44 protein-coding genes are annotated in these 45832 nt (G+C 66.7%); 14 read left to right on the top strand and 30 right to left on the bottom strand.

The window, feature by feature from the left end; genetic code table 11:
* Nucleotide 1 precedes the first annotated feature (1 nt).
* Complete coding sequence (locus tag E1263_RS21080; RefSeq protein ID WP_420323368.1) at nt 2-88, top strand: IS3 family transposase; 87 nt, start codon at nt 2-4, stop codon at nt 86-88.
* A 242-nt stretch (nt 89-330) separates the two neighbouring features.
* Here the strand turns inward: E1263_RS21080 and E1263_RS21085 are convergent, their stop codons facing one another.
* Genes E1263_RS21085 through E1263_RS21095 form a run of 3 tightly spaced genes read right to left on the bottom strand, consistent with a single transcriptional unit; the run spans nt 331 to nt 3674 of the window.
* Nucleotides 331-1149, bottom strand: a complete 819-nt coding sequence (locus E1263_RS21085) for a M55 family metallopeptidase (RefSeq protein WP_132169960.1) — start codon at nt 1147-1149, stop codon at nt 331-333.
* Nucleotides 1149-1745 carry a gamma subclass chorismate mutase AroQ gene (gene aroQ / locus E1263_RS21090; protein ID WP_132169962.1) on the bottom strand — a complete coding sequence of 199 codons (597 nt, stop codon included), beginning with the start codon at nt 1743-1745 and terminating at the stop codon, nt 1149-1151. The genes E1263_RS21085 and aroQ overlap by 1 nt, the downstream gene beginning before the upstream one ends.
* 39 nt (nt 1746-1784) lie before the next feature.
* A complete protein-coding gene (locus E1263_RS21095) occupies nt 1785-3674 on the bottom strand; it encodes an ABC transporter ATP-binding protein (RefSeq protein ID WP_132169964.1) in 1890 nt (629 codons plus the stop codon).
* A gap of 96 nt (nt 3675-3770) precedes the next feature.
* Here E1263_RS21095 and E1263_RS21100 point away from each other — a divergent pair, with 96 nt between their 5' ends.
* Nucleotides 3771-4031 (top strand): MarR family transcriptional regulator, encoded by a 261-nt coding sequence (locus tag E1263_RS21100; protein ID WP_132169966.1) that lies wholly within the window; start codon nt 3771-3773, stop codon nt 4029-4031.
* A 42-nt stretch (nt 4032-4073) separates the two neighbouring features.
* Complete coding sequence (locus E1263_RS21105) at nt 4074-4727, top strand: DUF1345 domain-containing protein (RefSeq protein WP_132169968.1); 654 nt, start codon at nt 4074-4076, stop codon at nt 4725-4727.
* Here the strand turns inward: E1263_RS21105 and E1263_RS21110 are convergent.
* Nucleotides 4714-5439 carry a GbsR/MarR family transcriptional regulator gene (locus E1263_RS21110; RefSeq protein WP_132169970.1) on the bottom strand — a complete coding sequence of 242 codons (726 nt, stop codon included), beginning with the start codon at nt 5437-5439 and terminating at the stop codon, nt 4714-4716. The two genes, E1263_RS21105 and E1263_RS21110, sit on opposite strands and share 14 nt — an antisense overlap.
* A 222-nt stretch (nt 5440-5661) precedes the next feature.
* Here E1263_RS21110 and E1263_RS21115 point away from each other — a divergent pair, with 222 nt between their 5' ends.
* Entirely contained in the window at nt 5662-6423 is a 762-nt protein-coding gene (locus E1263_RS21115) for an alpha/beta fold hydrolase (RefSeq protein WP_132169972.1), read from the top strand.
* A gap of 26 nt (nt 6424-6449) precedes the next feature.
* On the top strand, nt 6450-6842 hold the full coding sequence (locus E1263_RS21120) for a hypothetical protein (protein WP_132169974.1): 393 nt from the start codon (nt 6450-6452) through the stop codon (nt 6840-6842).
* 63 nt (nt 6843-6905) lie between these two features.
* Here the strand turns inward: E1263_RS21120 and E1263_RS21125 are convergent, their stop codons facing one another.
* Entirely contained in the window at nt 6906-7883 is a 978-nt protein-coding gene (locus E1263_RS21125) for an alpha/beta hydrolase (RefSeq protein ID WP_132169976.1), read from the bottom strand.
* Between the two features lie 93 nt (nt 7884-7976).
* On the opposite strand from E1263_RS21125, the gene E1263_RS21130 reads away from it, so the two are divergent.
* The 3 genes from E1263_RS21130 to E1263_RS21140 are packed head-to-tail and all read left to right on the top strand — an operon-like array spanning nt 7977 to nt 10059.
* Nucleotides 7977-8675, top strand: coding sequence for a hypothetical protein (locus E1263_RS21130; RefSeq protein WP_132169978.1), 699 nt, complete (start codon nt 7977-7979; stop codon nt 8673-8675).
* A 53-nt stretch (nt 8676-8728) separates the two neighbouring features.
* On the top strand, nt 8729-9244 hold the full coding sequence (locus tag E1263_RS21135) for a hypothetical protein (protein WP_132169980.1): 516 nt from the start codon (nt 8729-8731) through the stop codon (nt 9242-9244).
* The gene (locus tag E1263_RS21140) at nt 9241-10059 is read left to right on the top strand and encodes an alpha/beta hydrolase (RefSeq protein ID WP_132169982.1); all 819 of its coding nucleotides are present in this window, start codon (nt 9241-9243) and stop codon (nt 10057-10059) included. Before E1263_RS21135 ends, E1263_RS21140 begins: the two co-directional genes overlap by 4 nt.
* Here the strand turns inward: E1263_RS21140 and E1263_RS21145 are convergent.
* From E1263_RS21145 to E1263_RS21155, 3 genes are read right to left on the bottom strand one after another with little or no spacing between them, the layout of a single operon-like run.
* Nucleotides 10044-10718: a hypothetical protein gene (locus E1263_RS21145; RefSeq protein WP_132169984.1), complete on the bottom strand. Its 675-nt coding sequence runs from the start codon at nt 10716-10718 to the stop codon at nt 10044-10046. The two genes, E1263_RS21140 and E1263_RS21145, sit on opposite strands and share 16 nt — an antisense overlap.
* A gap of 29 nt (nt 10719-10747) precedes the next feature.
* Nucleotides 10748-11839 (bottom strand): homoserine O-acetyltransferase MetX, encoded by a 1092-nt coding sequence (gene metX / locus E1263_RS21150; protein WP_132169986.1) that lies wholly within the window; start codon nt 11837-11839, stop codon nt 10748-10750.
* A gap of 4 nt (nt 11840-11843) precedes the next feature.
* Nucleotides 11844-13166 (bottom strand): bifunctional o-acetylhomoserine/o-acetylserine sulfhydrylase, encoded by a 1323-nt coding sequence (locus E1263_RS21155; protein WP_132169988.1) that lies wholly within the window; start codon nt 13164-13166, stop codon nt 11844-11846.
* Nucleotides 13167-13317: 151 nt separating this feature from the next.
* Between E1263_RS21155 and E1263_RS21160 the strand changes: the two genes are divergently transcribed.
* Entirely contained in the window at nt 13318-14148 is an 831-nt protein-coding gene (locus E1263_RS21160) for a Gfo/Idh/MocA family protein (RefSeq protein WP_132169990.1), read from the top strand.
* On the opposite strand, the gene E1263_RS21165 is transcribed toward E1263_RS21160, so the two are convergent.
* Entirely contained in the window at nt 14123-15250 is a 1128-nt protein-coding gene (locus E1263_RS21165) for a glycosyltransferase (RefSeq protein WP_132169992.1), read from the bottom strand. The two genes, E1263_RS21160 and E1263_RS21165, sit on opposite strands and share 26 nt — an antisense overlap.
* A gap of 162 nt (nt 15251-15412) precedes the next feature.
* Here E1263_RS21165 and E1263_RS21170 point away from each other — a divergent pair, with 162 nt between their 5' ends.
* Complete coding sequence (locus tag E1263_RS21170) at nt 15413-16171, top strand: AIM24 family protein (RefSeq protein WP_132169994.1); 759 nt, start codon at nt 15413-15415, stop codon at nt 16169-16171.
* Here the strand turns inward: E1263_RS21170 and E1263_RS21175 are convergent.
* A complete protein-coding gene (locus E1263_RS21175) occupies nt 16154-16792 on the bottom strand; it encodes an SGNH/GDSL hydrolase family protein (RefSeq protein WP_132169996.1) in 639 nt (212 codons plus the stop codon). The two genes, E1263_RS21170 and E1263_RS21175, sit on opposite strands and share 18 nt — an antisense overlap.
* Before the next feature lie 35 nt (nt 16793-16827).
* Here E1263_RS21175 and E1263_RS21180 point away from each other — a divergent pair, with 35 nt between their 5' ends.
* Nucleotides 16828-17256 (top strand): GNAT family N-acetyltransferase, encoded by a 429-nt coding sequence (locus tag E1263_RS21180; protein ID WP_132169998.1) that lies wholly within the window; start codon nt 16828-16830, stop codon nt 17254-17256.
* Here the strand turns inward: E1263_RS21180 and E1263_RS21185 are convergent.
* The 18 genes from E1263_RS21185 to E1263_RS21270 form a co-directional block, all read right to left on the bottom strand.
* Complete coding sequence (locus E1263_RS21185) at nt 17243-18412, bottom strand: alpha/beta hydrolase family protein (protein ID WP_165956700.1); 1170 nt, start codon at nt 18410-18412, stop codon at nt 17243-17245. The two genes, E1263_RS21180 and E1263_RS21185, sit on opposite strands and share 14 nt — an antisense overlap.
* A 77-nt stretch (nt 18413-18489) precedes the next feature.
* Nucleotides 18490-19707 (bottom strand): MFS transporter, encoded by a 1218-nt coding sequence (locus tag E1263_RS21190; RefSeq protein ID WP_132170002.1) that lies wholly within the window; start codon nt 19705-19707, stop codon nt 18490-18492.
* A 5-nt stretch (nt 19708-19712) separates the two neighbouring features.
* Complete coding sequence (locus E1263_RS21195; protein ID WP_132170004.1) at nt 19713-20198, bottom strand: MarR family winged helix-turn-helix transcriptional regulator; 486 nt, start codon at nt 20196-20198, stop codon at nt 19713-19715.
* A gap of 1088 nt (nt 20199-21286) precedes the next feature.
* A complete protein-coding gene (locus E1263_RS21200; protein ID WP_132170006.1) occupies nt 21287-22591 on the bottom strand; it encodes an aldehyde dehydrogenase family protein in 1305 nt (434 codons plus the stop codon).
* The gene (locus E1263_RS21205; RefSeq protein ID WP_132170008.1) at nt 22591-24099 is read right to left on the bottom strand and encodes a CoA transferase; all 1509 of its coding nucleotides are present in this window, start codon (nt 24097-24099) and stop codon (nt 22591-22593) included. The genes E1263_RS21200 and E1263_RS21205 overlap by 1 nt, the downstream gene beginning before the upstream one ends.
* Nucleotides 24096-25022 carry a 3-hydroxyacyl-CoA dehydrogenase family protein gene (locus tag E1263_RS21210; protein WP_132170010.1) on the bottom strand — a complete coding sequence of 309 codons (927 nt, stop codon included), beginning with the start codon at nt 25020-25022 and terminating at the stop codon, nt 24096-24098. Before E1263_RS21210 ends, E1263_RS21205 begins: the two co-directional genes overlap by 4 nt.
* Nucleotides 25022-25771, bottom strand: a complete 750-nt coding sequence (locus E1263_RS21215; RefSeq protein ID WP_202868980.1) for an acetoacetate decarboxylase — start codon at nt 25769-25771, stop codon at nt 25022-25024. The genes E1263_RS21210 and E1263_RS21215 overlap by 1 nt, the downstream gene beginning before the upstream one ends.
* A gap of 114 nt (nt 25772-25885) precedes the next feature.
* Nucleotides 25886-27466: a discoidin domain-containing protein gene (locus E1263_RS21220; protein ID WP_238161362.1), complete on the bottom strand. Its 1581-nt coding sequence runs from the start codon at nt 27464-27466 to the stop codon at nt 25886-25888.
* 11 nt (nt 27467-27477) lie between these two features.
* Nucleotides 27478-29076 (bottom strand): discoidin domain-containing protein, encoded by a 1599-nt coding sequence (locus E1263_RS21225; RefSeq protein WP_132170014.1) that lies wholly within the window; start codon nt 29074-29076, stop codon nt 27478-27480.
* 105 nt (nt 29077-29181) lie between these two features.
* Complete coding sequence (locus E1263_RS21230) at nt 29182-30777, bottom strand: discoidin domain-containing protein (RefSeq protein WP_132170016.1); 1596 nt, start codon at nt 30775-30777, stop codon at nt 29182-29184.
* Between the two features lie 49 nt (nt 30778-30826).
* Nucleotides 30827-31822 (bottom strand): TolB family protein, encoded by a 996-nt coding sequence (locus tag E1263_RS21235; protein ID WP_132170018.1) that lies wholly within the window; start codon nt 31820-31822, stop codon nt 30827-30829.
* The gene (locus tag E1263_RS21240) at nt 31819-33069 is read right to left on the bottom strand and encodes an MFS transporter (RefSeq protein WP_132170020.1); all 1251 of its coding nucleotides are present in this window, start codon (nt 33067-33069) and stop codon (nt 31819-31821) included. Before E1263_RS21240 ends, E1263_RS21235 begins: the two co-directional genes overlap by 4 nt.
* A gap of 4 nt (nt 33070-33073) precedes the next feature.
* Nucleotides 33074-34684, bottom strand: a complete 1611-nt coding sequence (locus tag E1263_RS21245) for a discoidin domain-containing protein (protein WP_132170022.1) — start codon at nt 34682-34684, stop codon at nt 33074-33076.
* A gap of 110 nt (nt 34685-34794) precedes the next feature.
* Entirely contained in the window at nt 34795-36411 is a 1617-nt protein-coding gene (locus E1263_RS21250) for a discoidin domain-containing protein (protein WP_202868981.1), read from the bottom strand.
* Nucleotides 36412-36511: 100 nt separating this feature from the next.
* On the bottom strand, nt 36512-37525 hold the full coding sequence (locus E1263_RS21255; protein ID WP_202868982.1) for a LacI family DNA-binding transcriptional regulator: 1014 nt from the start codon (nt 37523-37525) through the stop codon (nt 36512-36514).
* A gap of 39 nt (nt 37526-37564) precedes the next feature.
* Nucleotides 37565-37828 carry a hypothetical protein gene (locus E1263_RS21260; RefSeq protein WP_132170024.1) on the bottom strand — a complete coding sequence of 88 codons (264 nt, stop codon included), beginning with the start codon at nt 37826-37828 and terminating at the stop codon, nt 37565-37567.
* Between the two features lie 240 nt (nt 37829-38068).
* The gene (locus E1263_RS21265; RefSeq protein ID WP_132170026.1) at nt 38069-38884 is read right to left on the bottom strand and encodes an ABC transporter permease; all 816 of its coding nucleotides are present in this window, start codon (nt 38882-38884) and stop codon (nt 38069-38071) included.
* A complete protein-coding gene (locus E1263_RS21270; RefSeq protein WP_132170028.1) occupies nt 38881-39723 on the bottom strand; it encodes an ABC transporter ATP-binding protein in 843 nt (280 codons plus the stop codon). Before E1263_RS21270 ends, E1263_RS21265 begins: the two co-directional genes overlap by 4 nt.
* A 109-nt stretch (nt 39724-39832) precedes the next feature.
* On the opposite strand from E1263_RS21270, the gene E1263_RS21275 reads away from it, so the two are divergent.
* Nucleotides 39833-40666 (top strand): GbsR/MarR family transcriptional regulator, encoded by an 834-nt coding sequence (locus E1263_RS21275; RefSeq protein WP_132170030.1) that lies wholly within the window; start codon nt 39833-39835, stop codon nt 40664-40666.
* Here E1263_RS21275 and E1263_RS21280 read toward each other — a convergent pair.
* Nucleotides 40614-41714 carry an NAD(P)/FAD-dependent oxidoreductase gene (locus E1263_RS21280; protein ID WP_238161363.1) on the bottom strand — a complete coding sequence of 367 codons (1101 nt, stop codon included), beginning with the start codon at nt 41712-41714 and terminating at the stop codon, nt 40614-40616. The two genes, E1263_RS21275 and E1263_RS21280, sit on opposite strands and share 53 nt — an antisense overlap.
* A gap of 86 nt (nt 41715-41800) precedes the next feature.
* On the opposite strand from E1263_RS21280, the gene E1263_RS21285 reads away from it, so the two are divergent.
* Together E1263_RS21285 and E1263_RS21290 are read left to right on the top strand one after the other, a co-directional pair.
* A complete protein-coding gene (locus E1263_RS21285; protein WP_132170034.1) occupies nt 41801-43417 on the top strand; it encodes a DUF8189 domain-containing protein in 1617 nt (538 codons plus the stop codon).
* 88 nt (nt 43418-43505) lie between these two features.
* Complete coding sequence (locus tag E1263_RS21290; RefSeq protein WP_132170036.1) at nt 43506-44963, top strand: alpha/beta fold hydrolase; 1458 nt, start codon at nt 43506-43508, stop codon at nt 44961-44963.
* Here E1263_RS21290 and E1263_RS21295 read toward each other — a convergent pair.
* The gene (locus tag E1263_RS21295) at nt 44960-45715 is read right to left on the bottom strand and encodes a hypothetical protein (protein ID WP_238161364.1); all 756 of its coding nucleotides are present in this window, start codon (nt 45713-45715) and stop codon (nt 44960-44962) included. The genes E1263_RS21290 and E1263_RS21295 overlap by 4 nt on opposite strands.
* Nucleotides 45716-45832: the final 117 nt, after the last annotated feature.

Here is a 45832-nt window from a genome sequence, read left to right on the forward strand (position 1 = left end):
CATCCGCTGGTACAACAACGACCGCATCTCAACAAGACTCGAGGGCCTGAGCCCGGTGCAATACCGGGCCCAAGCCCTCGCGGCCTAGGCTTCTAACCAGCCAGTCCAACAATCGGGGACCAGTTCAGATAGGGGGTTGCCCCCTCAGATTCTCAGTGGGCAACCCCCCCAGCTGAAGGGATATCCCCTGAGATGGCGAGCGCCGGGTGAGCGGGCACGGCGGGAGTTGGTGGGGTGTACCGATGGACGGGTAGTGGTGGGCCGTTTGGGGTGATTGGCGGTGGGGGTGAGCGGGACAGCTAGGCCCACTACCCGTTCATCGGTACGGCGTTAGTCGTTGAGGGCTCGGGACAGGTACACCGTGGCGATGAAGGTTCGGAAGAGCGTCAGGGGGTCCTCGTGGCTCAGGACAACTGTTGTTTCGGCTTGGCGCTCGACGTTGCGGAGGGCGCAGGCCAGGTCGGCGTGGGCTTGGGTGTGGAAGCGGATGGTTAGGTCGGCTCCACGGAGGTTCGGCTGGGGGGTACTGAGGGTGCTGAGGGATTGGCGGGCGGCGGCTTGGATCAGTTCGCGGGCTCGCTCGGGGTGGATCGACAGGGCGGCGTTGTGGGAGATCGACTGCTTGACGACTACGCCTTCGGCGCGCGGGAAGAAGGGGCGGGCCTCGTCGATCGTGGTTTGGTCGCCGGTGATCAGCACGATCGGTACGTCGTACGCGAGCGCTGCCAGTGCATTGACGGCTGCTTCGCCGGCGATCGTGTCGTTGAGGCGGACTTCGGCGATCGCGCGTGGGTTGTAAGTGTGGTGAAGGACGGACGAGGTCGCGCCTGCTGAGCCGTGGTACGAGATGAAGAAGATGGCGTCGAACGAGGCGTCGAGGCCTTCCATCATGTACAGCGGTTTGTGTCGGCCGGAGAGGTAGCTTGCGCGACCGTGCAGTTCATCCGGGCGGAGGTTCTGCATGGTGGAGTGCGAGTCGTTCACCAGGAACTCAGTGGCGCCGGCCTCGAGGGCGCCGTCGATCGCGGCGTTCACCTCGGCTTGCAGCTGACCGCGGTAGTACTCGTACTCCGGGCTCGGCGCGCGACACTGCGACCAGTCGACGACTCCCGCCGTACCCTCCATGTCTGTTGACAGGAAGACCTTCATCAGCAGACGCCGATGGTCGCGACCTTGAGGGCCTGCCGATGCAGGCGGTCCAGGTGTACGCCGGCCGGGATAGTTGCCAGCAGCAAGGAGATGCCGCAGCGTACGCCAGAGTCGCGGAGGCGGTCGACGGTGACGAGTTCCGCGAGGAGGTCGGCGGTCAGCTGGTCGAGCTGCTTGCGAACGGCATCGAGATCCGGACCAGTTGTCGGGGCCGACGAAGGATGCTGGGCCCACCGCGCGAGGAGACCGCGCTGCACGACCTTGCTGGCATCGATCTGCGCTTGGAAGAACGCGGCGGTCTCGTCCGGGTCGATCCCCAGCTTCACGGCCGACGCGCGGACCGAGACCAGGATCTGCTGCTCACGGACCGGGTCGTCGACCGGCTTGCCGCTGAAGTACTTCGACGCGGCAACGGCATCGCCGACATTGATCCGCCGTACGACGAGATCCGTCAACCGCTCGAACCCGACTCGCGACTGCACAGTCGCAACAGACGTCGTACCGGTCCGCGTTGTTTCGGGCTGGGCAAAGGCCGGAGCCACCTGCCCGCCGCCGATGATCGCCGCCACCAAGAGCACTCGCCCGATCAGTCGCATCCGTGCCTCCGTCGTTGAACCCAGCTGACGCCAGCGACATTACGCGACCGTTTGAGTGGCGAATTGGGTGGCGTGGAGGTCGGCGTAGAGGCCGCCGGCGGCCAGGAGTTCCTCGTGCGTTCCGTGTTCGCGGATTTGGCCGTCGTCCAGGACGAGGATCTGGTCGGCGTTGCGGATGGTGGAGAGGCGGTGGGCGATCACCAGCGAGGTCCGGCCGGTGAGGGCGTTCGCCAGAGCGGCTTGTACGGCGGCCTCTGATTCGGAGTCGAGGTGAGCCGTGGCCTCGTCGAGGATGACGATGGAGGGGGATTTGAGGAGCAGGCGGGCGATGGCCAGTCGTTGCCTTTCGCCGCCGGAGAGGCGGTAGCCGCGATCGCCGACGACGGTGTCGAGTCCATCTGGCAGGCTGTCGACCAAAGCCGCGATCTGAGCCGCTTCGAGCGCGTCATGGAGCTCGGCCTCGGTTGCTTCTGGGCGGGCCAGCAGAAGGTTGGAGCGGATGGTGTCGTGGTACATGTGCGAGTCCTGCGTGACTACGCCGATCACGTCGCGAAGCGAGCGCTGCGTGACCTCGCGGACGTCGTGACCGCCAACCAGGATCGCGCCGCCGGTGACGTCGTACATGCGGGAGACGAGCGAAGCGAGAGTAGTTTTGCCGGCACCGGACGGGCCGACGACGGCGATCATCTCGCCGGGGCGGACCGCGAAGCTGATGCCCTTAAGCACCTCTTCACCGGTCTCGGTCGACAGCGTCGCGACCGACTCGAGTGAGGCGAGCGACACCTCGGCCGCCGACGGATAGTGGAAGCGGACTTCGTCGAACTGCAGCGACGGCTCGACATCGACAGGGAGCTCAACAGCATCCTTGCGGTCGGCAACCATCGGCGGGAGGTCAAGCACTTCGAGTACTCGCTCGAAGCTGACCAAAGTCGTCATCACGTCGACCTGGACATTGGAGAGCGCGGTCAGCGGACCGTAGAGCCGAGCCAGATAGGCGGTCAAGGCAACGACCGTCCCGATCCCGAGCGCACCCTGCACAGCGAAGACTCCGCCGACACCGTACACAAGGGCGACCGCGAGCGCTGCGACCAGAGTCAGCGAGACGCGGAAGATCCCGGCATACATGGAGGTTGTGACCCCGATGTCACGGACCCGCGCAGCCTTGTCGGCGAACTCCTTGGACGAATCCTGCGTGCGACCGAAGATCTTGGCCAGTACGGCGCCTGCCACGTTGAACCGCTCAGTCATCGTCTGCGCCATGGTTGCGTTCAGCCGGTAGGTCTCGGCCGTTGCCTCGCGCAACCGACCGGCCATCAGGCGAGCGGGGAGAATGAACAGCGGCAGCAACACCAGCGCCAGCAGCGTGATCTGCCACGACATCACGAACATCGCGGCGAGCACCAAGGTGACGCTCAGGACGTTGCTGACGACGTTCGACAGCGTTGAGGTGAACGCCTGTTGGGCGCCGAGGACATCGCCGTTCAGGCGTTGGATGAGCGCACCGGTCTGGGTGCGGCTGAAGAAGGCGACCGGCATCTGCTGCACGTGATCGAACACGGAGGTGCGCAGGTCGTAGACGAGTCCCTCGCCGATCCGCGCGGAGAACCAGCGCTGGGCCAGCGTGACCGCACCACTCACCAGAGCAAGCAGCGCGACGACAGCCGCGAGCCAGATGACGAGTGCGGTGTTCTTGGGGACGATGCCGCGGTCGATGATCGCGCGGTAGAGCAGCGGGGTGGCTGCGCCGGCGCTCGCATCGATGGCGACAAGGACAAGGAAGGCGGCCAGATAGCCGCGATAGGGGACGGCGAAACCGGCGATGCGGCGCAGTGTGCCCGCGGACAGTTTGTGGTGCCGGACGGAGGAGTCCTTCAGCAGCGAGCGCATCGCTCGCCCGCCACCGCCTCCTGCACCCGGCATTCCGGACATCTGTGACATTGAAGCCTTTCGGTTCTGGATCAGATATGCTGAGGTTACCTCACTATGAGGCTAACTCACAAGACCGGTCCCCGATAGGCTCCCACCGTGAATGCGTCCGACAACACCGCCGAACAGATCGCCGCCCGGCTGGACGCCGTCATCCGCCGGCAGCGCCGTGCCGCCAGGGCCGACGTCGAAGGCCTCACCCACGGCCGCTTCCGCGTCCTCCGCACCCTCGACCAGGCCGGCCGCCCGCTCCGCCTCAGCGAGCTCGCCACCCAGCTCGGCATCGTCCCCCGCTCAGCCACCTCGGTCGTCGACGACCTCGAGGCCGGCGGCCTGCTCAACCGCCTCGCCGACGACTGACACATTCCCGACGTCCGGTACGGCGATCGCTAGCATCCGCATGTGGTGAGCGTTCGGTCGGACGGGGTCACGCGAGCGCTGCTCGCGGCGGCCGGCGCCATGCTGCTTCCGGTGCTGTGGATCCACGCCGTTCCTGGCATCGCGACCGTTCCGACCCTGATGACCTGGGATCTCATCGCACTCATCTTTCTCAGCCGGCAGGTGCGGACGCTGCGCCGCGGACGGACCGCAGCCGACGCCGACGCCGACGGGTCACCGCCTTGGTTGCCGTCGGCCCACAGGATGCGGTTGCGGTTCGCGGGGGTGATCGTGGCCAGTGCCGCCGGATTGTCCAGCGGACTGTTGATCGTGGCAGTCGATACGGCCGAGGATGTTCCATGGGACGCCTGGATCATCCGACTGCTGGCTGCAGCGACCGTCGTACTGGCTTGGCTGATCCTGCACCTGGGGTACGCCATGCACTACGCGAACATCTACTTCGCCACCGGACACGGCATCACCTTCCCCGGCACAACGACGCCGAACTTCCTTGACTTCGCGTACTTCTCCTTCACCATCGGAGCAACCTTCGCGACCTCCGACGTCGAGATCAGCAACCGCCGCGTGCGGCATGCGGTGATCTGGCATTCGGTGATGTCGTTCTTCTACAACGCCGCCGTCCTCGGCATCGCAATCGGCGCCTTCACCGGGAAGTAGCCTCCCGGGCCGCGAGCCGATCACGCCATTCCTCCATAGCCTGCTGGAGTTTCGAGCTGATCAGCATCACCAGCTCAGCCGACGACTCGAACCGCGCACCAGCAGGTGTATCAACCCCGAGCACCTGAGCCGCCCGTCGCGATGAGGCAGCCAACGCTTCGTTCATCTGCACGGACGCGATCAGGTTGCGCAACCAGATTTCGTCGTCGATGACATAGCGTTCGCGGCGCTCGCCGGGATCGCGTTCGCGACGCAACATCCCTTGCTGCTCAAGAAAAGCAATGGCATGCGAGATGGACGCCGGGCTGACACGCAGCCGCTGGACGAGGTCGGCGGCGGTGAGGCTGCCGGAGTCGGCAATGTTCAAGCACGTGAGAACTCTGGCCTCCATCCGCGGCAAACCCTGCTGCACAAGCAGTTCGGCGAACGAATCCGCAAGCTCCTGTACGGCGACCGGGTCGCGCCCGTGACTGTCGTCGTACATCGGCGGGGCCGCCGGCTCGGCCTGCTTCTGCCGGCGGGCGCGTTCGCGCGTGTCTTGCTCGGCGCGATCCGCGCGATAGCCGTCGGGACCGCCATTGCGGGTGACCTCGCGCATCACGGTTGAGGCGGGCCGATCCAGGCGGCGGCCGATCTCGGCATAGCCGAGCCCCTCGCCCAGCCAGCCCGCGATCTGCTGACGGTCTTCCGTACTGAGCCTGCCTCCGGGCATCCGGTCGGCCTCCCTGATCTGGTCGCACTACCGCCACCAAGTATGCATTCACCGCGAGCTCATTGCAAAGCCCAGCATTGCATTCAGTCTCAGCATCATTGCAAAGAACACCAATCTGACGCTCAGAGCGGTCAGAATTGCGTGTTGACGGATCTCTAAACGCAACGTACGGTTCTTCTTGTTCAGCAAATACCAAACGAACCGAATGCAAGGAGAACCACCATGTTGATTCCGACCGAGGACACCGCGCTCAACGTCAACGACTCCGGCGGCTCCGGCCGTCCGGTGGTCTACCTGAACGGTGCCTACGCCAACTGGAAGCACTTCAAGCCGGTGATCGCCGCCCTCGGGAACGACGAGTTCCGGCACATCACCTTCGACGCCCGGGCCCGCGGCAAGTCGAAGCAGTCGGCGGACTACTCGTTCGCCGCCGGCCTGCGCGACATCGACGCCGTACTGGCTGCGACGGGCGCCGAGCGGCCGATCCTGGTCGGCTGGTCGTACGGCGCGACACTCGCGGCGTACTGGGCCGAGCAGAACCCGGACCGCATCGCCGGAGCGGTCGCAGTCGACGGCGCGATGCCGTACGGACTGACCGGCGAGGAAGGGGCAGAGCGGATCCGCCAACTGTTCAGCAAGATGCGCTACCTCCTGCCGCTCGTGCGCCCGTTCGGTCTGGCGGCGCGGATGAGCCTCGAGGAGCACATCGACGTCAACATCGAGATCAACGGCATCGCCGCCGAGATGGCTCCGGTCCTGGAGCGCATCACCTGCCCGTTCCGCTATGTCCTCGCCACCGGCTCCAGCCTCGGCGGCGGCGAAGAGGAGATGGAAGCGGCGCGCGCCTCACTGGAGCCCGTGCTCGCAGTCAACTCCAACCTGCAGATCGCCGCCAAGGTCCCGAGCAACCACTCACACATCCTGCGCAAGGACTTCGCGGCCGTCGCCGATGCCGTCCGCGCCACCGCGTCCGTCACCCGCTAATCACCTATATACAAGGAGAAACCATCATGACCATCACCCTCACCGACCAGGACAAGACCACTCTGCGCATCGCGGCGTACGGCGCCGTCTCGCTGCTCGCCGCGGCCGGCGACAAGCCGCACAAGATCGCCACCAACGGCACCATGGCGCTCACCTCCGCCACCGGCACGGTCGGCCACGTCCTCAACGAGAAGCGCGGCACCATCCCCCTCAAGGGAAAGAACGTCGCCGAAATGGCCGACCAGGTCCTCCCGGCGCTGACCGCCGCGGTCACGCTCCTCGAGGCCCAATCCCCCGCCGAAGCGGAGAACTTCCGCACCACCATCACCGTCGCCCTGGAGGCGGCCCAACTCCACCAGTCCACCCCCTCCCCCACCCTCACCGAGATGACCCGCAAGATCACCGAGTCCCTCGGCTGATGCGGCACCTGGCCGGTACGGCGCTCCCCCGCGAAAGCGCCGTACCAGCACTTGCCCGCCGGACTAGCGGCGGAGGTGGTTGATGATGCCGTCGATGTCTTCGATCATGCGGCCGGCGCGGATCTCGTGGCCGCCGCCGTCTTCGTAGGCGATGAACGGGATGTTGGCCTGGGCCAGGGCAGCTTTGAATTCACGCTGGCCGGCCAGGACCTGGGTTTCGTTGGCGTAGTTGAAGGGGTCGGGACCCGGGGCGGTTCCGGCGACGAGGAAGATGCGTTTGCCGCGGTAGCGCTCGATGTTCTGCATCGGGTTGTCCATGTTGACCCGGCCTTCGTCCCACGGGACGCCGTAGATGGTGCCGCCGTTGAGGTCGACCGCAGCAGAAGACGCGTTAGCCCAGTGAACGACCAGGCCGCTGTCGCGGCGGACGCTGGCGGGGCCGGAGTGCGAGCTGACCGAGGCGAAATGGCCCCAGTACTTGGCGGTGTACTTCAGGGCGCCGAAGCCGCCCATCGAGAAGCCGGAGACGGCGCGGCCCGCGAATTCGCCGTACGTGCGGAAGTTTCCGTCGATCCACGGGATGAGCTGGTTGAGGTGGAAGCTCTCCCAGTTGCGGGGGCCGACATTGGTGGTGACCGGGTTGGAGTACCAGCCGGCCTTACCGCCGTCGGGCATCACGACGATGATCGGCTTGCCCGCGGTCCAGGCGCGGACGCCGGCGATGTCGAAGCTGATGAAGTCCTGCATTCCCCCGTGCAGCAGGTAGAGAACGGGATACCGGCGGCCGCCGCTGTTGTGGTAACCATCAGGCAGCAGCACGTTGACCGCGGGCTGCCAGCCGATCTCGGCGGTCTGGAAGCGGTAGTACCACATCCGCGGATCGCGGGTGTCGCTGCCGACGATGCGCAGTCCGAAACCGTCACCCGCGGCGTGGGCCGCGGCCGCGCCGGTCAGAATGGTTCCGGCGCCGAGGCCGGCGGCGGCGGTCAGGCCACCGGCGGCCTTGAGCAGGGTTCTGCGGGTAGGACGATGCTCGCTCATACGATCTCCTGGGGCGCGTCGATTTCACCGTGAGTCACGGTGCGTATGTAAGTTAGTACCATAACTTAGGGGTCAAGAGGGTCGGAGGATGTTGTGACAGGCACTACGCCACGGCGCAAGACTGGTGGCCGGCAGGCGCAGATCGGGCTCGCAGACATCGAGCGCGAAGGGCTGCGCCTCGGCCTCGCGAGCCTCACCGTCAACGGCGTCGCCACCGCACTCGGTGTCACGCCGACCGCGCTCTACCGCCATGTCGACGGCAAGCTCGGTCTGGAGACACTCGTCGGTGAGGCCGTCCTGGCCGAGCTCCGCATCGCCGACGACCCCGCCGACGACCTCGAGAAGCACCTGCTCTCGTTCTCGCAGCAACTGCGGAACTTCGTCCTCGACCGGCCCGGCCTCGCGGCGTACCTGCAGAGTCTGTTCCCCCGTGGAGCTGCCGGGTTGCGGTTGCAACGCGACGCAATCGAGGCGCTCGGACGCCGCGGGTACGGCGCTGCCGGTGCCGTCATGTTGTCCGGGACGGTCGCCTCGCTCGCGATCAACCTGACCGCTGCCGAGGAGCGACACCGCCCCTACCACGACGGCCCCCATCAGCGGGAGCTCGAAAAGGTCTACGCCCTGCTGGCTGCCGACGAGGTCCTCGCGCCCGTCCACGCAGAGCTGCCGGCCATCTCCAGCGGCGACTACTTCCTGATGGTCATGACCGCCTGCATCCGGGGTCTCACGACCGCGGCCCCGCCCGATCGGTCCGTCGCCGAGATCCTGACCGGCCTCGGTCTGGCCGATTGAGCCATTCGCTCAATCGGCGGCGCGTTCGGCGGGGGTGGTGGTTTGGTCGACGCATGACGAAGACATCGCCCGGTGAGGCAGCTCAGTTGCTGCGGGACGACCAAGAACTCCTGCTGACTGCGGTCGACGGATTGAGCGCGGAGAAGCTGCGAGCGCCGTACCGGCTGAGCGCCGGACCCTTGGGACACTTCTGCGAGTCCTTGCACGACCTGGTCGCGCACGTGCTGATGTGGGACGAAATCACCCTCGCTGTACTACGTGATGCGCGGAATGGCCGACTGCATTGGAGCCTGGACCCGCGCTGGGAAACCCCCTCGATCGGTACGGCGATGAATGTCGGCGGCGTCGAGGCTGGACGGCACCTTCCGTCGGAGCTGGTCTTGCACCGGTATCGCAGTGTTGGCGAAGGGCTGGTCGCGGAGATCGAGCAGTACGACGAGGTCGCGTGGGCCGACCCGGCGACGGGCGGCGGGTACGACGGTGGGATCGGGGCGCTGGCCGAGTACGTGTCGACGCCGCCCGGCTACGGGGTCTTCGGGCACGCGGCTCGGCATTTGAGGGCTGCATGATCATCGATTCCCCGGCCTATGCGGGTGAGACCGACGCACTGCTCAAACTCCTGGCGGATCAGCCGTCCCGGCCGGACCTGGATCCGTACGAGCAGCTGCTGCTGGACCGCCAGGAACTCCCGGATCCGGAGCTCGCCGGGACGGTTGATCCGCGAACGCGACCGCGTGATCTGGAGATCGAGCTGCCGGGACGCACGCTCGATGCGCGCGTCTATCACCCAGTGCAGACGACCGGGCCCGCGCCAGTTCTGCTGTGGTTGCACGGTGGCGGATTCGTCGGTGGGCACTGGCGCGACATCGAGTACGCGACATCCGGGATCGCTGCCGCAGGCAACGTTGTCGTTGTCTCGCTCAACTATCGTCTGGAGCCTGAAAAACCTTACCCAGCTGCACTTAATGACGTCCACGAGACATTGCAGTGGATCCACGCGCGCACCACTGAGTTGCGAGGCGACGGACGGATCGCCATAGGTGGACAGAGCGCCGGCGCGGAGTTGGCGATGGCGGCATGCATGGTTGCCCGGGACAACGGCACCCCGCTGCCAGCGCACCAGATCCTCTGCTATCCGTGCCCCCATCCCGATCAGGACAGCATGTCGTTCGACGGACTACCCCCGGCGCTCGTACTCGCTGCGGGACGAGACTCGCTGCGTGACGATGCTTTGGAATCCGCGGCTCGGCTGGATGCCCGGCTGGTCGAGTACGCCGACACCATGCACGCGTTTCTCAACTTTCCGGCCGCGCTGTCGGCTGGGCGGCATGCCGTCGAGCTCATCAGCGAGCACCTACGGGAGGTGTTCTACCCGCCGGCGTGATCGGCGCCATGATCGAAGAAGCGCCTGGGGTCGCTTGCTGCGCGCGGGCCGGATGCGAGCCAGGCGACGAACTCGTCGGGGTAGCGCCGTTCGAGCTCGTCGAGATACGCCTGCCGTACGTCGGTCGTCGCCGCCCAGTGCTCGGTCCGGCGCAGCTCGCCGAAGCTGCGGCGCCAGGCCAGGCACAGCTCGGCGGCGGTCAGGTCGTGCAGCAGTACGGCGTAGTCCAGCGCGGGCGCGTCCAGTGGCTTCAGCTCGGCATGCAGCTTGGGAGGCGACTGTTCTTTGAGCGGCGCGTTCGGGGCGACTTCGAGCCAACCGAACCACGCGACGACCGGCGGCGAGGTTCCGGCGATGACCAGGAGCAGGAGCAACACCTCGACCCCCACGGCGGCGCCGTACCCGATGATTGCGACCGCGACGCCACCGCCGAGCGCAGCCCAGCGTGGAGCCGCCCGGAAGACCTCGGCCGACGGTTGCTCCCACGACAGCCCGAGGCTGACCGAGAGCGCACCGGCCGTGAAACCGGCGAACACGAACACTGCCAAATTCGGACCCGGTGCCACGAACACCAGAGCCGTCACCACACCCATCCCGGCCAGCGCCGCTACCGCCGCGCGCCAGACCCGGTAGTACCGCATCCCGACGAACTTCCGCATGGCTCTCCAGTGCCCAGAAACCAGCTGGACTATCTCCGACCGACCGCGGCCGTGCTCAGGGTCTTCGCGATCAAGGCGCCGACCTGGTCGAGCTCGATCAGGAAGCCGTCATGCCCGTACGGCGAATTGATCGTATGCACGCCATCGGCCGCTGGGAAGGCCGCGACAAGTTCGGCCGACAACGACGGTGGATAGAGGCGATCGGAGTCGACCGTCGCGACGACAAGCCGGGAGCGCAGCCGGGCCAGCGTGCTGGCCAGATCGCCGCGACCGCGGGTGATGTCGTGACTGTTCATGGCGCGGGTCAGGACGACGTACGAGCCGGGATCGAAGCGGCGGGCGAGCTTGGTCGCGTGATGGTCGAGGTAGGACTCGACGGCGTACCGGCCGCCGGTGGCTGGGTCCTCGCCGGCTTGCGCGGAGCGGCCGAAGCGGGTGGCCAGCTCGAACTCCGAGCGGTAGGTGATGTGGGCGATTCTTCTCGCGATACCGAGGCCGACGGCCGGGGAGCGGCCGGTGCCGTAGTAGTCGCCGCCTTGCCAGTCGGGGTCTGAGGTGATCGCCGCGAGCTGTGGTGCGCACCAGGCGATCTGGTCGGCGGAGGCATAGCCGGTGGAGGCGAGGACGAACGCCGTACCGACTCGGTCTGGGTACATCAGCGGCCACTCGATGGCGCGCATTCCGCCCATCGAACCGCCGATGACGGCTGCCCAGCGATCGATGCCTAGGGCATCGGCCAGCACGGCCTCGGCGTTGACCTGGTCGCGAATGGTGATGGCGGGGAAGCGACTCCCCCACGGGCGGCCGTCGGGTGCTTCGCTCGACGGGCCGGTGGTTCCTTGGCAACCGCCGAGCACGTTCGAGGCAACGACGTACCAGTCGGCGGGGTCGAGGTACCGGCCCGGCCCGATCAAACCGTCCCACCATCCGGGGGTCGGTTGATCGGGTCCGGCCGGGCCGACCACGTGCGCATCTCCGGTCAGCGCGTGACAAATCAGGATCGCGTTGTCTGCTTGGGGATTCCCCCAGCTCTCGTACGCGATCCGCGCCCCGGGCAACGTCGCACCGCTCTCCAGCAGAAGGTCGCCGGCAGCAACAAAACGTCGCCCGGTGGCACTCATCGACTCAGACCGACTTGGCGGCCGCGAACCCGACCTCGAGGTCGGCAAGGATGTCGTCGATGTGCTCGAGACCGACCGCCAGCCGGACCAGGCCCGGGGTGACGCCGGAAGCGAGCTGGTCCTCGGTGGACAGCTGGCTGTGCGTCGTCGAGGCCGGGTGGATCACCAGGGAACGCACGTCACCGATGTTCGCGACGTGGCTGTGCAACTGCAGCGCGTCGACGAATCGCTTACCGGCGTCCACACCACCCTTGATCTCGAACGCCACGACCGCGCCGGCACCGCGCGGCGTGTACTTCTGCGCGAGCTCGTAGTACTTGCTCGACGGGAGGCTGGCGTACGCGACGCCGTCCACCTCATCGCGGGCCTCGAGCCACTGCGCGACCTTGAGCGCGTTGTCGAGGTGCCGCTCGATCCGCAGCGAGAGGGTCTCCAGGCCCTGCGCGATGAGGAACGCGTTGAACGGCGCTACCGCCGTACCGAGGTCGCGCAGCCACTGCACGCGGGCCTTGAGGATGTAGGCCAGGTTGCCGAGCGGCGAGTTGACGCCGAGCGCTTCGCCGAAGGTCAGGCCGTGGTAACTCGGGTCCGGCTGGTTGAAGCCGGGGAAGCGCTCCGGGTTCGCGGCGTAGTCGAACTTGCCCGAATCCACGATCACGCCGGCGATCGCCGTACCGTGGCCGCCCAGGTACTTGGTCGCCGAGTGCACGACGACGTCGGCGCCATGCTCGAGCGGCCGCAGCACGTACGGCGTGGCGACGGTGTTGTCGACGATCAGCGGTACGCCGAACTCGTGGGCGACCCCGGCGATTCCCTCGATGTCGAAGATCTCGCTCTTCGGGTTCGCGATCGTCTCGCCGAAGAAAGCCTTCGTGTTCGGCTTGATCGCGGCCTTCCAGGACTCCAGGTCACTCGGGTCCTCGACGAAGGTCACCTCGATCCCCAGCTTGGGGAAGGTGTAGTGGAAGAGGTTGTACGTACCGCCGTACAGGCTCGGGCTGCTGACCACGTGGTCACCGGCCTCGGCGATGTTCAGCAGCGCGAGCGAGGTCGCGGCCTGGCCCGACGACACCAGCAGCGCGGCGGTGCCGCCTTCCAGACTCGCGATCCGCTGCTCGACCGCGTCCTGGGTCGGGTTCTGGATCCGGGTGTAGATGTTCCCGAACTCCTGCAGCCCGAACAGGCTCGCAGCGTGATCGGTGCTGTCGAACGTGTACGACGTCGTCTGGTAGATCGGCAGCGCTCGGGCCTTGGTCGTCGGGTCCGACGTCTGCCCGGCATGGATCTGCCTGGTCTCGAACGACCAGCTGGGCGCGTTCTCGGTCATTTGCTCCTCATTTCAGGGTCACAGTCGCTTCTCGGAGAGTCACAGCACGTGATCAAAAGGTACTAACTTAATCGACATACTTGACCAAGTCTCGAAGCGTGGACACTCTGGCCCGCGTCGGGCGCCTCGTCGAGCTGCGAGAGGATCGAGCATGCTTCGTATCGCCCTGGTCGGGACCGAGAACAGCCACGCCCGCGAGATCATCCAGCACCTGAACACCCACCCGATCTCGGACGCCGCCCGCATCGTCGCCCTCGTCGGCACCGACGACGAGCACAACCAGACCTTGATGACCAACGGCGGTATCACCCAACTCGTCCCGACCTCGACCGAACTGATCGGCAGCGTCGACGCGCTCATCGTCACCAACCGCGACGGCGCCCTGCATCGCGAGCACGCCAAACCGTTCCTCGACGCCGGCATCCCCGTCTGGGTCGACAAACCCCTAGCAGCCAGTACGGCGGACGCCCGCGCCATCCTCGAGGCCGCGGAACGCACGAGCACCCTGGTCACGTCGTACTCGGCCGTTCGCTGGGTTGCCGACGCGGATACCCTTGCCCAGAGCATCGAATCTGTCGGCGAACTGCAGGCGGTCACAGTCACCGGCCCGGCCGATCCGGACAGCGAATACAGCGGCATCTTCTTCTACGGCATTCATGCCGCCGATCTCGCCCAGCGGCTAGCCCCCGGCGACCCGCAGAACATCCAGGTCGAGCAGACCAAAGCCACTGTCATCGCGCGCTACCGCAGCAACGACGTCCTCGTCACACTGCAACTCGTCACGCCGACCGATACCGGCAGCGTGCCGTTCCACGCCGAGATCGTCGGCCGCGAAGGCGTTGTGAGCCAGGACATCCAGCTCGACGCCGACTACGTCGTACCGGGGTTGAAGGTCTTCCTCGAACTGCTTGCCACTGGCAACGCGCCGCTCGACGCGGCCACGATGCTTGCGCCCATCACCGTTCTCGAACAGCTCCGCTGAGCAGCAGTTCGGCGGCACGCGTCGTACCGTCGGTGTTGATGGTTGGGGCGAGCGCCTGGGCGCGGGCTCTCGTCTCGGAAGCCAAGGTGGTGGTGAGCGCCGACGTCAGGGACTCCAGGGTCGGGTCCGGATCCTGGTGGGCGAAGCCGATGCCTAGCTCCGCGACGCGGGCGGCCCACCGCGGCTGGTCGACAATGCGCGGTACGACGAGTTGCGGCGTACCGGCTTTGGCTGCAGTGGTGGTGGTTCCGGCGCCGCCGTGGTGGATGACGGTGGCGACTCGCGGGAACAGGGCCTGCTGGTTGACCTCGCCGATGACCAAGGTGTCCTTCTGGTCGTCGATCGCGGCGATGTCGGCCCAGCCGCGATTCAGCAGCACTCGGCGGCCGTGGGCGCGGGCGGCCTCGGTGGTCAGGCGGGCGATGTCCTTCGGAGCGTGCGACGCCATGCTGCCGAAGCCGACGTACACGGGTGGTTCGCCTGCATCCAGGAAAGCCTCGAGGTCAGCCGGGAGCGGGCGATCGTCGGGCAGCGTCCAGGCGCCGAGCTGCAGTACCTCGGGGATGTCCGCCGGCCACAAGGTCGGATCGGAGGCCAGCCACGGCTGGTCGCCGCGGACATAAGCCCGTACGTCGTCGATCGGCGGCAGGCCGATCGCGGCCCGCTGGGTGTTGAGCGCTTCCAGGTAGAGGGCATTCGTCCCCTCGGGCGGCATGCCGAGGGTGTGGAAGGAAGCGAACTCGTAGCGAATACCGAGCTTCTCAGCGACATCGCGGGCGCCGGCCGGCATCAGGCCGGTGGCGACGATCGCTTCGGCGCCCTCGGCAACTTTCGGCAACACGTCGAAACGCGCAGCGACCAGCTCGGGCGCCAGTTTCAACGCAGCTTCGCGTGACGGTGGCTTCGGATTGTTGACGACCGATTGCACCGAGCGACCAACCGGCACCAGCTCCACACCGGCCCGGGCGGCCAGCGCCCTGAACTCCTCGTCGGGTGGTGCACACAGCACCGCCTCCGCGCCGTACTCCTGCAACTTCCTTGCCAGACCGGCGAGAGGCTCGACGTCTCCGCGCGAGCCCCAGGTCAGCAACACAAACCGCATTTTCACGCCCCTCGATTCGTGATGGACCGCCATCCTGAGGCATCACCGGGGCCTTGCCGCAAGCCCACCCCTGCGCTATATGTTGGAAGGGAGGGGAACCGCTGCGGGCAGACGTGCGTCCATACCTGCGCTCGGGGTTGTTTCTCAAGAGGGGGTAGGTCAGTGCGGAGTCAACTGTTCGCGGCGGAGAACCAGGAGCAGGAGTCGGCCCAGCCGGGTCTGCGGCTGCAGAACTCGAAGCTGCTGAAGGTCGAGTTGCGCGGCGAGGTGTTCGCGCGGCAGGGTGCGATGGTCGCCTACCAGGGCAACGTCCAGTTCGAGGCCCAGGGGTCCGGCGGGATCGGCAAGTTCATCAAGCAGAAGCTCACCGGCGAGGGCATCCCGCTGATGAAGATCAAGGGCCACGGCGATGTCTTCCTCGCCGACCGCGCCGCCGACGTCTACCTGATCGATCTCGAAGGTCCGCACGACGGGCTCAGCATCAACGGCGCGAACGTGCTCGCGTTCGAGTCCTCGCTGAGCTGGGACATCCAGCGCGTCCAGGGCATGGGCATGATGTCGAACGCCGGCCTGTTCAACTGCACGTTCTCCGGTCAAGGCCGGCTCGCGATCACCTGCAAGGGCACCCCGGTCGTTCTCACAGTGGACCAGCCGACGTACGCCGACCCCCAGGCCGCGATCGCGTGGTCGACGGGTCTGCAGACCGGCTACCAGCGCGCCGACCAGATCGGTCTCGGCACTCTCCTCGGCCGTACGACGGGTGAGGCGTTCACGATGAGCTTCGCCGGCCAGGGCTTCGTTGTCGTCCAGCCCTCGGAGGAGCCGCCCGGCGGCGTCATCGGCGGCACCGGCAGCGGTCAGCAGACCGGCCAAGATGGCGGGGTCGCCGGTGTTCTCGGTGGGCTACTCGGGGGACGCTAGCCCTTCGCAGATGTCCCAGGCAGCGTGCTGGAGAAGGGCCGCGGTGTCCGCATCGAGGCCCTTCACCGGTACGTCGATTCCGACCGGATCCTCAGCCAGTAAGGCGATCAGGAACACGCACGCGGCCAGGTAGCTGCCCGCCAACGCGGGGTGGCTGTTGTCTTTGTCGTGCAGCACGGGCTCGTCATGGGTGCTGAGGAACCGCTCCCAGACCGGCCCGACCGGGATGAGCGTCGCGCCTAGCTCGACGGCACTACCGCCGTACGCTGCAGTGAGGGCTTTTTGCGTCTCAGGCGCATTGCGGCGCGCCCAGGTGAGGTAGAGCGCGGTCCGCGCGCCAGCCGCTTTGATCGCGGTGTCGAAGTCTCGCGCACTCTCGCGGAACCGGTCCGGACTCTTGATCGGCAAGGTGCTCTGCTCCTGCAGCACGACTACGTCGTACCGGCCGTCCTCGATCGCCTGCAGCGCCTTCCCGGCATTGAGATGCTGCCGCAGCGAGGCGCCACCCGCCTGGATCAACGTCGACTCGATCGCGATCCCGCGCGCACCGGCCAGGCCCTTCAACAGACCAGGCAGGTTGTTACGCGCCGTGAAGCTGTTACCGACAAAGAGAATCCGCACGACACCGACGCTACTACCTGGCAGCATCTGCAGTCATGACGCTGAGAATTCTTCGGGTCCAGGACGACACGACCCTGCTCGACTGGCAGCGCGTGCACAACGAGATCGTTCCACCGGCCGCATTGTCGGTCGACGAGGTTCGGGAACGGGTCACGCGCAACGTGCTCGAGGTCCTGTACGACGACGAGGTCCTGGTGGGGTGTTCGACGGTCCGGCCGCCGTCGGCGGAAACACCGGCAGCGACCGTGATCGTGCGCGTGCTCCCGCCGTACCGGGGTCGTGGGTTCGGCGAGACGCTGTATCAGCACTGTCTGCACCAGGCGCAAGGGCAGGGAGTGGAGACGCACATCCTCTCGAGCAACGTGGACGGAGTGCGGTTCGCCCTGGCGCACGGGTTTGTCGAGGTGGAGACCTATGCGATGCCCGGTGACGCTGTGCAGTGGGTGTTGCTCAGACGAACTTGATCTCGGGGTAGAGCGCGGATTGCTGGCGCAGTAGGGGTTGGGGGCGGTTGTCGAGGAACTGGGTGAAGTAGGCGAGGACGTAGGCGCGCTGGGCCTTGATGCTGCGGATGGGGTTGACGGTGCCTAGGAGTGCAGTGACTGCTTCGGGCGGGATGTTGTTGGCTTGGGCAACTGCCGGGGCGGAGAACTGGTAGTCAGCGAAGGCGCCGTGGGTGCCGGCGGGCAGACTGAGGTTGAGTTTCCAGCCGCGTTGGTTGGCCCAGAAGCTGGTCCAGGATGGGTCAGGGGCTGAGCCGCCGGGGAGGTGCGAGTGACCGGCGGCGCCGAAGAGTAAGAACGGCCGGTCCAGGCCGCGCTTGGCGACCTCGCTCAGCTCGCCTTCGGGGTAGCCGTATTGCATGGTGCCGTCGAGGTTGACGCCGGCGGCGATGCGGTGGTCGGTGAGCATGGTTTCGGCGGCGGCGAAACCGCCGAGGGAGTAGCCGAGAAGGCCGATGCGGCGGAGATCCATCGCGCGGTGGAGCGCCAGTCGGCCGAGCGAATCGAGCACGAACTTGAGGTCGGCGACCCTGATCGCGACCGGCTTGTGCAGGTCGTTGTCCGGGAGCAGGACCGGCGTGACCCGACCGCCGGGGAACTCCACCGGCGCCTCACCCGTGTGGTCGATAGTGACAACGACGTGCCCGTGGCTCGCCAGGTCCTCGACCTGGTTGGTGCTCACCAGCCGGGAAGTCCCGAACCCCGGCGAGTAGACGATCACCGGATGCCGCCCGTACGACGGAACGCCCAGCCGCGCGTGCGTCGTCGTACCGGCGTAGTCGATCCGGCCAGGCGGGATGCCGAAGTAGCTACCGAGCTCATCCGCCAACTGAGGCGCCATGTGCGGTGGTGCGTAGCGGGCATGTGGTCCGGCGGCGCCGGGGCGAGCCGGGTACCAGACGCTGACCATCAGCTCGCGGCGATGCCCCGGCTCCCACGGGTCCGCCCGGGACTCGTCCACCAGCCGAAGCTCGGTGGTCCCGATCGGATACGGCCCGGTCGGGCGCGGCAGAACCAGGCGGGTGGGCGCGGGTGCGGCAGCGGCCGCTGGCACCGCAGTCGCAGTCAGGCCGGCGGCCGCCGCGGCAAGCACGGTACGACGAGAGACGGTGATCATGGGGATCACCCTGCCGCTGCTTTCGTCACCGTGCATCCCTCGCCAGGGTGATCTCGTCCCCTAGGGGGACGAGCGTCTCAGCCCTGTGACGGTACGACGGACTTGCGTAGGCCGGGTGTGGTGGCGGCGACGGTGACGACTGCGGCGATGCAGAGGACCGCGCCGGACAGGAGCGCGGTGAAGGGTGACGTGAGTTGCGCCGTGACGCCGCCGCGAACGTTGCCGAGGTTGGGGCCGGCGCTGCCGACAATCTGTTCGGCGGCGGCCACTCGGCCGAGGAGTTCGTTGGGGGTGTGCAGCTGAACAATGGTGCTGCGGGCAACGACCGAGACAGTGTCGGCGGCACCGGCAACCGCGAGGAAGGCGAACGCGATCCACGGGGTGGGCGCGAACGCGAACAGGCCAAGGGCGATCCCCCAGCTCCCGGCGCCGATGAGCATCACCACGCCGGGCTGCGGCAGGCGGGTGTACGAGCCGGAGAGGACCGAGGCGGCCACTCCCCCGACGGCGATCGAGGTCAGGAACAGGCCGAGCGTCCGTGGATCACCGCCGAAGCGCTCGGCATTCAGCGCCGGGAAGAGGCTGATCGGCATCGACAGCACAGTGACCGCGAGGTCGGTGATGAGCGCACCTCGGATGACCGGTGTTGAGACGACGAAGTTCAGGCCGTCGACGACCCCGCGCAGCCCCGGGCGCACATCACCTTTGACGCGAAGGAGCGGTAGACCGAGGACGCCGTACAGGGCTGCGGTGAAGGTCAGGGCGTCGATCAGGTACGCCGTACCGGGGCCCCAGGCGGCGACGATCAGTCCACCGGCGGCCGGGCCGATCAGCATGGCCCCCTGGAAGGCGATTCGATTGAGGGCGATGCCTCCAGCAAGTAGTTCGCGAGGTAGTAGTTGCGGAAGGATGCTTCGGGCAACAGGTCCGGCCGCTGCGCCGAACGCGGCCTGCATTGCGACCAACCCGAGCAGTACGCCGACGGGCACCGAACCGATCACCAGTTGGCTCGCCATCAGCGCCGAGGTGAAGATCTGGCCGAGGGTGGTGATGAGGTAGAACCGGCGGCGTTCGAATCGGTCGACCGCTGCACCCGCGAACAGGCCGAGCACAATCAGCGGGAGCGCTTGGGCCAGACCGACAGCGCCCGTCCAGGCTGAGCTTTTCGTCTCGTCCCAGACCTGGAACATCACCGCGACGAATGCCAACTGGCCACCGAAGATCGACACCACCTGGCCGAACCACAACCGCCGGAACGGTTTTGACGCTCGCAGCGGCGCGAGGTCGATCAGCATGTTTCTCACTCTGTCGCCTCCCCCTGGGCGAGCTTCTCGGTGACGCGGTCATAGAAGCTCTTTCGCTTGAGCGCCTGCTCGATGTCCTGCACGACCTGGCTCATCTTGTACGGCAACTCGGCCTCGAGTTCGGCGATGGCGGCCTCCGTCGCTCGCCACTCGGCGGCGAGCAGCCCGGCAAGCTCTTCGGCCTTCGGCGTGAGCGCGACAAGCTTGGCGCGGGCATCGGGACCAGGCTCGGTCCGCACCAGGCCCGCCGTACGCATCGCGGCGACCTTCTGGCTCAACGCGGAGTGCGTGCGGCCGACCGACTCGGCTAGCTCGGTGATGGTCATCGGACCCTTGAGGTGGAGGCGGAGTAGCTCCATCACGTAGGTCGGTTTCAATCCCTGGATGTCTCGGTCGGTGTAGACGCGGCCGATCTCACCGTCGATGTGCCCCAGCAGCTGATGCAGCGCGCGCCACTGACTCTGCTCTGTCGGATCGTCCATGGGGGTATCGTAACAGTGCTTATATAAGCACTGTTACTTCTGCTTGGTGTTCATGTTTCGGCGGGGATGGTTGCTCGCCGCTCTAACTGCGGCCGGGCTCGCTGCATGTGGCTGGTCGCCGCTGCGGCCGATTTACAGTGGGAGTTTGGCGAGGCCCGGCGCGTGGCTGAGGGGGATGGCGAGGTCGGCGATCGCGTGACCGCCGTCTGAGGTGCTCGCTATGGTTGCGGCCGGTAGCTCCGAGGCCTGGAAAGTGACCCGCCGCGGTGGTGAAAAGCCCCGGCAAGGTCGTCTGGGGTCCCGCCGCGCCCGGCTGGCCGCAACCGTCTCGGTGGCTGGTCTTTTCGTCGCGGCTCTCTCCACTTGCCGGGGGCTTGCGCGCAACGTGGTGGGTTCGGTCAGGTAATTACCTGTCCACGGCCACCGGATGGTGTTCAAGCCCCCGGTTGGTGGTTCGGCCGGGGGCTGCCGAGTCATGCGCCAAGGGTGGGTTGCCTTCTCTTTGCGCACGAACCCCGACTTTGGGCCCCCATCAGCCGTTTTCGTGGTGCCGAAATGGTTGGTGGGTGCTCAAGGTCGTCGTTCGTGCCCAAGGGTGGGTTGGCGTGTCTTTGGGGTCGGGGAGGTTGCTTGGGGCAAGGGGTTCGCGAGTGGGTTCAGTCGCGGGGTGAGGCCGCGTCCCGGATGGCCCTTGCTGCGTCGTTGTGCGTGACTTTTTCGGCGCATAGACCCGAAAAATCCCCGCGTAATGCGCAACGCCCGGGCTGGCGCTGGCGGGGTCATTAGCCGGCAACTTTTTCTCACATAGCGACCCCAAATTACCGACTAACGCGGATCTCGAACCCTAAGCCACGTTGGGTGGAACATTCTTCGCAAATGGCGCACAGGAGTTTCCACTCAGCGGAGATTTTGGACCTCAGCCATAGCGGGCACCTCAAGCAACGGGCACGCGGTCGCCGACCTCGCCAGTACCTCAACCACCCGCCGGGGCCAGCCAAGCTCTTTATGTAACGCGGCCGCCGCGGCGACCAGCCCCAAGCAACGCGTCCGGCCTGTCAGGTGCGGCGAGCAACCAAATGGCGGGTGGGTCAGGTGAGGGGGCGATCGAGGACTGCTTTGAGGTGGCTGAAGGTGTCGATGGAGTATTTGCCGTGGTAGCGGCCCATGCCGCTTTCGCCTACGCCGCCGAAGGGGAGGTCGGTGGCGGTGAGGTGGACTACGGGGTGGCCGAAGCCGACGGCGCCGGAGGAGGTCTCGGTGAGGATGCGGTGCTTGACCTCATCCGACTCGGTGAAGGCGTAGAGGGCTAGAGGCTTGTCGCGGTTACGGATGAAGGCGAGGGCTTCGTCCAGCGACTTGACGGTCAGGATGGGGAGGATGGGGCCGAAGATCTCTTCGCCCATGACTGGGGAGTCGGGGGCTACGTCGGTGAGGACGGTGGGGGCGATGTATTTCGTGGCTTTGTCGGTTTCGCCGCCGGTGACGACTCGGCCGCTGGCGAGGAGGGCGGAGAGGCGGTCGAAGTGGCGTTCGTTGACGATGCGGCCGTACTCGTCGCTGGTGGACGGGTCGTCGCCGAACTTGCGGCGTACTTCGGCGGTGAGGGCGGCTTCGAGGGGCGCGGGGTCGCCGATGGCGAGGATGTAGTCGGGGGCCACGCAGGTCTGGCCGGCGTTGAGGAACTTGGCGCGGACCAGGCGCTCGGCGACGTGGACCGGGTTGACGTCGGGGTCGACGATGACGGGGCTCTTGCCGCCGAGCTCGAGGGCGACCGGGGTGAGGTGTTTCGCGGCGGCGGTCATGACGATCCGGCCGACCTGGCCGTTGCCGGTGTAGAAGATGTGGTCGAAGCGCTGTTCCAGGAGCTCGGTCGTCTCCGGGATGCCGCCTTGGACGACGGCAACTGCGGAGGCATCCAGGTACGCCGGGAGGTGGCGGGCGATCGTTGCGGAGACGGTCGGGGAGAGTTCGCTCGGCTTGATGACCGCGACGTTGCCTGCGGCAAGGATTCCGACGAGTGGGGCGAGGGCCAGGTGCAGCGGGTAGTTCCAGGGGCCGACGACCAGGGCTACGCCGAGTGGTTCGCGGATGACCTGCGCGGTACCGGGGAGCAGCCTCTCCGGGAGGGGCGCGGACTCGGGGGCGAGCCAGGCGTCGAGGTGCTCCAGGGTGTGGTCGATCTCGTTGACGATGAACATGAGCTCGGTCCCGCGGGCCTCTTCGGCCGGCTTGCCGAGGTCGGTGTGCAGCGCGCCGACGAAGTCCGCGTCCTGCTCCAGCAGCATGGTCTTCAGTGCGTTCAGCTGGGTACGACGCCATTCGAGCGGGCGCGTGATGCGGGAGTCGAAGGTCGCCCGGAGGTCGGTGACGAGCTGAGGAATATTCGAGGTCATCAGTGCTGTCCTGTCGGGAGCCATTCGGGGCGGCTGCTGCCGCGGGGGACGAGGATGGTGCGGAAGGCGCCGGGGGTGGCCGACATCTGGACCTGGTCGGTGACGCCTTGGTAGCGGCCGAGCGGGGTTTCCGCGGTGAAGGTGTCGGGGTCCAGGTAGGCGTGATCGCCACCGGTACCTGCGATGGTGCGGGCGAAGTTCTGGTCGAAGACGCCGAGGCTGATGATCCAGAGTGCGATCCGGGTGAGCGAGATGTGGACCCGGTACGAACCGCCTTCGTTGGCGCGGCGGATGAGCGCGGCACAGATGCCGGCCGTGGCCAGCCAGGGCACGAGGTAGTCGTTGACGACGCCGATGTGCGGAAGTCTCGGCTGGTCGGCGGAGCCTTCGAGCGTCATCATGCCGGTGACACAGCCTGCGGTTTGGTCGAAGCCGACTCTGGTTGCCCACGGCCCCTGTTCGCCATGCAGGGAAACGGTGGTGTGGATGATGCCGGGGCGGATCGCGGCAGCTTGCTGGGGCGACAGGCCGAGCTCGGAGACCTGGCCGGGGCGGCGGTTCGCGTAGAAGACGTCGGCGCCGCGGAGCAGGTCGCGGACGGTCTCCATCGCGGCTGGGTTGCGGGCGTAGTCGACAGTCGCTGAGCGAACACCGACATTCGCGGTCATGTAGACGACCGGATTCTCCCACTCGGTCGGGCGCCAGAGGTTCAGCGCGTCAGCACCGTGCTGGGCGAGCGCACGACCGATCCCGGCCCCCGCGATCACGTGGCCGAGGCCGAGCGCGCGAATCCCGTCGAGCGGTTGAAGTGCTCCGGCCGGAAGCGGCTCGGGTGGAGAGTCGCCGATCTTCTCGATCTCGATCAGCGGGAGGTTGGCGAGTACGTCCTGGTATTGCTTGGTTTCCAGGAATTCTTCGGTACTGCGAACCATCGGCATCACGATGCCCGCATCCGCGCCGGCCTCTTCCAGCTCACTGGCTTTCCACCGGGCGACGGCAGCGGCGATCGCCGTCGCATCGTCGTACGTGCGCAGGAGTTTGAGCGTTGCGGACTTGAGCTTCGGGTAGATGTTGAGCGGCATCACCCACCGGCCGTCGCCTGCACGATAGAACTTGAGCGACAGCGGGCTGCCGGGGTCGGCGGTGTTGGTCGGCGGCAGGCCGTTCACCAACTCCCACTTCTTGTCGTAGAACGGGCACAGGCGATGCGGCGCCTTCCGCAAGTCCATGCTGATGTCCTGGCCCGGTCCACCCCGATGCCGCCACAAAGCAGCCAGCGCAACGGACTTGGCCACCAACCCAATCGCCGGCGCGGCACCCAACCGTACGGCGCTCGGCACGATCGGATCGGCCCCCACGAACTCAACCCGCCCACCGCAGTCGTCGGCGCTGAACCCAACATCCGCCAGCACTTCACCAAGTGCGGCCTGAATGTCGAAGTGGTCGTCCGACTCGGAGCGAATGGGGTTGGCGATCGAGGAGCGGACCCGCGCCGTCACGTCGCTCATTTGTTCTCCTCGGAAGGAGCAGTCCCCAAAGCTTTCATCAGAGCGATCTGGGCCTTGTCTCGGGCCTCCGCCAGCTCGGCGATGGTGCCGCCGAAGTTGGCGGCTTGCTCGCTCAACAGCGCGTTGGTGGCGGCGTCGAGGTCAGGGGTGCCTAGCTGTCCCCAGCGTTTTTGGAGGCCGGGTCCGAGGTGTTCGAGGAAGTGCGGAAGGCCGCCGGGGCCGCCGCCGAGGTGGAAGCTGAGGAAGGGGCCGCTGACTGCCCAGCGTTGCCCCAGCGAAGAGGTGACGACCTCGTCCAATTGTTGCTCCGTCACCACACCTTCGGCGACGAGGTGGACGCATTCGCGGAAGATTGCCGCCTGCAACCGATTGGCGACGAACCCGGGGACCTCTTTGGCCAGGACGATCGGTTTCTTGCCGAGACTGCGGTAGAAATCGACAGCCGCTGCCACGGCTTCGGGTGCGGTCTGCCGGCCGGGAACAACCTCAACCAGCGGAATCAGGTGCGGCGGGTTGAAGGGGTGGCCGACGACGAGGCGCTCGGGTGACTGCAGCGCGGTCGCGATGTCGGTGGCGGGGATGCCGGACGTCGAGGTGAGGAACAACGCGTGGGCGGGTGCGTGTGCTTCGATCGTCGACCAGATCTGGTGTTTGAGGTCGAGGCGCTCGGGGCCGTTCTCCTGGATGACATCGGTGCCGGCGACGGCGCGGGCCAGGTCAGGTTCGAAGGTGATGCGGTCAGCGAGGGCGGCGGTGGGGAGGCCTAGGTCAGCCAGGGACGGGATCAGTTCGGCGAGGCCGGCGTGGACAACGTCCTCGATCCCCGGCGCCGGGTCGCTGATCACCACGTCGATCCCGTACGCCGCCATCAGGCCGGCCCACGAGACGCCGATCACGCCGCCGCCGACGATTGTTGCCCTCATCACCGATCTCCCTCGAGGTAGTCGTGCACGACCGAGACCGGTCCGAGCGTCAGGTCGGTCAGGATGTGGCTGGCCGAGACGATCTCCAGCACCGGCAGGTCGGCCAGCGGCGCGAGTGCGTGCGGCACCAGGTGCAGCCGCGCCGGGCCGGTCCAGGCACCCTTGATGGTCAGGTCGGTGATCTGGCTGCGCACCAGCTCGCAGATCCGCGGTTTGCGGTCGTAGCCGGGCAACAACTTCAGCATGTACGTCGGCGCGGTCAGCTCAGCTCGCGCTTCCGCCTCGTCCAGCACCCGATGCTTGTACCCCATCGTCGCCAACGCAACCTGGATCGACCCATAGTCCAGCGTCCCGACCAGGGTGTCCGAATCCACGCTCAGCGTGGGCTTACCAAACTTCTTCGGATACCCCGAGTACTCCCGCCCACTGGTGATCGCGCCGAGATGGTCGACGTACATGCCGAGCGTGAACTCCCCCGGCTCCCCGTCGTACTCGACGAGCGCGACCTGGCCCGACTCGGTGTAGTCGCCGAGGCCGGTGACGTCCGGCATCCGCATCACCTCGAAGCGGACCAGCGGGTCGACCACCTTCAGCGGCGCCGGGATCAGCGCGTTGAGCGCGTCCGGGTCCGTCCGGTAGGTGATGTTCAGATACTCCCGATCGGTGAATCTGTAGGGCCCGCGCGGAAAAGCCGGCGAGGCCAGAGGAGTGGTGAGCTGAGCCCTGACATCGTCCTCGGACATGACCATGCCGTCGACTCTATGCCAGCCATTTTCGGATCCCGTTACGGTTCCCCATCATCACCTGACCGTCCTACTCGCCGGACGCCCCCAGGCCCCGGCGAGTAGGACGGCGATTAGGGGTTAGGGCTTGGCGCGGCAGGTGTAGGTCGGGCTGCTGTCGAGGACCTCGTTGTTCAGGCCGATCAGCTGCGAGTTGAACGAGTTGTCGGTCATGGTCAGCTTCAGGACGCCGTACGAGTTCAGCCGCTTCGCCGTGATCGGCTTCGCCGGGCCGAGGTCGCGCTGGCTGGCCCCGGCCATTCCGCCGATGATCTCGACGGTTCCGTTCGGGTCCTGCTGACCGCTGTTGTTGAGCGGGAAGAACCGCTCGTAGTGGTGCTCGTGCCCGACCAGCACCAGGTCGACCTTGTTGTCGGTCATCACTTTCCACAACGGGCCGAGGGAGTCGTCGTGGCCACGGGCCCCGGTGTTCCAGCGCGGGTGGTGGGAGTAGGTCGCGATACAACCCTTGTTCGTGGCCGCCAGATCCGCCTTCAGCCAGGCCATCTGGGCCGAGTCGGAACCGCCGACGAAGTCGTTCGAATCAAGGGCAACGAAATGCCAGTTCCCCTTGTCCCAGCTGTAGTACCGCTTGCCCTGCGGCTTCGCCGCCGTCCCGTAGTACTTCTCGTACCCGCTGAACGCAGGCGAGTCGTACGACTCGTGGTTGCCCGGCGCCGGCTTGGTGATGCTCTTGAACTTGCCCCAGGTCTTGTCGTAGTAGTTCTGGTACTCGGACAAGGTGCCGGAGCTGTACTGGTTGTCGCCCATCGTGACGATGTTGACCGGCTTGATGTAGTCGACCACCTTCGCCGACTTCGGGTGGATACACGACGTACTCGACGCCGAACACGCCTTCGCGATGTCGCCGGCCGCAGCGATCACGAACTGACCGGCTCCGGCCGCACCCGTCTGCGCCGTGATCGGCGGACTCGCAGCAGAAACGTTGTCCGCCAGATCCCGGGCCCGGACGCTGTAGCTGTACGACGTGTCCGCCGTCAGACCGGCATCCGTGTACGACGTCGTCGGCGCGATCGCCACCGCGACACCATTGCGCAGTACGTCGTACCCGGCGAGACCGACGTTGTCGGTCGAGGCGTTCCAGCTGAGCGCGATCGAACTCGACGTCACCGCGGTGCTCGTCAAACCGGTCGGAACCGTCGGTGCCTGCGTGTCACCGGTCGAGTCCGTGGCACCGTACACCTCGAGTTCGAACAGGGAGTAGCCGTAGGCGGTGGCGCGCTTGGTGCCGACCAGGCGGACGTAGCGGCCGTGACCGGTGAGCCCCGTGATGTCGTCGGTGGCGCCGTTCTGATTGGTCAGAGTCTTGACCGTGGTGAACGTGGCGCCGTCGTCGGAAATCTCAAGCCGGTAGTCCTTGGCATAGGCGGCCTCCCACGTCACCTTGACCCGATGGACATCGGCCGGCTGGCCGAGATCCACCTGTATCCATTGCGGGTCGACGCCTTCCACACTGGCCCAGCGGGTCGTCGTACTGCCGTCGACTGCTTTGTCCTCGGTGGTGGTGTTGTCCTCGACGCTCGAGGCGAGGACGCCTTTGCCTTGGGACAACAGAACATCGGCGGTCGGCCCGGCGATGGCGGCGGTGCCACCGATGCCGGCGACCAGGACCAGTGGCAGCACTGCTGCGAACTGTCTCATTCTCTTCATTGTCAGCCCTTGGCTTTGCAGGTGGTGGTCGGGCTGCTGTCGAGAACCTCGTTGTTCAGGCCCAGCAGCGTCGAGGTCCAGGAGTTGTCGGTCATGTTCAGCTTCAGGACGCCGTAAGTGCTGAGGCGCTTGGCCGTGATGGATTTTGCCGGGCCGAGGGCGTACGGCTCGGCGCCGCTCATACCGCCGATGATCTGGACCGGGCCGTTCGGGTCCTTGGCGCCGTTGGCGTTCAGCGGGAAGAACCGCTCATAGTGGTGGTCGTGCCCGGTCAAGACGAGATCGACCTTCTTCTGGACCATCAGGTTCCACAGCGCGATGCCGTCAGGGTTGTCGCCACGCTTACCCGTGCTCCAGCGCGGGTGGTGATAGTAGGCCACGACACAGCCCTTGGTGTTGGCGGCCAGATCCGCCTTCAGCCACGTCAGCTGCGCCGGCTCGGCCAGCTCGTGGGTGGCGAAGTCATTGGTGTCCAGGGCAATGAAGTGCCAGTTGCCCTTGTCCCAGCTGTAGTAGCGCTTGCCGTTGGGCTTCGCGATCGTCCCGTAGTACTTCTCGTAACCACTGAACGCCGGGGAGGCGTACGAGTCGTGGTTGCCCGCGGTGGGCTTGGTGATGCTCTTGAACTTGCCCCACGTCTTGTCGTAGTAGTTCTGGTAGTCGGACAAGTGGGCGTCGTCGTACTGGCCGTCGCCCATCGTGAGGACGTTCGCCGGCTTGATGAAATCGACGATCTTCGCCGTCTTCGGATGGATGCAGGACGAACTGGACGCTGTGCACTGCCGGGCGATGTCACCGGCCGCGGCGAGCACGAAGTCACCGCCACCACCGACACTCGTCTTCGCCGTGATCGCCGTACTGGCGGCCGACGTGTTGCCGGCGAAGTCCTTGGCTCGCACGCTGTAGCTGTACGACGTGTTGGCCGTCAGACCGGTGTCCGTGTACGACGTGGACGTGGCCGCCGCGACTACGGCCCCGTTCCGCAGAACGTCGTACCCGCTGACCCCGACGTTGTCGGTCGATGCAGTCCAGCTCAGCGCAACCGAGCTCGCTGTGACCCCAGTGCTCGTCAGTCCAGTCGGAACCGTCGGCGGCTGGACGTCACCGGTGGAGTCCGTCACGCCGTAGGCCTCAAGCTCGAAGAGCGAGTACCCGTACGCCGTCCCGCGCGTCGTCCCGACCAGCCGCAGGTACCGGCCGTGGCCGTTCAGCCCGGTGATGTCGTCGGTCGCGCCATCCTGGTTGGTCAATGACTTGATCGTGGTGAACGTGGTGCCGTCATCAGAGATCTCGATGCGGTAGTTCTTGCCGTAGGCGGCTTCCCAGGTCAGCTTCACCCGATGAACATCGGCCGGCTGGCCGAGATCCACCTGGATCCACTGCGGATCGGCACCTTCCACACTGGCCCAGCGCGTCGTCGTACTGCCGTCGACCGCCAGGTCGGCGGCGAACTCGGCGGACTCGACGGTCGAAGCGAAAGCCGGTCTTCCCTGCGACAGCAGTACGTCGGCGGTCGGCCCGGCCATGGCGGCGGAGCCACCGATAGCGGCGACCAGAACGAGCGGCAGCAATGCTGCCCAGCGATGCATTCTCTTGCTCATGTCAACCTCCGGAGGGGGCGGGGAGGAAGAAGTCAGCGTGCACCCAACCGTCCTACTCACCGAGCAGCCCCAGGCCCGGCGAGTAGGACGGCGGTTACGCGAAGATCAGGGCTTCGCGTGGCAGGTGTAGGTCGGGCTGCTGTCGAGAACCTCGTTGTTGAGGCCCAGCAGCGTCGAGGTGAACGAGGTGTCGGTCATGTTCAGCTTCAGCACGCCGTACGTGCTCAGCCGCTTGGCCGTCTTGGATTCGGCCGGCCCGAGGTCGTACGGGCTGGCGCCGGCCATCCCGCCGATGATCTCGACCGTTCCGCCCGGGTCCTTGGCACCGCTGCTGTTCAGCGGATGGAACCGCTCGTAGTGGTGGTCGTGCCCGTTCAGGACCAGATCCACCTTGTTGTCGGTCATCACCTTCCACAGCGCGGGGTCGCCGATGCTGCCCCGCTCACCCGTACTCCAGCGGGGGTGGTGGTAATAGGTCGCGATACAGCCCTTGTTCGTGGCGGCCAGGTCGGCCTTCAGCCACGTCATCTGGGCCGACGGCGAACCGCCGCTGACGAAGTCGTTCGAGTCGAGGGCAACGAAGTGCCAGTTGCCCTTGTCCCAGCTGTAGTACCGCTTGCCGTTCGGCTTGGCGATCGCGGCACCGAAGTACGTCTCGTAGCCCTTGAACGGCGTGTCGTCGTACGACTCGTGGTTGCCGGCGGTCGGCTTGGTGATGCTCTTGAACTTGCCCCACGACTTGTCGTAGTAGTTCTGGAAGTCCGACAAGTGGGCGTCGTCGTACTGGTTGTCGCCCATCGTGAGGATGTTGGCCGGCTTGATGAAGTCGACGATCTTCGCCGTCTTCGGGTGGATGCAGGACGAGCTGGACGCTGTGCACTGCTGGGCGATGTCACCGGCGGCGGCGAGCACGAAGGCACCCGTGCCGCTCCCGGCACTTGTCTTCACCGTGATCGCTGTACTTGCCGCGGACACGTTGCCGGCCAGATCCCGTGCCTGGACGCTGTAGCTGTACGACGTGTCCGGTGTCAGCCCCGTGTCGGTGTACGACGTGGTCGTGGACGTGGCCACCACAGCGCCGTTGCGCAGGATGTCGTAACCACTGACGCCGACGTTGTCGCCCGACGCGGTCCAGCTGAGTCCTACCGAGTTGGCCGTCACCGCGCTGCTCGCCAGCCCGGTCGGGACCGTCGGTGCTTGGGTGTCGCCGGTGGAATCGGTGACACCGTAGACCTGCAGCTCGAACAGCGAGTACCCGTACGACGTACCGCGCGCCGTCCCGACCAGCCGGACGAACCGGCCCTGGCCGGTCAGACCGGTGATGTCGTCGGTGCCGCCGTTCTGACTGCTCATCGTCTTGATGGTGGTGAATGCGAAGCCGTCGTTCGACACCTCGATCCGGTAGTTCTTGCCGTAGGCAGCTTCCCAGTTGAGCTTCACCCGGTGTACCGCGGCCTGCTGGCCGAGATCCACCCGGATCCATTCGGGGTCCGAGCCTTCGGCGCTGGCCCAGCGCGTCGACGTGCTGCCGTCGACCGCCTTGTCAGCTGCGAACTCAGCAGCCTCGACGGACGAGGCGAGGGCAGGTTTTCCCTGTGACAACAGGGAGTCTGCCGTTGTTCCGGCCACGGCGGCGCGTGCACCGACGCCGGCGACCAGGATCAGGGGCAGCAGCGCTGCCCAGCGTTTACTAACCTTCATGAAACCTCCGTTGGGACGTGGCGGAGAGCTACTGACCGAACCGCCGGCCTTACGGCGCCTGGCCGCCGCCCAAGGACGGGCTGGTGGCGTGGCGGATGAGCAAGGTAGGCGGCTTGGTCAGACCGACGGACCAGATATCGGTACTTCCGTCGGCAGCCCGGAGTGGGTAGAGCAACGTGGTGTTGTCGCGCCACACCGGCTGATCGTCGAGCAGGCGGTCGTCGGGCGGGTTGGTGACCTTGCGGGTCGCAAGGTCCAGCACGGCCAGACGCCACTTGCCGGTGGCAACTTTCTGTTTGTAGGCAATGCGGCGGCCGTCGGGTGACAGCGACGGGCATTCGACGTTCCGGGCGATCGCGTCACCGTGATACGACTTGTGGTCGGCTTCGATCAGGTACGTCTTGCCCTTGCTGGACATCGTCAGGTAGAAGCGGTTGCCGTCGGCAGCGAACGTGATGCCCCAGAAATTCACGTCCGATGCGAAGTACCGCTTACCGTCGACGAAGATCGGCAGCGTCTCGACCGACTTGGTCAGGCGCTGCGTGTCCAGGTTGTACAGCCCGGTCCGGGTCGAGAACCCGGTGGCCGCGTAGGAGTCGCCGGTGACGAAGAGCGTCCAGTTCACGATCCGGCCGCTCGGCGAAACCCTTGCACGACTCGGTGTTCCGGGCAACGTCTCGCGATGGACCTCCTTCAGGTTGGCGTCGAGGACGATCATGTCGGTCAGCGGTGGCAGCGAATCGGGCTTGAGTCGCAGACAGATCGCCGTACCCCGTGCTGCGGCGAACCGGTCACACGACAGATCGCCGACGTTGCGCGCGCCGCCCGGCTCGCCTGCCGGAACCGCCGCGAGCTTGCCGTGGTCAGGACCGTCGGCAAGGTTGCGGAAGAACAGGTTCGCCGGAGCCAGGGCGAGCGTCTGCCCGGTGTTCACCGGTACGGCGTTCACCGTGACACCGCCGGTCCGTGCGGAGGCGACGTACACGACCGCACCACCCAGCAGTACGGCGATTCCGGCGATCAGTCCGATGATCTTCAGCTTCATCGAGTGGCCTCCAAAGGTCTGACCACAGCTGCGGCGACAGTCACCATCAGCAGGGCGGCGGTGAACAGGAGCAGAGCCGGCCGAACGTCCCAGAGCGTCCACAACAGGCCGACCGTGACTGCCGAGACCATCCGCGCCAGCGCCTGTCCGGTCTGCAGAACAGCGAGACCGCTCGCTCGAAGACCTTCCGGAAGCATCGGTCCGGCTGCTGCCGGAAGCACTCCGTCGGTGGCGGCATAGAACGCGCCGTGCAGTGCAAGCGCCAACCACCAGTTACCGATCGGGCCGCAGACCAGTAGGACTGCGACGACCAGTGCGAGGTGCCCGGCGATGAAGATCTTCCACCGGCCGACCCGGTCACCGAGGCGGCCGAGCGGAATCGCGAGCAGCAGGAAGACTCCCGTCGTACCGAGTGGCAGCAGCGGGAACAACCGGCCGTCGATGTCCCAGCGTCGTTGCAACGCCAGGTAGAGGAACGAATCCGTGACGGTGAACAGACCCAGCGCCGCGGCCCAGATGCAGCAGCGCCGGAAGCTTGCCTCCCGCAACAACCCCAGCATGGCGCGGTAGGAAGGCTTGGCCTTGCCGGGCACTGGCTCGGCGGCGAGCCGGGTCCGGTTCGGGACGAGAACCACCAGGAGCAGGACGGCGCAGGTCGCCAGCGAGAAGCTGGTGACGAAGACGGCGTCGTAGTCACCCAGTGCTGCCCACAGCACAGCGGTCGCGGCCAGCGGGCCGAGGAAGGCCCCGACCGTGTCCATGGCCCGATGGACCCCGAACGAGCGGCCCATGGTTTCCGGTGGGCTGCTCAAGGAGATCAAGGCGTCCCGCGGGGCGGTCCGGACGCCTTTCCCAGCCCGATCGATCGCCAGTACGGCGCCGATCGCGGGCACCGACGAACCGGCCGCCAGAAACCCCAGTTTGGCGACGGCCGAAACGCCGTACCCGATGCCTGCAACGGCTTTGAGCCGCTGCCAGCGGTCGGCGACATGCCCGCCGACCAGCCGCAGTACGGCGGTGGCACCGGCGTACAGGCCGTCGAGCAGTCCGAACTGCAACGGGTTCAGACCGAGCCCGAAGACCAGGTAGAGCGGAAGGATTGCGGTGACCATCTCGGACGAGATGTCAGTGACCAGGCTGACAACACCCAGGGCGACGACCGTGCCGGGCACCCGCCTGATGACGGTGCCGGCTGGAGTCGCCCGGGCCTCAGCTTGGTCCGCGGCCCGGGTTCCGGCGAGATACATGAGCTCAGCCCTTCGCCTTGCAGGTGTAGGTCGGGCTGCTGTCCTCAACGTTGTTGTTGAGGCCGATCAGCTGCGAGGTGAAGGAGTTGTCCGTCATCGTCAGCTTGATCACGCCGTAGGTGCTGAGCAGCTTGGCCGTCGTCGGGTGCGCGGGCTTCAGGTCGTACGGGTGGGCGCCACCCATCCCGCCGAGAATCTCCACCGTCCCGTTCGGGTCGGCGTTGCCGGCACCGTTCATCGGCACGAACCGCTCGTAGTGGTGGTCGTGACCGTTCAGCACCAGGTCGACCTTGGCGCCGGTGAGCGTGCGCCAGAACTGTTCGCTGTCGTCGTTGTCACCGTGGTCGCCGGAGCTCCAGCGCGGATGGTGGAAGTACGCCGCGACGCAGCCCAAGGTGTTGGCGGCCAGGTCGGCGCGGAGCCAGGCGAGCTGGTCGTCGCGCGGCGTGGCCAGGGTGTCGTGCGTCATGTAGTCGGACGAATCCAGCGCGATGAAGTGCCAGTTGCCCTTTTCCCAGCTGTAGTACCGCTTGCCGTTCGGCTTTGCGATCGCGGTTCCGAAGTACTTGTCGTAGCCGTTGTACTGCGGCGAGTCGTAGGTGTCGTGGTTGCCCGGGACCGGCTTGGTGATGCTCTTGAAGGCACCCCAGGTCTTCGCGTAGTAGCTGGTGTAGTCGGACAGGTGCGCGTCGTCGTACTGGCTGTCACCCATGGTGATCACGTTGGCCGGGTTGATCTGCTGGACCAGCTTGGCCGTCTTCGGGTGGATGCAGGTCGACGTCGACGCGGTGCACTGCTCGGCGATGTCACCGGCCGCAGCAAGCACGAATCCACCGGTACCGCCGGTGCCCGTCTGCACCGTGATCGCCGGACTCGCGCCGGATACGTTGCCGGCGAGATCCCGGGCCACCACGCTGTAGCTGTACGACGTGGTGGCCGTCAGACCCGTGTCGGTGTACGACGTCGTGGTCGAGCTGGCGACGACGGCGCCGTTGCGCAGCACGTCGTACGAGGCGACGCCGGCATTGTCGGTCGAGGCGGTCCAGGTGAGCGCGGCGGAAGTGGCCGTAACCGCGCCGGCCGTCAGCCCGGTCGGGACGCTCGGTGCCTGGGTATCGCCGGTCGAGTCGCCGACGCCGTACACCTCGAGCTCGAAGAGCGAGTAGCCATAGGTGGTTGCGCGCTTGGTGCCGACCAGCCGGAGGTAGCGGCCATGACCGGTGAGGCCGGTGATGTCGTCGGTGGCGCCGTTCTGATTAGTAAGAGTCTTTACAGTATTAAAGGTGGTGCCGTCGTCGGAGATCTCGAGCCGGTAATCCTTGGCGTAGGCCGCTTCCCAGCTCAGTTTGACCCGGTGGATCTCGGCCGCCTGGCCGAGATCCACCCGGATCCACTGCGGATCGACGCCCTCCACGCTCGCCCAGCGCGTGGTCGCGTTACCGTCAACGGCCTTGCCTGCCGTCGTTGTGCTGTCCTCGAGGCTGGACGCCAGGACGGCTTTTCCCTGGGACAACAGGGAATCTGCAGTGGTACCGGCGATAGCGGCGGTACCACCCAGTGCGGCGACCAGTACGACGGGTAACAGCGTCGACAGCCGGCGCAGTCGCTTGCTCATGACAACCTCCGGGGGCGTTCGGAGAAAAACTGTTAGGAAGGTTACCTAACAGTTCCGAGCAAGGTAAACCCCGAGTGAACGACTAGTCCAGAGCCAACTGCAGTCTTTTTTCAGCGCTTGGGCCGGCAGGTGTACGTCGGACTGCTGTCCTCGACCGTGTTGTTCAGACCGATCAGCTGCGAGGTGAAGTCGTTGTCGGTCATCGTCAGCTTGACCACGCCATAGGTGCTGAGCAGCTTGGCCGTCGCCGGGTGACCGGGCGACAAGTCGTACGGGACTGCGCCACCCATCCCGCCGAGAATCTCGACCGTTCCGTTCGGGTCCGGGTCACCGGCACCGTTCATCGGATTGAACCGCTCGTAGTGATGATCGTGACCGTTCAGCACCAGATCGACCTTGGCACCGGTCAGGATCCGCCAGAACTGCTCACTGTCTTCGTTGTCACCGTGGTCGCCCGAGCTCCACCGCGGGTGATGGAAGTACGCCGCGACACAGCCCTTGGTGTTCTTGGCCAGGTCGGCCTTGAGCCAGCTGAGCTGGTCGTTGCGCGGCGCGGCACCGGGCTTGCTGTCGTCCGGCATGTAGTCGGTCGAATCCAGCGCGATGAAGTGCCAGTTCCCCTTCTCCCAGCTGTAGTACCGCTTGCCGTCGGGCTTCGCGATCGCGGGCCCGAAGTACGTGTCATAGCCGTTGTACGCCGGCTCGGCGTAGGTGTCATGGTTCCCCGGCACCGGCTTGGTGATGTCCTTGAACTTGCCCCAGGTCTTCGCGTAATAGCTGTTGTAGTCGGACAGGTGGGCGTCGTCGTACTGACTGTCACCCATCGTGAGAACGTTGTCAGGCTTGATGAATTCGACAACCTTGGCGGTCTTCGGGTGGATACAGGCCGGCTCCGACTCAAGACACTGCTGGGCGATGTCACCGGCCGCGGCGAGCACGAACATCCCGGCTCCACCGGCGATCGTCTTGACCGTGAGCGCCGAACTTTCGCCCGAGACGTTGTCCGCGAGATCGCGGGCCCGGATGCGATACCCGTACGACTTCTCCGAGGTCAGACCGGCATCGGTGTACGACGGAGTCGTGGTCGATGCGATGTGGACGCCGTCGCGGAGGATGTCGTACCCGAAGACGCCGACCTTGTCGGTCGACGCGGTCCAGCTGAGCTCGGCCGAGGTGGCCGTGACAGCAGAGCTGGACAGTCCGCGCGGAACCGACGGCTTCTTGGTGTCACCGACCGCATCCGAGGTTCCGTACACCTCGAACTCGAAGAGCGAGTAGCCGTATTCAGTGGCGCGCTTGGTGCCCACCACCCGAACGTACCGGCCGTGAGCCTCGAGGCCGGTGATGTCGTCGGTGCCGCCATCCTGATTGGTAAAGGTCTTCAGCGTGGTGAAGGTGGTGCCGTCGCTGGAGACCTCGAGCCGGTACTCCTTCGCGTAGCCGGGCTCCCAGGTCAGTTTGACCCGGTGCACCGTGGATTCCCCACCGAGATCCACCCGGATCCACTGCGGGTCGACACCTTCCTTGCTGGCCCAGCGGGTGGCCGGATTGCCGTCAATGACCCTGTCTGCCGTCGTTGTCTTCGCTTCGATGCTGGACGCGAGGGCGGATTTCCCCCGCGACAACAGGGAGTCTGCGGCCTCCCCGGGCAGCGCCACCCAGACACCCGCTCCGGCGACCAGGACGAAGGCTCCCAACATCGCCAGCCGGCGCAATCGCTTACTCATGAAACCTCCGGGGCATGCGGAAACTGTTAGGAAGGTTTCCTAACAGTTTCGAGCAAGGTAAACCCTCGGCGAACGACTAGTCCAGTGCCAGGGACAGATTTCAGCGGGTGGTGCCGCGCAGCACGAGCCGCGCCGGCACGATCAGCTCCTGCGGGCCGACCGGCTCGTCACCACCGAGGTGGGCGAGCAGGCGGGCAGTGATGGCCGCGGCCATCTCGTCGTGCCCAGGGTTGATCGATGACAAGGACGGCACCAGATAGGCCGCCTCGTCCAGGTCGTCGAAGCCGATCACCTGGACGTCGGCCGGGACCCGCAGCTCCGCATCGGCCAGCGCCCGCAATGCCCCCATCGCCACCACATCGGTCAGTGCGAACACCGCATCGAAGGAGATACTGCGATCGAGCAACGACCGGATAGCGTCGTACCCGTCCTGCAACCGGAAACTGCACTGGACATTCAGTGCCGGATCGACCGGTACGCCGGCCTCGCGATGCGCGGTTGCGTAACCCGTTGCCCTAAGCCCCTGCATGTTCGCTGGGCCGTCGAGCTCGCCACCGATCATCGCGATCCGGCGGGCACCGCTGGCCAGCAGATGTGCGGTGGCCTCCCGGGCGCCGCCGACGTTGTCCATCATCACGTGATCGAAGCGGGACGGCAGGGCCCGCTCGCCGATCATCACCACCGGCGCGTCGGTGTTCAGCCGGGACAACTCGCCGGGGTCGATATCAACCACGCTGAGGATCAGGCCGTCGTACATGCGCAGCCGGGAGAACGCGACCGCATTGAGCTCGCCCTCGCGGCTCGCACCGGTCCGCTCCATCACAATCCGCAGCCCGTGCGCCTCGAACAGATCCGCCAGGCGACCGGCCAACTGGGCGAAGTACGGGCGTTCGAGCTCAGGCACCGCGAGCCCGACCACGCCGGTCCGGCCGGCGCGCAGATGCCGCGCGGCCAGGTTGACCTGATAGCCGAGCGCGGTGATCGCGGCGAGCACCCGCTCGCGGGTTGCCGCGCCGACCCGCGGCCGGCCGTTGACCACATTCGAGACCGTCATCGTGGAGACCCCCGCGGACCGGGCGACATCAGCCATCGTCACCACGGAGGCCTTCTTCATACCGGACAGACTAGAGGGCCACCGAGGCCCCTGCGTCCATCAGGAGTCGATGCGGGTACGGCGCTCGCGGACGGCCGCCATACCGAAACCGGCCAGCGCGATCAGGAGCCCGCCACCGGCCAGCCCACCGACCAGGTTCATCCGCTGGTCGAGCCGGTTGTCGCACTGCATCGGCGTGATGCCCTTGTTCGGGGAGTACACCGACCCGCAACTGACGTGATCCACCTGCAGCGGACGGACGGCGAGGAACAGCCCGGTCAGCAGCAGGAACACCCCCACCACGCCGAGCGCTTTGCTCAGCACGTCCCTCCCCAGGGGAGGGTGGGTGACAGCAGCCGGCTCGGCAGGAGGGCAGGCAAGCCCGACCGAGTCGCTGTGTTCCGACCCTGCATGCACGCTCACGCTCCCTGGACGCTCGTCAGATTTGATCAAATCTAACGCGCCTAGCCGCGCCGACTGAAGTCCAGGAGCGTCCGGGCAGGCAATCTTCACTCATTCCTAACGATCCTCTGGGGCTACTAACGATCCAGAGGGCTAACCGGTTCACCTGACGGCACGGCGCAGCGATTTGTCCCGCCGGTCAGCCACCACTGAGCCTGACTCACGGCGGGCCATCCGGCGCAGGACCACCGGGGCCAGCAGCAGACCGGCCACCGCCCAGAGCCCGAGGACCCCGGCGGTCTCGAGGTGCCGCCACGACTGACCGACCTCGACAGCGGCGGCTTCATCCGGCAGTAGCGCCGAGCGCATGCCGAGACCCATCCAGTAGATCGGAGTGAGCTGGCCGATCCACTCCAGCCAGGCGGGCAGCGCGGTGAGCGGGTAGAAGATGCCTGAGATCGCGATGAAGCCGAGCATCGGCAGCTGGATCAGCCCCTGCGCCCGGGCACTGGTGAAGACCGAGCCGAGGACGGCGCCGATCGGCAGCGTCGCGACCAGCCCGAGCAGCAGCACCCAGATCAGCGTCAGCCAGCCGGCCGCATCGATGGTGACTCCGCCGACGATGATCAGCCCCGGGATCAGGACGATGACGAGATCCGCGAGCAGCGATCCGGACACCGAAACGACCTTTCCGACCAGGTAACCGACCATGCCGTTCGGGGTCGCCTTCGCCCGCAGCAAGGTGCCGTCCTCCCGATCCGCCGTCAGCTGCTGACTCATGCTGACCATGCCCATCGCCGCATTCATCCCGAGGATGCTCGGCAGCACAGCCGAGCCGAAGTCGCGGTTCCGCAGGAAGAACAGCGCAACCAGCGTGAGCAGCGGCCAGAGGAAATGACTGACCAGCTCAGGCCCGTTGGTGAACGACTGCCGCAGCTCGATCAGTCCGCGCTGCCAACCGACTCTGATGATTCTCACGATGCCACCAGCGCGAGGTAGGTGTCCTCGAGCGAGGCTCGGCGGACTTCCAGTTCGCGGAGCTCTGCGCCGTACTGGCTGAAAAGGCCGCGGACGAACTCGGTCGAGTCTGTTGTCTTCTTGCGGAAGCTCTGGCCGTCCACGCTCCAGCGGACCTCGTCTTCACCGGCGATCGCGGCGGTCAGCTGAGCCGGCGTGCCGGCGGCGACGATCCGGCCCGCGGTGAGGATCAGGATCCGGTCGGCGAGCCGGCTGGCCTCATCGAGGTCGTGGGTGGTGAGCAGGATCGTCGTCCCGTACTCCCTCGCGAGCCGGCCGACCAGCTCGTGGAACTCACGCCGTGCCTCCGGATCGAACCCGGTCGTCGGCTCGTCGAGGAAGAGCAGTTCAGGCCGCCCGACGATCCCGATCGCCACGTCGAGCCGCCGCCGCTGGCCACCCGACAGCATCCGGACCTTCTTGCCCGCACTCTCGGTCAGCCCGACCGCCGCAAGCAGTTCGCCGGTCGGCCACGGCTGCTTGTACGGCGTGTAGTAGCTGCCGAGATGTCCCAGCAGCTCACCGACTCGCCAGTTGCCGTGGTCTCGCCATGACTGCAGCACGATCCCGACTCGCGCGCGCCAGGTCTCATCGGCATCCGCGGGATCGAGGCCGAGCACCTCGACCTGGCCGGCCGAGCGAAGCCGGAAACCTTCGAGGATCTCGATCGTCGTGCTCTTCCCGGCACCATTCGGTCCGAGCAGCGTGAGCACCTCCCCCGCCCGGGCGTCGAACGACACCTCGTGCAGCACTTCGACTTCGCCGTACTGCATCCGCAGCCCATCAACTGTCAGCACCATGGCTGCGAAGCTACGTAGCTTTCAGTCCCATGGAAAGCTCAATTAGGTGAATCTGTGCAATGATCTGAAAGCGAACGCACTGATATTGCAATGACTTGAGGATGAATCCATGCCCGGTGGCCGATTGACCCAGCAGGAGCGGCGCGCGATCGCGGCCGGTCTCACCGACGGCTTCGGGTACGCCGAGATCGCCCGCAGGCTTGATCGCCCGACCTCGACCATCAGCCGCGAGGTCGCGCGCAACGGCGGGAGTCGCGGCTACCGCGCCGACCATGCGCACTACGCCACCTCCTCGCGCGCCCGGCGCGGACGGCCTGCGGTGGAGCGCCAGCCGAACGACAGCGATCAGTACGCCGAGAAGTTCGCCGCGATCATGGTCGACGGCGGGCTCCCGCGGATGGCCGCGCGGGTGCTGGCCCGGCTCTATACCGCCGACAGTCCCAGTCTGACCGCGGCCCAACTCGTGCATTCGCTGCAGGTCAGTCCGGCGTCGATCTCGAAGGCGATCGGCTACTTGGAGCAGGTGGGGATGCTGCATCGCGAGCCCGATCCGCGGCGGCGCCTCCAGCACTATGTGATGGCCGAGGACGTGTGGCAGAAGGCGTGGCAGGTGAGTTCGCGGACCAACCTGAGCTGGGCTGACACGGCGGCCGAAGGTGCTGAGTTGTTCGGGGACAGTCCGGCCGGGCGACGGCTCGCGCAGATGGCGGACTTCTTCCAGCAGCTCGCCGACGATATGAACGGCGGTCCCGGTTTCGAGGTCATCGACGACGCGCTGACAGTTCTCGCCGCTTATCGGGAGGCAGGTCGGGTCATCGGCCCTGACCGGGTGGCCGCCGTACTGGAGTGGCCGGTTGACCGGGTGAAGGCCGCGCTCGAGCTGGCGACAGCTACTCGGCTGACGCCTTCGCAACGAGCAGACCTCGCAGTAGCCGCGGAGTGATCGCGCCCTCGGCCAGGCCGAGCTCGACGAGGTCGTCGAAGACCGCTTGATCGGCCGCGGCCGCGCGGATTCCGCGAGTGAGGACGTGCGGCGAGTTGGTCAGGTACGCCGTCAGCGCCGTATGGCGGATGTGCCGGCCGAGGAGTTTCCGCACGCTGCGGTTGTAGCGGCGACTGGCGTCAGATTCGTTGCTACGGAGGGATTCCGCGACTGCGCGACCGGCGAGCAGGCCGGTGGCGATCGCGTAGTAGATGCCTTCACCGGTCATCGGGTTGATCAGACCGGCCGCGTCACCGGCGAGCAGCACCGGTCCCTTGGGCGGTCGCCAGGACCAACTGGTCAGTGGGAGGTGGTGGCCCTGCCATTCGCCGCCACCGGCTGTTGCACCGGGAAGGAGTGCGTCGAGGTGGGCGAGCAGGTCGGCGCGGGTCGGATGCGGACGTCCGTCCGCGAGGCGTTCGCCGTACCCGACGTTGGACCAGCCGTCACCACGATCGAAGGACCACGCGTACGACGGTTGCCGGCCGGCGCCGTACGCGATCACCTGGCTGGCGGATCGCGCCGGCGGGGTGGGCGCGTAGCCGCGCATCGCGAAGGCAACCGGGCCCGAGGGAGCACCGAGCTCGCGGCGGACGACGGAGTGAGCGCCATCGGCACCAATGATGAACCTGCCGTCCAACTCTTCCAGCCCTCGGACGCGTCGGCGCTCGAGCTGCGCACCCGCCTGTTGAGCGGCCAGCACCAGGCGTTGGTCGAAGACTTCGCGCGGGACAACCCAGTTCGGCCGGGCCATATCGCGCTCGACCCCGACGGCTCCGTTGGTCAGAACGAAGCGTCGTACCGGGGTCCAGTCGTCGACCAGCCCGGTGACACCGACCGCGGCGAGCAGGTCGAAGACGTGCGGGGCGATCCCGTCGCCGCAGGTCTTGTCGCGGGGGAAGTCGTGGCGGTCGAGCAGTAGTACAGACAGCTTGGGGTCGACCGCGAGCGCGCCCAGGGCGGCGGCAGCTCCGGCCGGTCCAGCGCCGACGATCACCAGGTCCCACACACCGCACAGTGTCGCATTGGTCTAGTGACGGTTCGAGGCTGTTCGAACAGGTTCTCGCCGTGCGGTCGGCGGGTGACGATCGAGGCATGAGAATCCGCCTCCTCACGACCGCCGTGCTGCTGCTCGGGGCAACCCTGGTCGCTCCCAGCACCGCCCAGGCCCGGGACCTCCAGATCTTTCAGACCGAAAGCGTTGCGAACGGTCCCGTTTCGCGGCAGGAGATGCTGCTGCGCACGGCGTCGTGGATCCGCGACAAGGTTCCGTACAGCCAGGACAACAGCACTCCCCATGTGAACGAGTTCGGCAGCTACCGCCGCGACTGCTCGGGCTACCTGTCGATGGCCTGGCACCTGAGCAGCTCACTCAGTACGGCGACGCTGCCGTCAGTGATGCATCAGATCACGTACGACGACCTCCAGCCGGGCGACGCGTTGTTGCGGCGATCGGGCGGGGTGAACCACACCGGCATGTTCATCCGGTGGGAGGACACGGCGCGGACGAAGCCGATCATTCGCGAGGAGTACCAGACCGGCCGGATCGCGGAGGAGCGGCCGTGGTCGAACAGCTACCTGAAGACCTTCACGCCGTACCGGTACAACAAGGTGGTCGGGGCGACCCCGAGCCCGGTGTCGTCGATCGGTCAGGACGTGACCGGGCGGCTGATGCGGTTCGAGGCGACGGCGGATGGAGCGGTCCAGCTGTCCGAGCAGACCGGTCCGGCGTCGACCAGCTGGCAGGTCGGGACGATCGATCCGCCGGGCGGCGTCGTACCGGGGGTGGCTGTTGCGACAGCCGCCGACTCGATCGGGCGGGCTTACTACTTCGCGCGGACGCCGAACAACAAGCTGCGGGTCGGTTGGGAGAACAGCCCGGGTTCGGGACCGTGGCTGTCGGCAACGATCGAGCCGACGACCGATCTGGAGAGCATCGAGACCGTCCAGCCGGTCGGCCGCCCCACCGCGGTGATCGATGCCCGCGGCAAGTTGACGTACTTCGTCCGGACCAGCGACGGCCGGCTGTTCCACGGCTGGCAGGACCAGCCCGGCAGCGCGACCTGGCACGCAACCATCATTCGCGACAGCGCCGGCCAGGCCGTTCAGCTCGATGGTGATCCGATGGTTTCGCAGGATGTGCTCGGCCGGGTCGCGTTCCTGGCGCGCACCTCTGACGGCAAGCTCTTGTACGGACGGCAGGCCGCGCCGGGCACCGGCCCGTGGGTCGTCAGCACGCTCGCGGCGACAGGCATCGTCGGCAACCCGTCGGTCGGGCTCGATGTGTCCGGCAAGCTCGTCTACTTCGCTCGCGGTACTGACGGCAAGTTGCAGCACGGCTGGCAGTCGACTCCTGGTGCGGACACGTGGCAGTCGACCGTCGTACCGGCGACCACCGACACCGACGGCGTCGAGACTGTGCAGCTCGCCGGCGACCCGGTGGTCAGCCTAGACAACAGCGGCAAGCTCACGTACTTCGTGCGGACCACCGACAACCGCATCCTGCACGGCTGGCAGGACATGCCCGGCTCCGACCCGTGGCACGCGACGATCATCCGCGATGCCGCCAGCAACCAGGCCGCACCGGCTGCGGTCGACCCAGCCCTCTCCACCGACTCGGCCGGCAAACTCGTCGTACTGCTGCAGAGCACTTGGCTCTACCAGCACGCTCCCGGCACCGGCCCCTGGCACTTAGGGGCAATCTCCGGGTAGCGCAAGCACTACCTCGATCGGGGTCCTTGGGCCACTGCCGATGTATGAGCTCAGCTCTAGCGTCGGCAGTGACTTGAAGGAGGGGACGATGAAACTACTGCTGGCCCTGGCGCTCCTGGGTGCGTCGACCAGTACGACGGCAGTCGCCGCACCGGCCGCGATTTCGTGGCATCAGTGCGCGCTGAACGCCGCCGACGAAGAGGGCAAGGCACTCGACGACGCGGGCGCGCAGTGTGGGGAGCTGCAGGTCCCGCTCGACTACACCCGGCCGAACGGGCCGAAAATCACCTTGGCGATGTCGCGGCTCAAGGCGACCGGCAATCGCATCGGCACGCTCGTGCTCAACAACGGCGGCCCGGGTGGGCCCAGCCTGAGCGCGGCGCTGGAGCGGCCGATCTTGAAGACGGTCGGCGAGCGGTACGACCAGATCGGACTCGACCCGCGATTCGTCGGCCGCAGTACGCCGATCGACTGCAAGCTGCCGTTCGCCGCCTGGCCATGGGCAGCCGGTACGACGCGTGCGTCGTTCGCTCGCAGTGTGGAGATCCAGGCCGATGTCGCCAAGCGCTGCACGGCGGAGGCCGGTTCGGTGCTGCAGTACATCAACACGCGGAACACCGCACGGGACATGGACCAGGTACGGATCGCTCTTGGCGAGCAGAAGATCTCCTACCTCGGCTACTCCTATGGGACCTACCTCGGCGCGGTGTACCTGCAGATGTTCCCGGGGCGGACCGATCGGGTCGTCCTGGACGGTCCTGTGAACCCGACGACGTACGGACCGCGGCTCATTCGGCATGTGGGTCCGCAGAACGAGGACAACCTCCGAGCGTGGGCGACCTGGACGGCCGCGCACAACTCGACGTACGGGCTGGGCTCGACCACGCGTCAGGTGATGGCGTCGGTCGACCTGATCTATCGGCATGTCGCGACCAAGGATCTGCAGATCGGGACCCACAAGGTCGGCGAAGGGCTGCTGCCCATCCTGTTCTGGGCGTCACTCAACGACGATCGGGATGCGGGCCGGGCCGATGCCGCAGCCATCATCCAGCTCCTGCGGAAGGCCGTCGACGGTCCGGTCGAGCCCGACGAGAATCTCGGTGGCTTCCTCGACGCGGTCTTGGCCCCCGCGATGTCGCAGCCGATCAGTGCCCAGACCGCGATCGCCTGTGGCGACCGCACGGCACCGAGCGACCCGAAGGTGTACTGGCGCGACATCCAGGCGCACCGCGCCAGCGAGCCGCACTTCGGCACGCTGACTCGTGGCATCTCGCCGTGTGCGTTCTGGCCGGTGCAGCCGCAGGAGGCCCCGACCAAGCTCGCGAACTCCGAGCGCGCGCTGATCGTCGCGGGTGAGTACGACCCGCGGACACTCCACGAGAACGCCGCCGTCCTGCAGCAGGGCATTCGTGGTGCGCGTGTGCTGACCGTCGCCGGTGCACGCAAGCACGGGATCTTCGGTGAGTACGACAACGCGTGCGCCAACCAGAAGGTCGTGTCCTATCTGTTCAGCGGCAACCTGCCCGCTGGCGACCAGACCTGCTAGTAGCCGGGTCGCTTGCCAGGCCTATTAATACGACGAGGCGCCGTACGGCGTGAGCGGGGTGCCAGGCGGTCTGCGTGGCCCCCGCCGGTCGGGGCGGTCGGGGTGACGGGCCTGGCCTCATCCAGGTCGACCACCTTGGGTGTCGGCGGGACGAAGAGCGGGATGGTCCGTTCCTCCGCTGGCGGAGGCGGTGGCGGGGTCGGTGCTCGGGGCGCTTCAGCCCGGGCGGCCGACTCCTTACTTACTCTGGGCGCGGATGCCACGGCGACCGCAGCCACGGGGGGCCGGACTGCGCGGCGGGGGAGCTTGGTCTGCAGCTCGATCCCGAGCGCGTCGATCAGGCGGCTCCAGGCGGCGATCACGAAGGCGACCGCGAAGATCGTGCAGCCCGCGAACAAGACCGCCCGGAAGCCGGCGCCCCAGTCCGACGGGCTGGTGCGGGTCATCGCCGAGAGCATCGCCACGATGACCGCGTTCGCGATGCCGACGGCTACCGCCATACCGACTGTTCTTAGTAGTACGCGCCGCTCGAGACCGACGTCATCAGCTGCGGCCACCAGTCCGGCGATCAGCCCAGCCAGAACCGGCACTGTATAGACAAGCGCCAGCGTCAGCCCTGGGCTCGCCACCAGGTAGAAGACGTCGAAGACCAGCGCGGTCCCGGTCAGCGCAGCCGCGAAGCACACCACCATCGGCGGATATGCCCGCACGATGGCGACCGCATCCGCAGGCACCGTCCTGATCAACGCCAAACCACCGCTCCATCCGCTCTCCCCCATTGTGCCGCTTCGGCACCCTCACTCCTCCCCAACGACCCCAGGCGAGTCGAGTCATGCGCCGGCTCCACCCAGCCACCCGCCCACTCGCCC

Origin of the sequence: Kribbella antibiotica (assembly GCF_004349055.1) — a bacterium.
Taxonomy (GTDB): Bacteria; Actinomycetota; Actinomycetes; order Propionibacteriales; family Kribbellaceae; genus Kribbella; species Kribbella antibiotica.

What these genes read in the sequence shown, in the direction of transcription:
- E1263_RS21085 (WP_132169960.1), bottom strand. Translation starts at nt 1,149, where the DNA reads ATGAAGGTCTTCCTGTCAACAGACATGGAGGGTACGGCGGGAGTCGTC.
- aroQ (WP_132169962.1), bottom strand. Translation starts at nt 1,745, where the DNA reads ATGCGACTGATCGGGCGAGTGCTCTTGGTGGCGGCGATCATCGGCGGC.
- E1263_RS21095 (WP_132169964.1), bottom strand. Translation starts at nt 3,674, where the DNA reads ATGTCCGGAATGCCGGGTGCAGGAGGCGGTGGCGGGCGAGCGATGCGC.
- E1263_RS21110 (WP_132169970.1), bottom strand. Translation starts at nt 5,439, where the DNA reads ATGCCCGGAGGCAGGCTCAGTACGGAAGACCGTCAGCAGATCGCGGGC.
- E1263_RS21115 (WP_132169972.1), top strand. Translation starts at nt 5,662, where the DNA reads ATGTTGATTCCGACCGAGGACACCGCGCTCAACGTCAACGACTCCGGC.
- E1263_RS21120 (WP_132169974.1), top strand. Translation starts at nt 6,450, where the DNA reads ATGACCATCACCCTCACCGACCAGGACAAGACCACTCTGCGCATCGCG.
- E1263_RS21125 (WP_132169976.1), bottom strand. Translation starts at nt 7,883, where the DNA reads ATGAGCGAGCATCGTCCTACCCGCAGAACCCTGCTCAAGGCCGCCGGT.
- E1263_RS21135 (WP_132169980.1), top strand. Translation starts at nt 8,729, where the DNA reads ATGACGAAGACATCGCCCGGTGAGGCAGCTCAGTTGCTGCGGGACGAC.
- E1263_RS21140 (WP_132169982.1), top strand. Translation starts at nt 9,241, where the DNA reads ATGATCATCGATTCCCCGGCCTATGCGGGTGAGACCGACGCACTGCTC.
- E1263_RS21145 (WP_132169984.1), bottom strand. Translation starts at nt 10,718, where the DNA reads ATGCGGAAGTTCGTCGGGATGCGGTACTACCGGGTCTGGCGCGCGGCG.
- metX (WP_132169986.1), bottom strand. Translation starts at nt 11,839, where the DNA reads ATGAGTGCCACCGGGCGACGTTTTGTTGCTGCCGGCGACCTTCTGCTG.
- E1263_RS21155 (WP_132169988.1), bottom strand. Translation starts at nt 13,166, where the DNA reads ATGACCGAGAACGCGCCCAGCTGGTCGTTCGAGACCAGGCAGATCCAT.
- E1263_RS21160 (WP_132169990.1), top strand. Translation starts at nt 13,318, where the DNA reads ATGCTTCGTATCGCCCTGGTCGGGACCGAGAACAGCCACGCCCGCGAG.
- E1263_RS21165 (WP_132169992.1), bottom strand. Translation starts at nt 15,250, where the DNA reads ATGCGGTTTGTGTTGCTGACCTGGGGCTCGCGCGGAGACGTCGAGCCT.
- E1263_RS21180 (WP_132169998.1), top strand. Translation starts at nt 16,828, where the DNA reads ATGACGCTGAGAATTCTTCGGGTCCAGGACGACACGACCCTGCTCGAC.
- E1263_RS21185 (WP_165956700.1), bottom strand. Translation starts at nt 18,412, where the DNA reads ATGATCACCGTCTCTCGTCGTACCGTGCTTGCCGCGGCGGCCGCCGGC.
- E1263_RS21190 (WP_132170002.1), bottom strand. Translation starts at nt 19,707, where the DNA reads ATGCTGATCGACCTCGCGCCGCTGCGAGCGTCAAAACCGTTCCGGCGG.
- E1263_RS21195 (WP_132170004.1), bottom strand. Translation starts at nt 20,198, where the DNA reads ATGGACGATCCGACAGAGCAGAGTCAGTGGCGCGCGCTGCATCAGCTG.
- E1263_RS21200 (WP_132170006.1), bottom strand. Translation starts at nt 22,591, where the DNA reads ATGACCTCGAATATTCCTCAGCTCGTCACCGACCTCCGGGCGACCTTC.
- E1263_RS21205 (WP_132170008.1), bottom strand. Translation starts at nt 24,099, where the DNA reads ATGAGCGACGTGACGGCGCGGGTCCGCTCCTCGATCGCCAACCCCATT.
- E1263_RS21210 (WP_132170010.1), bottom strand. Translation starts at nt 25,022, where the DNA reads ATGAGGGCAACAATCGTCGGCGGCGGCGTGATCGGCGTCTCGTGGGCC.
- E1263_RS21215 (WP_202868980.1), bottom strand. Translation starts at nt 25,771, where the DNA reads ATGGTCATGTCCGAGGACGATGTCAGGGCTCAGCTCACCACTCCTCTG.
- E1263_RS21220 (WP_238161362.1), bottom strand. Translation starts at nt 27,466, where the DNA reads ATGAGACAGTTCGCAGCAGTGCTGCCACTGGTCCTGGTCGCCGGCATC.
- E1263_RS21225 (WP_132170014.1), bottom strand. Translation starts at nt 29,076, where the DNA reads ATGAGCAAGAGAATGCATCGCTGGGCAGCATTGCTGCCGCTCGTTCTG.
- E1263_RS21230 (WP_132170016.1), bottom strand. Translation starts at nt 30,777, where the DNA reads ATGAAGGTTAGTAAACGCTGGGCAGCGCTGCTGCCCCTGATCCTGGTC.
- E1263_RS21235 (WP_132170018.1), bottom strand. Translation starts at nt 31,822, where the DNA reads ATGAAGCTGAAGATCATCGGACTGATCGCCGGAATCGCCGTACTGCTG.
- E1263_RS21240 (WP_132170020.1), bottom strand. Translation starts at nt 33,069, where the DNA reads ATGTATCTCGCCGGAACCCGGGCCGCGGACCAAGCTGAGGCCCGGGCG.
- E1263_RS21245 (WP_132170022.1), bottom strand. Translation starts at nt 34,684, where the DNA reads ATGAGCAAGCGACTGCGCCGGCTGTCGACGCTGTTACCCGTCGTACTG.
- E1263_RS21250 (WP_202868981.1), bottom strand. Translation starts at nt 36,411, where the DNA reads ATGAGTAAGCGATTGCGCCGGCTGGCGATGTTGGGAGCCTTCGTCCTG.
- E1263_RS21255 (WP_202868982.1), bottom strand. Translation starts at nt 37,525, where the DNA reads ATGAAGAAGGCCTCCGTGGTGACGATGGCTGATGTCGCCCGGTCCGCG.
- E1263_RS21270 (WP_132170028.1), bottom strand. Translation starts at nt 39,723, where the DNA reads ATGGTGCTGACAGTTGATGGGCTGCGGATGCAGTACGGCGAAGTCGAA.
- E1263_RS21275 (WP_132170030.1), top strand. Translation starts at nt 39,833, where the DNA reads ATGCCCGGTGGCCGATTGACCCAGCAGGAGCGGCGCGCGATCGCGGCC.
- E1263_RS21285 (WP_132170034.1), top strand. Translation starts at nt 41,801, where the DNA reads ATGAGAATCCGCCTCCTCACGACCGCCGTGCTGCTGCTCGGGGCAACC.
- E1263_RS21290 (WP_132170036.1), top strand. Translation starts at nt 43,506, where the DNA reads ATGAAACTACTGCTGGCCCTGGCGCTCCTGGGTGCGTCGACCAGTACG.